Below are 57,671 nucleotides of genomic sequence, written 5' to 3'. Positions count from 1 at the left end.
GTGAAACGCCTTTTGTTACCAACGGTGAGCGACTTCGAATTACTGCCAGTTTTGGTGTTGCTACTCTAGACAATGCACTTTCATTTGAGCACATAGTTAACAATGCTGACAAAGCACTTTATGCTGCAAAAGAAAGTGGCCGAAATAAAGTTGAAGTTAAAAGGCAATAAAATTCAACATCTTAAAAAAATTTTGAATTTTTTTGCTTTTTTAGCATTGAAAAGAAATCAACCAATCCTATATATAATTTGTCGGCGCTGAAAGGTCAGGTCGACAACACCGCCGCCGCGAAGTCGGGGCACATTAATTTAAACATATTGCTTAATTTTGAGGATATGACTATGCGTACTATCGATCTATCTCCACTTTACCGTTCTTTTATTGGTTCAGACCACCTAGCGTCGCTTATTGATGCAGCATCTCGTGCTGAGAAACAAAGCACTTACCCGCCGTACAACATCGAATTGTTAGGCGATGACAAGTATCGGGTGACTATGGCAATCGCCGGCTTCAGTAAAGATGACGTTTCAATTCAAGTTGAAGAAAACACGCTCACTATTACTGGTACCAAAAAAGCGGAAGAGAAAGAAAATAAAGAGCGTAAGTTCTTACACAAAGGTATTTCTGAGCGTAATTTTGAACGCAAATTCCAACTGGGCGATCACGTAAAAGTGCTTGCAGCAGACATGGAAAATGGCCTTTTACATATCGATATGGAGCGAGTCATACCTGAAGCCAAGAAACCTCGTCAAATCGAAATTGGCTCTCGCTTACTTGAGAACTAATACGTAAAAATTCTTGGTTTGTTTCCCAACTTTTTAGCGGCGCCGCATGGCGCCGTTTTTTATTTGGGGATTCTTTTCTTAGAAAGTTTCTAGGTAAGTTTCTTGGTAAGCATTAGCGTAGAACGCAAAGGTTAATACGCCTTAGTCTATAAAAATCGTGTAATTGGCTTTACCCGCTTCAGACGATTGAAAGTGCCCGTGAATCTCTTTCCCCGCTAGTTCTCCGGTAGCCGAGGCTGCTATTGCGTTAAATTCGCTGCTTGCAACGCCACCTATAAATTTACCACTGTGCGCTAAAGTCACCGTTCCACGTAAACCATTTATAACTCCAACAAACGATTCGAAGCCAGTAAACCTAGCTTCTGCTGGAGACTGATAGCTCATAAGAAATTCAATGTCTGCCTCGCCTGCCATATCACCAGAGTAGGCCTGACTAATGGAAGCATGTGAAGTTTTAACCCCTTCACATTTTTCTGAAAGTGTCTCTTCTTCCCAACGCGTGATTAAGAATTGTCCTTTACATTCCATTACTTAAATCCTGAATTTTTTGCCATGCTAACCTGCTTCGCACAAAAATCAAAGTGCGGAAATTGTAACAGGCTATTCAGATATGTCCTTTTAGCGTGGCAAGTCCAACGGCATTGCACGTGCTGGCATCTTTGATTTCGCCAGAGAGGATTTTTTCTCGCAACTCATTTAAAGCTAACGGGACAATACGTAAATCTTCTTCCTCGACGTCAAGCTTCTGCTCGCCCTGACTCAGCCCTTTAGCAACATAGATATGATATCCCTGATTGCAAAAACCATAGGCCAGATACTGGAAACCCACGTAAATCATTTGTGTCGCCGAAAGGCCGGTTTCTTCCTTAAGTTCCCCAGCAGCAAGCTCTGCGGGGTCGGCATCAGGATTTGCCTCCCATGCGCCTTGGGGGAACTCAAGTTGACGCTCACCAATGGTATAACGATACTGTTCAACCATATACACAACATCATTTTCAATTGGCAAGATAATCGCAAAATCAGGCTTTTCTACTACACCATAGATACCTTCATTTCCGCTTTTGCGGCGAATTTTGTCTTCCCGCACCGTAAGCCATTTGTTTTGATACACCACTTTTGAATCTAGTGTTTCTATATCAGCCATCGTTTTTCGTATTCTTCTTTTAGACGATAAATTAGCGCGATATTGCGAAATCAAGTTTATCTACAATAACGACTAATCGGCTTTAAATCCATCGATGGTATGCTGTAATAGCTGATTGTTCGCTTGCATTTCACCTGACAAATTTGAAAGATTTTGCGCAATATCCACTTCGTGCCTTGCGGCTTCCTCCACTGTCACCAGTTCTTTGGCAATCTCTTCTGTCGTGACAGACTGCTGTTCAGCGGCGGATGACATATTGTTCGCCATATCCTCTACATTGCCAGCAGCCTCTTTTACTTTCTCGGCTGTTTTGCGCCCTTCAGTGGTAGTTTCCATAGAGTTAGATATCGATTCAACGTTCTTATTAATATCGTTAACAACGACGACGCTTGCTTCTCTTAGACTAGACAGAAGCGTCGAAATTTTATCAGACGACTCTCGGCTACTTTGCGCCAGTTTTCGTACTTCATCTGCGACAACAGCAAATCCGCGCCCATGTTCGCCTGCGCGCGCAGCCTCTATCGCAGCATTAAGTGCTAGTAAGTTGGTTTGATCTGATAATGTGTTGATGGTTTCTAAAATGGTAGAGATTTCGCCAACTTTCATCTCCATCTCGCCGGCATTTTTTTGCACGCCTTTAATATCATCGGCAAGCGTTTCCATACTGTTTCTAATATTTTGGTTAGCTTTTAAAGATTGATTTGCCAACTCATCTAACTGCTTACTGGCGCTGAGTGTATCAAGAGAGGACTGGGCAATTTCCCTGCTAGTGACTGCAACCTGCTCCACTGCAGAGGCTATATTCGCGGTCAGTTGTTGAGTATTCCCCGCATCTTTAAGCATTTCACTGCTGGCTTTCTCAAGCTGTGCTGATAACCGACTGCTTGTCGCTATCGATGTTCCTAAGCCTTTCACTAGATCACGCAGTGCTAGTATGGTGGTATTTACTGAACGGGATATCTCACCTAATTCATTGCTGGTACTCATACTCACATCAACGGTTAAATCACCTTGTGCGGCGATTTTATCCAAATTAGCAACGAGTACCTTTAACTGCTTGGTAATGATACTTATTAGAGCCTGATAAATAATTGCGATAAATACGATAACTAGCACAACCATAAGTATGGTAATGATAAGAGCAGAATAAGCACTACTCGCTTTATCATCGGCGTTTTGCTTAACTTGCTCGAACACCGTGCCTAATATTTTGGCTACTTGACCGATTTGTTCAGTCGCCATACCGAACCACTCACTGCTGCTAGGCAATGTGGTGAAATCTGGTGAATCTTGAATGGCTCGCGCAGAAATGTCATCAATACGCTCAGATACTGAGCTTGAAGACATTGCTTTAAATTGACGCAGAAAGTCATCACTAAGATTCAACAAAAGTTTATCTGTCACGTAGGTTATCTCTCGATTGTAACCTTCGACTTCATCTCTTACCGCTTCGCTAATCGAACGCTTTGCCATGACCGCGTTCAGTTTACCCCGTCGCTGGCCTAGTTTTTCTTTCATTTGGGCTAGTAAAAGCCCTTGGGTTAGCAATTGCTTTGCACTGCTGTCTGAAACCAGAAGCGTAAACGAATTTGCCGCATTAAGTGCTCTTGAATTTAGGCCACTATAATATTTAAATGCCTCTTTTCCTTGAAGGTTGTCCACATTTGAACGTACGGAACCTTTATTGTTCTCCCACGTGTACAGTGGATTCAAAATATTGTTCACTTGAAGCGTTTCAGGCCAATCACCGTTGGCGACAGTGCGAAGGTTATCTAGCGCGTTATCGGCTTTTTCTCTCTGTGCTCTTACTTTAGCGCGCGCTTCTTCAGTTGGGTTACCTAAAAAGCCTGCGGTTAGGCCGCGCTCTACTGCATGGTGATGAGCTACACGTTCAACTGCCGATACTAAGGTGACAAGGTCCGTATCCAAATCGGCGTTTACCATTTCAGTGCGGGATTGATTAATGTCTTTAAACGCTAAAAATGCAATAGACAAAAACAGTGTGCCTGTACCTATAAGCGTTAATTGGACGACGGAAAGTCGATTAATGAGTACCAAGATATACTCCTCCTTTTGTTCGACTAAACAGTGTTGAGCGCGCGTAGAATTAGACAGTTTAGACTATCAAGGGTGAGAGCTTCGATCTTACGTGTTTCTGGCGGATTCTTTTCGTTCTATTTAATTAAATAATCTCTTTGCAACGTAAAAACCAGAAAACGTACAAATATGTTGTTTCTCCACCCTTTGTACACAAAAAAAGTATAGGTGGTAATTTAAAAAGTGAGAGATGAATTAGCTAAATTATTATTTTATTTAGGTATAGATGAAAAAAAACGCCACTAATGCGTATTAATGACGTTTTTTGTTTAGGACAAGCAGAGTATAACTAAATGTATTCTACTTCGATGATTTCAACTTCTACTGCACCTGCTGGCGTTTGAATAGTTACCGTGTCATCAAGTTCTTTACCGATAAGACCACGGGCTATTGGTGAATTAACCGATATCAGGTTGTTTTTAATATCAGCTTCATCATCTCCAACTATACGGTATGTCGTTTCTTCATCAGTATCGACGTTCAAAATCGTAACAGTAGTGCCGAAAATGACCTTGCCTGTGTTCTCCATCTTTGTAACGTCGATTATCTGAGCATTAGAAAGCTTGCCTTCAATATCCTGAATACGGCCTTCACAGAAGCTTTGCTGTTCACGAGCAGCGTGATACTCGGCATTCTCTTTAAGATCGCCGTGCTCGCGCGCTTCAGCAATCGATTCGATAATACGCGGACGGGTTTTAGTTTTAAGTTCGTTTAATTCGTCACGCAGCATTTGAGCGCCACGCGCTGTCATTGGATACTGACTCATGAATACAGTCTCGCCTAACTAGTAATTTAAAACAGAAAAGTGCGCCGCATAGGCGCACTTTTTATTCATTCACACAAATGTAATACAACTAGGATACCTCGTATCCTAGCGTATGTCATTAGTGTTTGATTCTAGCGTGTAGTTCTTGAACCGAAGCTACTTTATTGCGGTCATCAGCCGACTTCGCACGAATAGTCGCAAATGCGGCATTCATGGTCGTTGTGTAGGTCACTTTATTAAGTAACGCTTCACGACGAATGTAAACCGAGTCAGTGATGGCTTGGCGGCCTTCAGTTGTGTTAATCAAATAGGCGTATTCACCGTTTTTGATTGCATCAACAATGTTTGGACGACCTTCAGACATTTTGTTCACAACTGTGCTCATGATGCCTGCATCATACAGCGTAGTTGCAGTACCGCGTGTCGCTTCAATTTTGAAGCCAGCATCTACAAGTGCTTTTGCCAGTTCAATCATACGAGGTTTGTCGTTATCACGAACCGAGATAAGTGCTTTACCCTCTTTCGGAAGCGGAGCACCGGCGCCTAGGTTTGCTTTAGCGTAAGCTTCTTCAAACGTATCGCCTACACCCATTACCTCACCCGTAGAGCGCATTTCTGGGCCTAGTAGTGGGTCTACACCTTGGAACTTAGCAAACGGAAGTACCACTTCTTTCACAGAGTAGAAAGGAGGAATGACTTCTTCAGTTACACCCTGCTCTGCCAGGCTAACACCTGCCATTGCACGTGCAGCCACTTTCGCAAGTGGAATACCAGTGGCTTTAGACACAAACGGAACTGTACGCGCTGCACGCGGGTTAACCTCGATTAGGTACACTTCACCGTCTTTAATGGCGAACTGTGTATTCATCAACCCTACTACGCCAAGTTCAAGCGCCATGGCTTTCACTTGCTCGCGCATTACGTCCTGAATCTCTTTAGACAGTGAGTGCGGAGGCAGTGAACATGCAGAGTCACCAGAGTGAACACCCGCTTGTTCGATGTGCTCCATAATTCCGCCGATAACCACTTCTTTACCGTCGCAAATAGCGTCGATATCAACTTCAATGGCGTCGTCTAGGAAACGGTCAAGCAATACAGGGGCGTCGTTAGACACTTTTACCGCTTCGTTTAAGTAGCGCTTCAGGTCTTTAATGTCGTATACGATTTCCATCGCGCGACCACCTAGTACGTAACTTGGGCGAACAACTAGCGGGAAGCCAATTTCTTCAGCCATCGCTAGGGCTTGCTCAACATTAGTTACCGTCGCATTTGCTGGTTGCTTAAGGTTAAGCTTGTTCACCATTTGCTGGAAACGCTCACGGTCTTCAGCGCGGTCGATAGCTTCCGGTGAAGTACCTATAATTGGTACGCCAGCCGCTTCAAGTGCACGTGCTAGTTTTAGTGGTGTTTGACCACCGTACTGCACGATAACGCCTTTCGGATTTTCTTTCGCGACAATCTCAAGCACATCTTCAAGGGTTACGGGCTCGAAGTATAGGCGATCTGACGTGTCGTAGTCGGTTGAAACCGTCTCAGGGTTACAGTTAACCATGATAGTCTCGTAGCCGTCTTCACGCATAGATAGCGCAGCGTGAACACAGCAATAATCGAACTCGATACCCTGACCGATACGGTTTGGACCACCGCCCAACACCATAATTTTGTCATTGTCTGTTGGCGCTGCTTCACACTCTTCGTCATACGTTGAGTACATGTAAGCCGTACTGGTAGAAAACTCTGCTGCACAGGTATCTACACGCTTATATACTGGTGAAATGCCAAAGCCACGGCGCGTTTCACGTACATCGCTTTCTGCTACTTTGGTAAGTTCAGCAAGACGCGCGTCAGAGAAGCCTTTACGCTTAAGCGAACGCATTAGGTCTGCATCAATGCCAGGTAAACCAAGTTTGGCCACTTTAGCTTCAAGAAGAATTAGGTCTTCAAGCTGCACTAAGTACCAACGGTCGATGTTGGTAAGGTTGAATACTTCATCAACTGTCATACCCATCCGGAACGCATCGCCAATATACCAAATACGCTCTGCGCCAGGCTGGCGTAGTTCGTAAATAACCTTGTTGCGCGACTCTGGGTCATCTAGGTCAACCATTGGGTTAAGACCCGTTGCGCCTACTTCTAGGCCGCGAAGAGCTTTTTGCAGCGACTCTTGCTGGTTACGACCAATTGCCATAACCTCACCTACCGACTTCATTTGGGTCGTAAGACGGTCGTTTGCACCAGCGAACTTCTCAAAGTTAAAGCGTGGGATCTTAGTGACAACGTAGTCAATTGAAGGCTCGAACGATGCTGGAGTTAGACCACCAGTGATATCGTTCGCGAGCTCATCAAGTGTGTAGCCGATTGCTAGTTTTGCTGCCACTTTTGCAATTGGGAAACCCGTTGCTTTAGACGCAAGTGCTGATGAACGCGATACACGCGGGTTCATCTCGATGATAACCATACGACCTGTTTTAGGGTCTACACCAAACTGTACGTTTGAACCACCGGTTTCAACACCAATTTCACGTAGTACGGCCATGGCTGCATTACGCATGATTTGGAATTCTTTGTCGGTTAGCGTCTGTGCTGGTGCCACAGTGATAGAGTCACCGGTGTGTACACCCATAGGGTCAAAGTTTTCGATAGTACATACAATAATGCAGTTGTCTGCTTTATCGCGTACTACTTCCATTTCGTACTCTTTCCAGCCTAGTAACGACTCATCAATAAGCAGTTCGCTAGTAGGTGAAAGGTCAAGGCCACGGTGGCAAATTTCATTGAATTCATCAATGTTATAAGCAATACCGCCACCGGTTCCGCCCATAGTGAATGACGGGCGAATAATACAAGGGAAACCAATGCGGCTTAGAACATCGTGGGCTTCGTCCATGCTGTGCGCAATTTCTGCACGCGGACATTCAAGGCCGATGTTTTTCATCGCTTGGTCAAAACGCTCGCGGTTTTCCGCTTTATCGATAGCATCTGCCGTCGCACCGATAAGCTCACAACCGAATTCTTCCAAAACACCATGTTTGTCTAAGTCTAACGCACAGTTAAGTGCCGTTTGACCACCCATAGTTGGAAGGATCGCGTCTGGACGTTCTTTTTCAATAATCTTGCGCACTACTTCCCAGTGAATTGGCTCGATGTACGTTGCATCTGCCATTTCTGGGTCGGTCATAATGGTGGCTGGGTTAGAGTTCACCAAAATAACACGGTAGCCTTCTTCGCGAAGGGCTTTACACGCTTGCGCGCCTGAATAGTCAAATTCACAAGCCTGGCCGATAACAATAGGGCCAGCACCAATGATAAGAATACTTTTTATGTCGGTACGTTTTGGCATAGCGGGCTAATTCCTACTGCTTGTGTTGTTCAATGAGTTCAATGAAGTGGTCAAATAACGGTGCCGCTTCATGTGGACCTGGGCTGGCTTCAGGGTGACCTTGGAAGCTAAACGCAGGCTTGTCGGTGCGGTGAATACCTTGCAACGACTTGTCGAACAACGAAATGTGAGTTACTTCTAGGTTATCTGGCAAGCTAGACTCATCAACAGCGAAACCGTGGTTTTGGCTGGTGATCATAACTACATTACGCTTGAGGTCTTTAACCGGGTGGTTTGCACCATGGTGACCGAATTTCATTTTCACTGTTGTTGCACCACTTGCTAGGGCAAGTAACTGGTGACCAAGACAGATTCCAAAAACAGGAATGCCAGTCTCAACAATGGTTTTAATAGCCGTAATCGCGTAATCACAAGGCTCAGGGTCGCCCGGGCCATTTGACAAGAATACGCCATCTGGATTCATGGCTAACACATCTTCGGCAGGCGTTTGTGCAGGTACCAAGGTTACTTTGCAACCACGGTCAGCAAGCATGCGAAGAATGTTGTTTTTAACACCAAAATCGTAAGCTACAACGTAGTATTTTGTTTCACTTGGCGTGACATAACCTTTACCAAGTTCCCAGCTGCCTTCAGTCCATGTTTTTGGCTCAGTAATGCTTACTACTTTTGCCAAATCCATGCCTTTAAGGCCAGGGAAAGCTTTTGCTTGCGCTAATGCGCTAGACTCGTCTAATTCATCAGTACAAATGATGCAGCCATTTTGTGCACCTTTGTCTCGCAAGATACGCGTTAAACGGCGTGTATCTATATCAGCAATACCCACAACGCCTTTCGCTTTTAGGTATTCAGACAATGTTTGCTGTTGACGAAAGTTACTAGCAACAAGAGGTAGGTCACGAATGATAAGACCTTTTGACCAGATTTTATCTGCTTCAACGTCTTCGTCGTTAGTGCCGGTGTTGCCAATGTGTGGATAAGTAAGGGTGATGATTTGTTCAGCGTAGGATGGGTCGGTGAGAATTTCTTGATAGCCAGTCATGGAAGTATTAAAAACGACTTCCCCGACGGCGGAGCCTGTAGCGCCTATCGCCGTACCTTTAAAAACAGAACCATCCTCTAACACCAAAAGGGCAGAATTAGCCAAGTCAACCTCCAGATTAAGGATAACTATGTGTTTGTGCAGTTTTTTGCACAAACCCCACAAAAAACGGGAGTTATTGATAACAATACATCCCGTTTTACGATCTTTGCAGCTAATAAAACCGCACTCTTCAGCCATTTTCACAGCTTCAGAATACGAAATTCTGGCAAATTCCGGCGAGTATACATCACTCATCGAAAATGGCAAATTTATTTGTAATAATTTATCAAAATAACGCTTTTATCACCTTTTTTGCTCAGAACCATCGAAAGTACGGCTTATTGCTCATTAATAGTGCAACTTTAGGTTAACTTATTCGACAACTACTCATTACAAGCGTTATCAGCTAGAGGAGTTACACCTTTAAATTAAGTACATCCACCATGGAGTATAGACCAGGTTCCTTGCCATACAACCATTGCGCAGCATGAACAGCACCTTTCGCAAAAGTTAATCGACTTGAAGCCTTGTGCGTTATTTCTAATCGCTCACCAATGTCGGCAAAAAGCGCAGTATGCTCACCTACAATGTCCCCTGCCCTGACAGTTGCAAAGCCGATTGTCCCTTGATCGCGCTCTGGCTCTTTTCCTTCTCTACCGTATACCGCACACGTCTTTAGGTCTCTTCCTAACTCATCTGCAATAGCTTCACCAATTGCCATTGCCGTACCCGAAGGTGCGTCTTGCTTAAATCTGTGATGGGCTTCGGTAATCTCGATGTCGGCCGTATTACCTAGTACGCTTGCGGCTTGACGAACCAATGACAACATAAGATTGACGCCAACACTGTAATTAGCAGCAAACACAATGGGAATGTGCTTGGCTGCATCTTTTAACGCGGCTAACTGCTCATCGTTTAGGCCAGTTGTGCCTATCACTACAGGCATCTTATGTTTCACACACCACGCTAAATTATTTTCGATAATCGATGGAAGCGTGAAATCAATCATTACATCGGCGTCATCTCCTGACAGCAATGAAACCGCAGTGCAATCTACCTCTTTTTTACCAATTCCTGCGAGTTCACCCACATTCATGCCAACCCAAGGCGAGTCATCTCTTACCGTAGCGACACTAAGTTCTGCGTTGTCACTTAAGTCAAGTGCCTCTATCAGCACGCGTCCCATACGCCCATTGGCGCCAAATAATCCTACTTTCATCATTATGCTTACACTTATTCATTACCTTCAAACTTGCTGGCATTGTGCCAAATACCGAGGCTAATGCAATGTGATTATGGTATTAGATATATTAATGCCGATGGTACGGGTTGGTTTGTTTGCCCGCAAGCCAACCATAAAGCAAAAAGCTACCCTTTAAACCAGTTTAATAGCCGCATATTTTAGGTAAGATGGTAGTTTATTTATCGGGATCGAAGAACTTTATATGGAAAAAGTGCTTATTTGGGATTTGCCCACACGTGCATTTCACTGGTTGTTAGTAGTAAGTCTTATTGCGCAGTATGTGACGGCCGAATGGCTCGATAATGCCATTCAGTGGCATTTTTATATTGGTTATTTCACGCTATTTCTTATTACGTTTAGGGTGATGTGGGGAATAGTTGGAACTGAACACGCCAGGTTTGCCAGTTTCGTGAAAGGGCCTCGCGCGGTTTGGCGCTACGCAAAAACACTTTTTGATAAAGACTCACCAGAATCTCTCGGTCATAACCCGCTTGGTGGCTGGTTTGTTATTGTTATGTTGCTGCTAGTGGCGGTTCAAGCCATTTCAGGGTTGTATATGACCGACGATGTATTTCTCGACGGTCCCTACCGCCAGTTAGCTGATGAAGAGACGTTAGCAATAATGAGCACAATACATCACTTAGCCTTTGATGCATTGCTTTACGTTATTGGTCTGCACATCGCAGCCGTTGTGTTTTACACAATCTACAAAAAGCAAAAACTTGTACCGCCCATGATAGATGGTGCCAAAGAAACACGAGACCTCGGCATTTTTCATTCCCGTATGCGTTTGGCATTGGTTGTTGCCATAGTCGCCGCAGCAATCGTCTATGTTGCTATAGAGGTGTACCCACCAACACCAGGTGCAGGTGAGTACTATTATTACTAACTATTTATTCGGCGTTTAATACCAAACCTTTCTCTTTCATAAGCGAGGTTATTTCGCTAACGCTGGCAGGGTCGTCAATGGTAGACGGTACAGTTACCGACTCATTGGCGGCTATTTGTCTAAGTAGTTTGCGCAAAATTTTACCTGAGCGCGTTTTGGGTAATCGATTGACGACAATGGCTCTTTTGAAGCTAGCAACGGGTCCAATGGTCTCTCTTACACGAGTAATCAGTTCTTTTTCTAACTCCGCTTCATCAATATTGACACCATCTTTGAGCAATACGAGTCCCACCGGCATTTGTCCTTTAAGTGCATCATGGATCCCAATAACACTGCATTCTGCCACGGCAGGGTGCGCTGCAAGGACTTCTTCCATTTCTCCCGTTGATAGGCGATGACCTGCCACGTTTATGACATCGTCGGTACGCCCCATGATAAAGACAAAACCGTCTTCATCAATATAACCGTTGTCACCTGTACTGTAGTAGCCCTCAAATTCTCGCAGGTAACCATCGACAAACCTCTCATGATCCTGCCAAATTGTCATCATGCAGCCAGGCGGTAGTGGTAATTGAATTGCGATAGCACCTTTTTCTCCCCTCGCCTGCTCTTGGGTAGCACTTTGCAGTACTTTTACATTAAAACCAGGAGTGGGAACACTCGAAGAGCCCGGTTTAGTTTGCATGGCTTCAATTCCCATGGGATTTGAGCAAATTGGCCAGCCTGTTTCGGTTTGCCACCAGTGATCAATAACAGGAACGCCCACTTTCTCATGGGCCCAATAATAAGTAGGAGGATCGAGCCGTTCGCCAGCCATGAACAGCGTACGTAAACTTGAAATGTCGTATTGTTCAATGAAAGATGCTTCGGGATCTTCTTTTCGAATTGCGCGAAAAGCGGTAGGGGCAGCAAATAAGACATTGATGCGGTGAGCTTCCACCATCCGCCAAAATGCCCCAGCATCGGGTGTACCCACTGGCTTGCCTTCATACATAACCGTGGTCGCACCTTTAATTAGTGGCCCATAAACAATATAAGAATGGCCCACAACCCAACCCACATCAGATGCAGCCCAGAACACATCATTTTGGTTAATGCCGTAAATGGCCTCCATAGAATAGTTCAGGGCTACCGCGTGCCCACCATTGTCGCGTACTACCCCTTTGGGCTTTCCGGTTGTACCTGAAGTGTAGAGCACGTAAAGCGGATCAGTTGAATCAAGTTCAGTGGCCGCTACAGCGTCGCTTGTAGACATAAGATAATCCCAATCGTGGTCGTATCCCGTATCGAGTTTAGCTTTGTGCTGAGGGCGCTGAAAAAGAATGCATCCATTTGGCTTATGTGTCGCTAACTGAATTGCTTCATCAACAAGTGGTTTATAAGGCAGTAATTTCTTGCCTTCAATACCACAAGAAGCCGTAACAATAAGTTTTGGCGTAGCATCATCAATTCGAACAGCCAGTTCATTTGATGCGAATCCACCAAATACAACTGAGTGAATGGCCCCTATTCGGGCACAGGCCAGCATTGCAATTGCCGCTTGTGGGATCATAGGCATATAAATAATAACTCTATCTCCCTTGCCCACATTGAGCCTTGTTAAGGCCCCCGCAAATGTTGCCACCTCATTTAAGAGCGCTTCGTAGGTATAATGTGCAACTGTGTTTGTCACTGGCGAGTCGTAGATAAGCGCGGTCTTGTCACCGCGCCCTTCCTTAACGTGATGATCGAGTGCCAGATAGCTGGTATTAAGCTTGCCGCCCTTAAACCAATCAAAATAGCCATTTGAAGACGATGTGCAGCCTTTTTGTGGTTTGCTGAACCACGCTAGCGCATCAGACTTTTCTAACCAGAAGTCATCAGATGAATTGGTAGAGGCAAGGTATTCATTTTTATAGTTCATAACCATATCCATTGTAGGGTTTACTAAAACACTACAACGGATCGTTCAATACTGCTTATAAGACTTCAGGCTTATAGTCGACAAACCATTGAAAAAAATGAAAATTAATTGATTACTTTTACAAAAACAGTCGTTAAAAACACTTCGCTAATACTGCACTTCATTTGTCTTAAGAAAACGTGATTCACACTAGCCGCGCAATGAAAGGGTCATTGTGGTGTTGAGAACTGAAACTTATCTTTCCACTGTGAAACGCCCATGGGCTTATCAAGAAAGTAGCCTTGAAACGCGATGCAGCCACATTGTTTTGCATGGCTAAGTTGTTCTTCATTCTCTACACCTGACGCCACTACGTTTAGGCGCAAAGATCGTGCGAGATAACAAAAGTGCTTTACTGCCAACCGATCAGATGTAGAGCTTGCCAAATTAGCTATAAACTTTTTGTGTACTTTAATTTCTGTTAGCGGCAACGTCTGCAGTATATTGAAGTTAGCATTTGCGGTACCGAAATCGTCGATGGAAACAAGAAAGCCTAAATTGACTAATTCATATACTCTGGCTTGTATGGTGTTAACGTTGTCAACCAACGCACTTTCTCTTAGCTCTAAAGAGAGTAACTTACGAGGCAATTTCCATTTATCAACGATTGCAATGAACTTACAAATGAAGTCCCCCCGCGCTAGATGTCGCGCGCTTAAGTTGAGCGATAGTAGCGTAGGGGCGCCATTCTCAATACACTCACTGAGTAGTTCACATGCCGCATTACACACCCATAAATCGAGGTCGGCGATGTAGTCGCACTCTTCGGCAATAGTAATGAAGTCTTGTGGGAACATCACGCCTAATTGAGGATGTTTCCACCTCACCAACACTTCTGACTTAGTAAGCTTTTGATCGTCATTGTATTGCGGTTGAAGTTCAATAAAAAATTCGCCTTGTGCCAGTGCGCGGTTAAAGGAATGCTTTATGTAGTTGTGGCGCTCAACGTCAAGGTTGTTAACACGACAATATTCAGCTGAAATAACAGAATCCTTGAGGGGAAGATAGCGTCTATCTGGTCTGTCGCACAACAAATCAAACAACTTTCTACTGGATAGATGTCGGTATAACAAAGTGCAACTTGATAATTGGGCATGTACTTTCAATAGGTCATTGTGCATATTGACTGGCAGCAAAACATGTTCCTGCAAGAGCATATAGGCTGTATCAATTGCACTTGTTGCCTCTTCTTCTGAGTGAAAAAATGCCTTTATAAACAGATAAAATGTGCTGCCTTCGGCCTTACATAACAGATAATCTTGACTCGGATTATTTTCAAAAACGCGATGGAGACGCTGTGCAAATACCCGCAGTATGTATCCCACGGTTGGCTGTCCGTATGCGCGCTCATATTCTTCGGTATTTTTCACTGACACCCGTAAGCAGGCACAATGAGACTTAAGTTGTTCAGATGAAGGGTTTAATTCATTAATATAGTGAGTAAGTAAATGGGTGTTTTGTAAACCCGTTACACTTTCTCTAAACGCTAACTCTTTTAAATGCTCCAATTGGTGAATGTGAGTCGTAGCGTCGCTAATGGTTGCTATTGAAATATTCTGGTTATGAATAGTGTTTTGGACCACTCGTATCTCACACGCTATTCGCCGACCACTTTTATGACGTATTGCCTCAATTGAACCGCAGTTTGGCAAACATTGTTGCTCGTCTGTGGCATTCGCAAGAAGTATTGAGCGTTGTTGTGCATCTTTGCGATAAGTGATCAGCAACCTCACATCTTGCCCAATCAAATCCTCAGGCTTGAACCCGAGCATGGTATCTACGCGATTGTTTACAGACAAAATTGTGCCGGATTTATCAAAACTCATCACTACGACCTGAGCATTATTCAAAAGCGTAGCCATATATTCTGTAAAGTTCTGCTGAGATTCAGACAACCTCTGAACATCAGAGTCGTCTTGAATTGCGCCATACAGACGTGAAACTCTTCCTCGTTGTGCTCTTTCAGTTGAGTACTGCAAATGCGTAGTAAGCTTAACACTTTTGCGCTGACCTTTTGCATTAACAAAATCGAAGTAATGCACAAACGATTTATCTCGCCTAATCGCTTTGTGTAATAGTTTGCGCAACTGCTGACGCGTATCACTATCAAAAAAGTCGAATGCACGTCTTATGTTAATTTTCGACAAATGCTCTAGTCCTAACAACTCCTTAGTCACTGAAGTGGCCGTTAACACGCCAGAGAGTCGGTCTACCTCCCACGCCCCCACTTTAGACAGTGTACTAACTTCTTCTAATAAATTAATCTGGGTTTCCAAACGCTCAGAGTAAGGATGTTGCGACAATTGATAATGAAGGCCTATTTCAACTTTTTGTCGAGCAATATCGACGTAATCTTGCTGTTGTGCGGTAAGAAATGGCGTTTTGAAGAAAGAAAGTAACACACCTACAACTTCATTTTGAAGGTTGCTAATTGATGCGATGGCGATAAAGCCATCTGAGAATTGCTGTAGCGCCGACGGTAGTGCAAAATCGCATGCGGAGATTGGCGCACTGAGTGTGGTCATTGATACCATTAAACTGACATGCATTGGACATTTAATAACATCGCCTTCTAAAAAAGCATATTCGCTGTCTGTTTCAATGATAGTTGCATTTCCGTTATGTGGGTTGATAGACGCAAACAATACACAACGCGCGTCGGCTCGCTGCTTAGTATTATCAAGAAGCTTGTTGAACTGTTGTGGTGAACGTTGAATGTTCATCAACATGCGTTTACTGCGTAAATCCATCTATGCCAACCTTTCGAATACTTGCTTGTGTTGTAGCAAAACATTCGGCGTAGTACAGCATCCGGAAAAAAGACACTTGCGGGCTAAAGGCTACAAGCGAATAGGAAAAGAAACGCCATCGAATACATTAAAACATTACTGAAAAACTGTTCGATATTCCAGCAATAATGAAAACAATATTCATTTCACTTAATAAATAAAAGAGTAAACGTGCGGACGTTGAGAGACGCAGTAATCACTACAGCATTGTACGAACGCTAGAAGACTAATATAGGAATTTGAGTAAAGTGAGTCAGGCTAATGTGTAGTGGCTCATATCTAATCTGACACTTTGATTTAAAGGTCTCGACTTGCCCTGACAGTCGGCATTAGACAATGAGCGGACATTAAAAATAACCAACCTCGACGCATTTTAAATCATGGGTTAGGATGCCCTTAATACTCACCAGCATTTACTAAATAAGGAGTATAAAAGTGAAATGGGGGTTTCTGGTAGGTCAAAAGCTGCTTGCTCAAGTTGGATCTAAACCAATTACTGGTTACAAATATCTGAAGTCTTCAGATTTAAAGTTTTGGCTAAATGATGAAACTATAAAAATTGATACTTTGTCCACTTACGCAGGCATTGAATCAATCGGCGGTGTCGGCGACCCACAGGAATTAACTTATAAGGAAACAACTTCTTTCTATGTTCAAGATGAGCATGGCGGGAGTATGCTCGAAGCTAATTTGAAAGCTCTGATTGGAGAGGATGCTTTTAAGAGCAATTGCTTCTTTGCTTCTAATGCAATTACTTTACCTAATAAGTACGTATATTGTTTGTCTTCAAAATTCGATAAAGAAACCTTTCGTCGTTGGCGACAGAAAGAGGATTATGACTGCTCCATTAGAATAAAGGATCTTTCTCGTTTTTTACTAGAAATACAGAAAGCTGATCTAACTGGAGAAAAAAGATTAGGCTGTCCCGCATACCTCGATTTAGTAGACTATGTCAAAACTCCAATAGACCTAGAATCATACTACATAGCCGATGAAAACAAATTGGGTATGATCAAGGATATTGACGAATTTGAATGGCAGTCAGAGATAAGAGTGCGATGGCATCTTACACCTGCAAATGGTTCATCCGCTTACTTCTTAAGAGTGCCGAACTTATCCACCCTTATCGAAGTCATGGATATTCCCAGTCATTGGTGATTGAAACAGCTCTAGCTGTAGCGCTTAGACGCATTGTCTTTTGTGCGCAGGGCGAGACCTAGCGGCAAGCACTGGCCGACAACAAAAGACAAGGAACAGACGGTCAAAGTTTGATATTTATAGTTCTAATTTGTGCCAATAGCAGTCCTTTATATTGGCACAGTTATTAAACTAATTATAAACCAGAGTAACGTTCAAAATGATTCTGGCATACACCATTTGAGTACCTTTCAGATTTTGTACATCTAAATTCTAATGCACAATCTAATTCACCGAAAAGTCGAATTCCACCACCCAGTATTATCGGAATTGTTGTAATTATTAGCTCATCAACCAAGTCTTCTTTTAGAAAACTCTGAATAGTTAAACCACCGTCTATATATAAATTGTTGTATCCTTTTTCCTTTAACTCTTTATTGATACTTTTTATGTCGCCTTTAACTAAAAGTGCTTTTCCCTCTAGTTTATCTGGTACTTTCTTCAATGATCTACTTAGAATGTAAACAGGTTTGGTGTAAGGCCATTCAATATCCATACTTGCAACCAATTCCATCGTGTTGCGACCCATAACTAAAGCATCGACACTTTCCATATGAGCCTGATAACCCATATCGATATTATCTGGATTAGGAATAGCCTCTAGCCAATCAATTTCATTATTTTTTCCCGCGATGTAGCCATCTAAGCTTGTAGCTATAAATACTTTATTGGACATAGTCACTCCTATTAATTTGGCTTTATTCTACAGTGTAGAATATTGTAGTATAATTCTACACTGTAGAAAAGGAAAGTATATAGATTTTAAGATGAAGCATTCCGAAGCCAAAAGAGGTCGCCCTCCCAAAGAAAAAAACAACCTTAATGCCGAGCTAATAATAAATAAGGCTAAATGTATGATGGCTGACTCAGGAAAAGTTCCTAGTATGAGAGCCATTTCGAAAGAACTGAATGTAGATCCTATGGCCTTATATTACTACTTTAACAATAAGAACATTTTAATGGAGGGTGTCGCTAGTTCCCTAATGTCTGAAATATATGTACCTAACGGAAAATCAGATTGGAAGCAGGAACTAAAAGAGCTTTCAAAAAGCTATTTAGCAATTCTTCAAAAATATGATGGTTTATTAACGACTCTTCTATCTATGTCTTCTAATAGCCCTGCTGATGTATTTATTCGTAGGTTTGGTTTAATTGTTAATTCATTAAAGTTAACAAACGATCAAGAAAAAGCTTTTCTTGATCTATTAGTTGACTATCTTCATGGTTTTTCAGTGGCACTAGCTTGTGATTCAACTGGTGAGTTGACGCTAGACTATGCAGATAACTCTTTAGACTTTTTATTCAAAGGAGTACAGGAACGTGCTTCAAATTAGAGTGAATACGTCCGCTTTTCGCTCATTGTTGCCGTTCAGTTGTCAACGCATCAACGGCGGCTTTACGTACACAAGAGACTGTCAGATTTGCGCTAGCTCTATCTCTGAAAGTGTCAGGTTAAGTGACGACTAATCCAGCTAATGAGCAAAAAAGGCGCCTTAGTTATTTTTCGTAAGCCGCCTTTTATAAACCGAGTTAGTCTTTTTTATAATCGTCGTGACACGATTTGCAGCTTGCACCAATTTTTCCGATGGCACCACGATAAGCACTCTCATCGCCCGCTTTAACGGCTGCTTGTAGCCCTTGTGACGCTGTTTTCAATGCCATTATCTTCGTTTCCACATCCGAAAAACTCTCCCAAATTTCGTCTTTCGCGCCTGTTTCCACATTAAATTTTCGTGTATCAACAGCGAGGTAATCTCCCATCATGTCAGCCAATTGCTCTAGGCGCACCGCATTGGTCTGCATAACGCTTTCATCGAACGGCAAGGCCCCTTTGGCCATGCCGCCAAGCGGCCCCATATTACTTCTAACTAGCTGAAACATTGCTTGACGATATTGCGTAGCTGCCTTTGCGTGTTTCGCCGAAGAAGCTTCGGTTACTTCACTTGCAACTACGGTACTTGAAATTAGTGTTGCCGCAGAAGCAGCGGCTACCATTAGTTTTGAAAAACGTCTCATGCCTGTTCCCTTTAGGTTTATTTTTCACTTGGTTACGGTTCGCTTTAAAAAACGAAACTCGTTAATAGTATTCTTTCATCGTGACTAAATTTTTTTGATAGTACAAGTGATAATGCGCTCTATTGAGACAAAACGGCATGTAAATCAGGGAAATGTATAGAGAAAGAGGATGAAGAAAACGTGAATAATCAAATATAGCGCTGCGCGGTTTTAAGTTAAACGGTTAAACGATTAAGATGAAAGGACGCTACAAGTCACGCGTTGGCCAGCGAAATGGAAACGCATTACGCTGGCCGAAGAGTAAGCTGGTGAAACTTAGTTAGTTAAGTCGTCAAAGAACTTTTTCACACCGTCAAAGAAGCCTTGCGCTTTCGGGCTGTGCTTACCAGATGCCTTGCCAACCGAGTCTTCAAGCTCTTGTAGCAATTCTTTTTGGCGTGCAGATAGGTTTACTGGTGTTTCCACCACAACCTTACACATCAAGTCACCCATTGCCCCGCTGCGTACTGATTTAACGCCTTTACCGCGCAAGCGGAACATGCGGCCGGTTTGCGTTTCTGGGCTAATTTTAAGCTTAACTTTGCCATCAAGTGTTGGCACTTCTAGCTCACCACCCAGTGCAGCGGTTGTAAAGCTTAGCGGTACTTCACAGTACAGGTTGTTTCCATCGCGCTGGAAAATATCGTGGTCGCGCACGTGCACTTGAACGTAAAGGTCACCTGCTGGTGCACCGTTTTCGCCGGCTTCACCTTCGCCTGAAAGACGGATACGATCGCCAGTGTCAACGCCCGCTGGAATCTTAACATTAAGGGTCTTGGTTTTCTCTTTGCGACCATGACCGTGACAGCTGTCACATGGGTCTTCAATGATCTTACCTTTACCAGAACATGTAGGACATGTCTGTTGCACTGCAAAGAAGCCCTGACGCATTTGCACTTGCCCGTTACCATGACAGGTTGGACAGGTTTTTGGCGATGAACCTTTCTTCGCACCAGAGCCATCACATACGTCACATTCGACAAGGGTTGGTACGCGTATATCTACGCTCTTGCCACGCACAGCTTCCTCTAGCGACAACTCCAAGTTGTAGCGAAGATCTGAGCCTTGACGGGCTCGAGATTGACGACCACCACGACCGCCACCACCAAAGATATCACCAAATACGTCACCGAAAATATCACCAAAGTCAGCACCGCCGCCGAAGCCGCCGCCACCACGATTTGGATCAACGCCTGCGTGACCATACTGGTCATAAGCGGCACGTTTTTGCGAATCTGACAGAATTTCGTAGGCTTCTTGGATTTCTTTAAACTTATCTTCCAGTGCTTTATCGCCTTGCGTACGATCAGGGTGATACTTCATCGCCAGCTTTTTATACGCTTTTTTAATTTCGCGTTCGCCTGCGCTCTTATCTACCCCGAGTACTTCGTAGTAGTCACGTTTCGACATATCGTTCACTTATCCTACTTTTTTGTCGATAAGCGTTTAACGCCCATCGAATCTACATCTGACTGTTGTGAAAATAACCTGACCTTTTAATTAGATGTTCCAAGTCATTTACACCTGTTATTTACACAACAAAGGCGCAACAAGAGTTTCCTGCTGCGCCTGAACTGCTAAAAACAGCCCACTCACTATACCGTGGGCCTTTCGCAACAGCTTATTTTTTATCGTCTTCTTTCACTTCTTCGAACTCAGCGTCAACAACGTCGTCATCTGCTTTACCAGACGCTTGTTGCTCTGCACCTTCAGCGCCACCAGCGGCCGCTTGTTGTGCTTGCGCTGCTTCCATCAGCTTGCTAGACGCTTGAATAAGTTCTTGCGTTTTCGCTTCGATTTCCGCTTTGTCTTCGCCTTTAGACGCTGTTTCAAGAGCAGTAAGCGCTTCTTCAATTGGCGCTTTGTCTTCAGCACTCAGTGCATCGCCAACTTCTTCAAGCTGCTTACGCGTAGCGTGGATCATGCCATCTGCTTGGTTACGCGCTTGAATTAGCTCTTCAAACTTCGCATCAGCTTCTTTGTTCGCTTCTGCGTCTGCTACCATTCTTTCTACTTCTTCATCACTTAAGCCTGAAGAAGCTTTGATAGTGATCTTCTGCTCTTTACCTGTGTCTTTGTCTTTCGCAGACACGTGTAGGATACCGTCAGCATCAAGGTCGAACGTTACTTCGATCTGCGGCACACCGCGCGCTGCTGGACGAATACCTTCAAGGTTGAACTGGCCAAGAGACTTGTTGCCGCTTGACTGCTTACGCTCACCTTGTAGTACGTGTACGGTTACCGCAGACTGGTTGTCTTCCGCTGTCGAGAACGTTTGCGACTTCTTAGTAGGGATAGTCGTGTTCTTCTCGATAAGCGCAGTCATTACACCACCCATTGTCTCAATACCTAGAGACAGAGGCGTAACGTCTAGAAGTAGTACGTCTTTAACGTCACCCGAAAGTACACCACCTTGAATTGCCGCACCTACTGCTACTGCTTCATCAGGGTTAACGTCTTTACGTGGCTCTTTGCCAAAGAACTCAGTTACATACTTCTGTACAAGCGGCATACGTGTTTGACCACCCACAAGGATGATGTCATTAATGTCGCCTACAGATAGGTCTGAGTCAGCTAGTGCTTGCTTAAGCGGGTTAAGCGAGTTTTTCACTAGGTCTTCAACCAAAGACTCAAGTTTTGCACGAGTAAGCTTAATCGCTAAGTGCTTAGGACCTGTCGCATCAGCAGTGATGTAAGGCAGGTTAACTTCTGTCTGTTGTGAAGAAGAAAGTTCGATTTTGGCTTTCTCGCCCGCTTCTTTAAGACGCTGCATAGCTAGCGGATCTTTACGAAGGTCGATGCCTTGATCTTTCTTAAACTCTTCAACTAGGTAGTTGATAACACGGTTATCGAAGTCTTCACCACCAAGGTGTGTGTCACCGTTAGTCGCTAGTACTTCAAACGTGTGCTCGCCATCTACTTCATCAATTTCGATGATAGAGATATCAAATGTACCACCACCTAGGTCGTATACTGCAACAACGTTGTCGCCTTGCTTCTTGTCCATGCCGTAAGCAAGAGCAGCAGCAGTCGGCTCGTTGATAATACGCTTAACTTCAAGACCTGCGATACGACCCGCATCTTTTGTCGCTTGACGCTGAGAGTCGTTGAAGTATGCAGGAACAGTGATAACTGCGCCTGTTACTGGCTCGCCAAGATAATCTTCAGCGGTCTTCTTCATTTTCTTAAGTACTTCGGCAGAAATCTGCGGTGGCGCCATTTTCTCGCCTTTCGCTTCTACCCACGCATCACCATTATCAGCGCCTACAATTTTGAAAGGCATGATGTCGATGTCACGCTGTACTTCTTTGTCTTGGAAGCGACGACCAATTAAACGCTTGATAGCGAATAAAGTGTTTTCAGGGTTTGTTACCGCCTGACGCTTCGCTGATTGACCTACAAGTGTTTCACCATCGTTTGTGTAAGCGATGATTGAAGGGGTTGTACGATCGCCTTCCGCGTTTTCAATTACGCGAGGTTTGTCGCCGTCTAGAACTGCGACACATGAATTCGTTGTACCTAAGTCGATACCAATGATTCTACCCATTTCGTGTCTCCGAAAAAGTTTCTTAATTCTGTACTTTTAGTGGGGTTATTCCCCAATCTTTTCAATAGATGTCAGTAAAAAAACTGACATTTTTGTGTGTTTATCGCAAAAAGCGTGACTTACGCTTGCGTGTCCACACCACCACTTGGCGCACGCGATACCATAACCATGGCAGGGCGTAACAAGCGGCCGTTAATTTGATAACCTTTTTGCATAACCGCCATTACCGTGTTTGGCTCGTGGTCTGCACTTTCTTGCATCGACATAGCCTGATGCAAATCAGGGTTGAAGGTTTCGCCCTGCGGATCAATAAGGCTTAATCCGAATTTCTCAATAGTGCTTAGGAAAGTTTTGTGGGTCATTTCCACGCCTTCCAACAACGGCTTCACAGCTTCGTTCTCAGCATCGGTCATTTCGATAGCACGCTCTAGGTTATCGATAACCGGAAGAAGCTCACCAGCAAAGCGCTCTAGCGCAAACTTGCGCGCTTTTTCTACTTCGCCTTCCGCACGACGACGGGCATTTTCAGCGTCGGCTCTAGCACGAAGTACGCTGTCTTGCTGCTCTTTTACTGTGGCTTGCGCCTCAGACAATGCAGTTTCCAGCTCGTAAATACGCTGTGCGTTTTCATCAAGCGGTGCGTCAGCACCTTCAACCGCTTCGGCGTCAACCTGTGCGTCCGCCGCTTGCACAGTTTCATCTACTGTATTCTCTTGTTCTGCCTGCACGTCGCGATTATCGCTCATGCCTACCTCCAAACGTTTTTCTAATTAGGCATTGACCAAAAACTACGATGAGTTTCTGGAAATTATTCTGTTGCGCTTATTAATGGGGCTAGTTTTGGGGCGATCAAGGGTATCCACATTATTTTTGTGGATGAATTTTAAAAAACCTCGCCCTATTATTATTTCATGCAATTTTGTTAAGGAATAACAATGCCTTCTTCGTTGCTTTCACTGTGTGCCTACTTCCCTGTAGCATTCCTTATCTACCTGATGGTAAAGAAAAAAAGTTTACCGGCAAGCGTGGCACTTCCTCTATCAGCCGCCACTGTATATCTGCTTTGCCTATTTGTTTTCCCTTTCACATCGCTACAGGTACACGCCAATGTAATATTAGGAGGCTTACTCTCACTGACACCTGTACTAATTATTGGTAGCGCTATTTTTCTTTTTAAGGTGCTCGATAGTACTGGCGCGATGGAAGTCATAAAGTCGCACCTCAACAACGTTTCGACTAATCCCGTGGCACAACTTGTTATCGTTGGGTGGGCGTTTCCCTTCTTAATTGAAGGTGCAAGTGGTTTTGGCACCCCCGCGGCCCTTGCCGCCCCTATTCTTGTGGGTATTGGCTACGCTCCGCTTCGCGTTGCTGTACTCGTTTTGGTCATGAACTCAGTACCCGTCTCATTTGGTGCCGTTGGCACGCCGACATGGTTTGGTTTCGCGCCTTTAGGGTTATCAGAAGATACGCAGCTAACCGTTGGGAAGCTATCAGCGCTTATCCATTTAGTATGTAGTTTTGTTATCCCGTTTATCGCGCTTAAATGTTTGCTTAGCTGGCAGCAGATAAAAGCAAATGCCTTGTATGTCTTGTTGTGTATCGCGGCTACCATGCTTCCCTTCGTTGCCGTTTCTTTTTTTAGTTACGAATTCCCTTCGCTTATCGGCGGTCTTATTGGGCTTGCGGCATCAATTATGTTTGCCAAAAGAGGTGTAGGGTTGGAAAAGGCGCCAACACCTTCTGCTGATTCTGCTAACGCCTCCAATATTCCTTTGATGAGCCTTGCAAAAGCCAGTTTTCCGATTTGGGGAACTATTTTGGTATTAATTGTCACTCGCCTACCATTTTTGCCCTTTAAATCATGGCTATCCTCCCCCCATCCTATAGTCAGCTTTTCAATTGAAAATATAGGTCTATTTACAATAGGTCATTCTGGTGTAATAAGCTGGAAAGCTATATTAAATACGCAAACAGAGTGGAGCTTATCGCTCCTCTACATTCCGGCGATTTTGCCATTTTGGCTTGTCTCCTTTGCGATGCTCGCTGTCTGCAAAAGTAGTGCTTCAGAGGTAACTCAGGTGGTGAGCAACACCGTCTCGCAAATGAAAAAGCCGCTTTTTGCTCTCACTGGGGCGCTCATATTTGTGACCTTGATGATGATGGGTGAAAAAAGCGCACCGGTTTATCTGATAGGCGATAATCTAGCAAACACGTTTGGTAGTGCGTGGCTTTTCTTCGCGCCTTTTTTGGGCGCGTTGGGTTCTTTTTTTTCAGGCTCCGCAACAATTTCAAATTTAACGTTTGGCGCTATACAAACCGAAGTAGCCAGCCGTACCGACTTTCCCCTCACGCTTGTCCTTGCGCTTCAATCCGTCGGCGCAGCACTAGGTAACATGGTATGCATCAACAACATTGTTGCTGTCGCAAGTGTGCTAGGGTTACATAATGCAGAAGGCCAAATACTGCGAAAAACGGTTTTGCCTATGTTGGTCTATGCCGTCTTGGCAGGGGCCGTTGCGACGCTTTTGTGGATAGTGATATAGCGCTAAGAAAACGGCGTCTCTTTTAAAGCTCAACTGCCGCCCAACAGCACTAAAGTACGGTGTAAAACCACACACAATTAAACGACGACATGTAAAAATCGTGTTAATGTAAACGCCGTGCTCAAGATTGACTGAGCTGTTGTTTTTTCACGGATTTCTTATGTTAAGTATTTGGACAGTAGGGACCCTTGTTGGCGTGTACTTGTTTGCGCTTTTTGCCGTCGCGTTTTGGGGCGATAAACGCCTGCGCGATAATCAGCAACATCCCATCCTTTACAGTCTCGGTCTTGGTGTACACTGCACCTCTTGGGCTTTTTTCGGCACAACATCACAAGCGACGCAATACGGCTGGGCAATTATTCCCACCTACATGGGGATCATCTTTACCATGGCATTTGCGTTTCCGGTTGTTTTGCATATTAGCCGCTTATGCCAACAACATAATATTAGTTCGCTGGCCGATCTTATCTCGCTGAAGTATCGGCACTCTCACTTAATTGCGGCCTTCGTTACGTTGTTATGTTTTGTTGGGGTTATTCCTTACATTGCGCTTCAGCTTGATGCCATCACAAAGTCCATCAGCCTTATCACAGGCGATCAGCAATCAAGTAACCCTCAAGTGAGCATTTATGTAGCAGGTCTTATGGCACTCTTTGCCATCATATTTGGTACCCGTTCCTTAAACCTTACCGACAAGCACCCCGGGCTATTGCTGACTATTGCCTTCGAATCTTTGATTAAGTTACTCGCCCTGTGGGCCGTGGGTATTTTCGTGTGTTTCTCTCTTTTTGACGGCGTGCTTGATCTCGTGGCAAAGGCCTCGTCTAACGACGCAGCCAGAGAAGTTATTTACGCAGATAGTGCACCCTGGGTGTATTTGTCACACGTCTTATTGGGTATTTGCTCTATGTTTGTGCTGCCCCGCCAATTTCATATGAATTTTGTTGAGCACAATGGTGAGGGTGAACTACGTACTGCAAGATGGCTTTTCCCACTTTATTTATTGGGTATGACGCTGTTTCTCATTCCTATTGCATTGGCGGGTAAAATGCTGCTGCCAGCAAGTATCAATTCTGACGCTTACGTATTGGCCTTGCCTCTTCAAGCGAACAACATCGCCGTCTCTTCATTTGCATTTATCGGTGGACTATCGGCAACCACCAGCATGGTCATCGTCGCCACACTGGCCATGGGAATTATGATTTCAAACAACGTCGTTACGCCGCTGTGGTTAAAAGCTCGGTTAAAAACAGTACCTGGCCATACTATGAAGCCAAACCAGATATTAACTATACGGCGGCTAACGGTATTAGTGGTGTTAAGTATCGCGCTGTGGTATCACCTTAACATCAGTCAAGCCGCTCCGCTTGTTAAAAGCGGCGTGCTGGCCATCGCGCTGTTAGGCCAATGCCTGCCTGTTCTTATGTTTGGCCTGTATTGGAAAAAAAGTACCCGCGCTGCCGCTTTACTTGCGCTACTCGCAGGCTTTATTTGTTGGTGTACTTTTCTACTCTACCCAAGTTTATTATCCAGTTATTACTTTAACCCGCCTCCTACTGACGAAGCCCTAGGCCTTGGGTTTGGCTATTCGTTGTTGGCCAATTGCGCTACCTTTATTGTTGTTGCGCTGGCAACACACGCTAAGGCGTCCTTGCCTGACGAAGGTAACGCTCAGCATGCTACTGCACCGAGGTTTATGGTAAAAGTGAAAGATTTGATGTCGCTTACCGAACGGGTGCTTGATGTTGATGCACAGCAAAAACTCACGCAACAATTATCGGTAGATGTGGATCGCGCCTTTGCCGGAGGTTACGCCAGTCACGCACTTATCGAACGCGTTGATAAATTGCTTGCCGCACAAGTAGGTGCGCCGAGTGCCCGTATTTTACTTGGCGCCGTTGCTGACACCGGCAGTGACACGCTACCTGAGTTAGTGGATTGGGTTGAAGAAGCTTCTCAATCATTTCAGTTTAACCACGAAGTACTGCAGTCCTCAGTGCAAAATATCGAGCAAGGGATCAGTGTGCTTGATGAGAAACTTCAACTTCTGGCCTGGAACGATAGATATATCGAGCTTTTCAACTACCCGAAGGGCTTTTTAAAAGCTGGCATGCCCATTACCGATATTCTTAATTATAATGCTCAGCGCGGCCTTTTTAGTGCCTCATTGCAAAGCCAAGCGCCCTCACAAGCAATTCAAGACGAAATAAATAAGCGCGTCGACTTTATGCTTAATGGAAGCCGTCATAAATTTATTCGAAAGCAACCTGATGGCAGAGTGATAGAGCTAAACGGTGCTCCACTTCCAGGTGGCGGCTACGTGACTACTTACAGTGACATAACCGAATATATTGCGATTCAAAAGGCATTAGAAACCGCCAAATCAGAGTTAGAAGCTCGCGTAATAAAGCGCACCGCAGAACTTGAAGAAGCCAAACGCCAAGCGGTGCAAGCCAATGACAGTAAAACAAAGTTTCTCGCTGCTGCGGGGCACGATCTTATGCAGCCGTTCAATGCCGCGACCTTGTTTGCATCTATGTTAAGCAAAAAAACAGCGGGCGGTGAACTGTCCAGCTTATCTGAAGGCGTGGTCAACTCGTTGAATAACGCGCAAAGTCTGCTAACCATGCTTCTTGATATGACGAAGCTAGATGCGGGCGTATTAAAGGCCCAAAAATCCGTATTCTCATTGGATGAAATGCTTTCTTCGTTGGTTCAAGAGTTCACCATAATCGCACATCAAAAAGGCATAGCGCTTCGCTATGTGCCCACAAAAGTATTCGTTTACAGTGATAAGAACCTACTTAGAAGAGTATTACAAAACCTGCTTTCAAATGCGGTTCGTTATACGCATACAGGTAAAGTGTTAGTGGGTGTCAGAAGAATGCCGGATGCTAAAGATATAAAGGTGGTGGTGTATGATACTGGTAGCGGTATTGCCGCGCATCAGCAGCAAGATATCTTTAGCGAGTTTCACCAGTTAGAAAATCATAACAGCAGTGAAGGTATTGGATTAGGGCTCACTATTGTCGATAGAATTTGTCGCCTGTTAGCGCATCGTATCACGCTTAAATCCGAGCTTGATAAAGGGAGCAGTTTCTCTGTGCACGTTCCACTGGCTAATCAAAATGCGGCTAGCAGCCAGATGCATTTAACGAAACAAAGTGTCAAGCAGCGTGACGAAGATGAAGCAAGTTCGCTCTCAAGCCACCATGCATTTTTAACCAACCGAACAATATTGCTGATCGAAAACGACGATCAGGTTGCCAGTGCAATGCAATCACTTTTAGGTGATTGGGGAGCCAGCGTGACATGGATAAAAGGGGTAAAAGATAGCCTGCCTGAAAAATTGCACTTTGATGTTTTGATTGCTGACTACCATCTCAACGCGGGAGAAACAGGTACAGCATGCGTAAACGCGCTTAAACAACAAGGTGCATCTTTTGATGTCACCTTACTGATAACCGCTAACCGCAGCAATGAAATAAGAGAAGAAGCCGCATCGTTAGGAATGGCGTATTTACCAAAACCTGTTAAGCCAGCCGCGCTCAAACGTCTTTTGAAACAAGGTTTGGGTTAGAAGCGCTACCCCACTGATTTATGTTTTTCTTTTTTTTGGCGGTACATGTTTTGATCCGCCACTTCCATCAACGTGCTCACGGTTTGACCATCATCAGGGAAGATTGAGTACCCCGCACTTGATTGTAGTTGCAGAGTTTGGCCCTGCCAGTTCCATGACTGTGCCAGCTGACGAAACAATACGCTAACCATGTTTTGTACTTGCTCTTTCGACACAACTGAAGGAAAAATAGCGGCAAACTCGTCCCCTCCTAATCTTGCAACTAAACCCTGCGATTTATAAGTTTGAGACAACAGATTGGCAAAGGTCTTAATGGCTTCATCTCCTGCACTATGCCCATAGGTGTCATTGATGCTTTTTAACCCATCCATATCAAACAGCACTAGCGAAAACTTACTGTTGTTCTTTTTTGCCAGTTCTATTCTTTGGCGCAGGTCGTCGTAGTGCTTTGCACGATTACCAATACCAGTAAGCGAGTCATGTGTTGCCTTGTAGTACAATTCGTCCTTGGAAAACTCGATAGCATGAAAGATGATTGCTGCGACCATATCTGAGATTAACGACAGTATATAGGTTTCAGAATGTCCGAAGAACTGAGTGGTTTTAGATGCGACTTTTAACACCCCTACACAACTATCGTGATATTTAAGCGGCACTACAAGCATCGAGTTTATCCCAACGCGTTTACAGGCTGTTTTATCAACTCTATCGTCTTGCATAACATCGTCGCTATAAAGAATTTTTTCTTGTGCGACGCATAAGCCAGACAAACTCGAATTTTGCGCTAACCTCAATCCCAAAAAAGGCGCTAGGAGACCGGACGCGGCGCGATAAACCATGTCGCCTTGTTCGGCAAGTTCAATGACAGCCCCATCAGCATCAAGTAACTCCATCGCTTTTTCAGTAGTTAGCGACATAACCATACCAAGATCCAATCCGATTTTTGATATCTCAGTTTGAGCCTCAATAATTTTGAGCATTTTGCTGGGAGGAATAGGAGCAGGTTGCTGTTTCATAATAATAGAAGCGAAGCTGGAATTAGTTGTAACGTTATCAGAAGATTAAATTTTGCGCAGCAAAAATTGGGGTATTGTGTTTTGTACTCGGTTTAGTCGTTGATGGATGAATTAAATACTGCATCTTATTTTTGAGTACGATGCCAAAACGTTTTTTAATAAATCAACATTGACGGGTTTAGTAAGGTAGTCATTCATTCCTGCGTCAAAACACTTCTGTTTTTGACTTTCCATAGCATCTGCGGTTAGCGCAACGATAGGTAGGTTTTTGACGTTATCCCCCGCCTTTCCCGCACGTATCATACGAGTGGCTTCATAGCCGTCTATATTGGGCATTTGACAGTCCATTAAAATGAGGTCGTATACATTCGTATTTGTCTTCAACAATATGTCTATCGCTTCTTCACCATCTCGAGCGACGTCAACTTTACAACCCAAGTTATCTAAAATCGCTAACATAACTTGCAAGTTTATTTCATTATCTTCTACCAATAACAAAGCGATATCGATGTTCGATGGCAAAAATTGTGAATGTTCAGTAATACTGCTGATATCATTTCTTCCAGGCATTAGGGTTACAAAAAATGAGAATACAGAGCCTTCTTTCGGTGTACTAGTTACTGTTATCTCGCCGTCCATCAACTCACACAATTGCTTGGTTATTGCAAGTCCTAATCCCGAACCACCGAACTTTCTTGTCGTTGAACTATCTGCTTGTGAAAATGGATTAAAAAGATGATCAATGGCGTTCTCGCTTATACCTATCCCTGTATCAACAACTTCTACTTGTAATTTCACTGCATCTTCGCAACTTATCGTTTTATACCGAATGGTAACGCCGCCTTTTTCTGTAAATTTTATGGCGTTTGAAATAAGGTTATTGAAGATTTGTTTCAGCCGGTATGGGTCGCCAATAACGTTGTTATTCTCAATGGATTGAGGTTCAAATCTTAGCCACAACGCTTTGTTTTCTGCCTGAACTTTATGCTCTTGTTGCAGATCAGTTGTCAGCTTAAGAATATCAAACTCAATATTTTCAAGACTCAACTCACCTGCTTCTATTTTTGATATATCCAGAATGTCGTTGATGATGACCATTAGTGAATTGGCGCTACGTTTTGCCGTCTCTATTAACTGTGCCTGTGTATCCGCTAAATTGCTTCGACTAATGACATCTATCACACCGATTACGCCATTCATGGGTGTCCTGATCTCGTGACTCATATTTGCAAGAAACGTACTTTTAGCTTCGCTCGCCGCTTTTGCTTTTAATTCATGCGCTATTGCGTTATCCCTTTCTTGTCCTAATTCAACCTGCTTGATGATCAACTTTTGTCTTGCAAGGTGAGCAAACCAGCTTAAAAAAGTTGCCATGATTAACGCAAAAAGAAAATGCATCATCATGGGCATGTCGACAGACAGGTTTACAAAAAGCCAGCCAATCCAGTTGAGTGCTATTGCTGTTACCCAGTCGCGCCTATTAGACAAAACGATACCTGAAGCAAGGATAACTATAACAATATTGGTCGCTTGCTCAGGAGATTGCGATAACCAGAAGTGAAGAAAACTGTTAACTGTACCGAATACAAGAAGCGATAGAATACCTAGACGCTGTTTTGTCGCGCCTATTCGTGTCGCAATAAGCATTAACACCAAGCTATACACGGTGGTTGTGATAGCAGTAACAACCAAGATCCATTTGAAGTCATCAGTAAGTAACAACCAATGACTTAACGACAGCATTGCATAAAGAATAAAAAAAGCAGCAGCCATTGGCTTTAACAACTGCGTTAACAGCGCTCGTGGTTCTCCTTTTTCCTCGAGCATAACCTCGTTGTTGTCCAATTTTTAATCCCTATATTCACACGTGTTTTTAGAAGCGTAGTAGAGATAGTGGCAAATGTATGTATTGTTACCCTAAAGTATGAAGGGAATGCCGTTATCTATTACCGTTTTCTACACCTGCATGGCATTTTTAAACGCAATTCCCGCTTTGGTCCTATTTATCACGCCAAGTTTCTTCAACACAGCCGACACATGCTGTTTAACCGTAGATTCAGAGATGGCAAGCTCATACGCAATCTGCTTGTTAAGCAAACCGTCTGATACCATGCGAAGTACTTTGAGTTGATGCGGAGTTAATTCACGCAACTTGCTGGGAAAGTCATCAATTTCATCAACAAACTGTTCTTGCTGTAAATTAGATGGCGCCCATGTTTCACCATCGAGAACTTGCTCTACAGCTTCAACAATAGTCTCTATTGACGCGGATTTTGGAATAAACCCACTGGCGCCAAGTGCCAACGCTTTTTGCACTAATGAAGCTGACTCTTGAGCGGTGACAATGACAACCAGAACATCTGGGAATTGGGCTTGAATACTTGATAAGCCATGTAGGCCTTCATTGCCTGGCATAGTTAAGTCAAGGAAAACAAGTTCAATGGCATCATCTTCTTCAAGGCAAGAGAGGGTTTCAGGAAACGTTGACGCTTCAACTAGCGCCGTATCAGACATGGTACTTAGTGCATGGCACATCGCTGCGCGAAATAAGGGATGGTCGTCAGCAATCAATATTTTAACAGGCATGAGGCAATCAACGTGTAACAACTTTGTTAATTTATATACTATCACGCCGAGCCAAAATAAGTAGTGTTCGAACACCCATTTTGACCCGACGCGTGACATAGCATTACGCAACTTCGTTGCTAATTAAAATGCATAGACTTAAAAGCGGTAGCCCACGGTGAGGTGTACTGTACGAGGATCGCCATAGTAACCAATAAGCGTTGTATCACCGCCTAGCCCAGGGCCAAAGTTGCCTTGCTCATCACGGGTTACAAAGTCGTAACCGCCTACGAGGTATTCTTCGTCCGTTAAGTTTTTAACATGTAATCCTGCGTACCAATCGCCTTCAACACTCTCCCAACGCGCACTTAGATTTACCATGCCATAAGCATCTTGCTGAATAAGATCACTGGTTTCAAAAATCAAGTAATCGTCGCGATAGTAGTAATTGGCGTTAAACGAGATATCACCGAAATCGGTTTCAAATAAATAGTTCGCGTTAAAGTTAAACGTATTTTCAGGCGTACTCGCTAGGCCAATAAGCGGTGGCGTTGCATTGTTTTTCTTAATTTCAAAATCAATGTACCCATAGGCAACATCGAATTGTAGGTTATCAGTAGCAACCCATGTCATTTCAACCTCAGCACCCTTGGCCGCAGTTTCAGCCGCATTTCTTAGACGCTGATCAAGTGCAGTCGGATCGGAAAGGTCGCCTTCTACACCGATGTATTGTCTATCTTTGTGGTCATAAGAAAACAAGGTAACATTCATACGAAGTGCGTCAGTTAAATCGCTCTTCACACCTAATTCAAAGCTATCTACAACTTCAGGTTCTACACCTGGTTCGTTGACTTGGGCGCGAGGGTTAAACGTGCCTGACTTGAAGCCTTGTGAATAGCTCGCGAAAAACATAGTATCGCGGTTCATTTGATACTCAATGCCGACTCTTGGCGTAAAGCGAGACCAACTTTGCACGGCTGGTGCATCAAGTACACCGTCACCATCGCTATCAGACCCCAGAACTTGCGGCACTAACTGGCCATCAGGACGAACATAGCCATCGATCCAATCGGTATACGGATAAACGTTGGCAAAAATAAGACCGTTGTTCACCACTGCCGACTTTTCTTCATCTGTATAACGCGCACCTAATGACAATGAAACTTTGTCACTAATGTCATAGTTAAGTTGTGCGTACGCAGCCCAACTCTCAGAGTTGTTACAGCCAGTGACTTCTCGGGTCAACCCAGGTGCGCCAAGCGCCACACCAAGTACCCCTAGTATTGCATCGAAATTACCGCAGCTTTCGCCGTCGTAAAAATACAAGCCAGACACTAAGCTAAAGTTTGTGCCTGCATAATTTGCTTGCAGCTCATGGGTATCATTACTGTCATCATATTCGGCAGGCACATCAAAGATAGGAAGCGGCGTATTGTCAAAATCGATATTGGTTGGCGAGTAGCTCTCGCGATGCGAACCGATATATTTAAGCTCTAAATTTTCACTGACATTGTAGCGCGCCAACCAGCTATAACCTTCTAACTCAACCTTGTTCCACGTAGGTAGGCTGGTATAAGAGTCATATACTGAGTCAGGTACAGGTGCATCGGTTAAAATACTGGGTAACAGACGATAGCCGCCTTTCGCATTTGATGTATCTTCCGTTTTGTCCCATCCGATTCTAAAAAATAGGTCGTCACTTGGATGAATTTCTAAAGTGACTCGCGCTGCCCATAAATCTTTGTTGTAGTTCTCTTTATCTTGATTAGGCAAGGCGCTAAGCAGGTATTCGCCAAAACCATCTCGATTGAGATTCGCATAGCCAACACCTAAGTAAACGGTATCTTCAACTAATGGAAATTGCCCAGTAACACGCACATCTCGTTGGCTGTAGCTACCTACTGTCGCCTCAACGTTCATTTGCGTTTCACCAGACATTTCTTTGGTCACGTATTTAACCGCGCCACCAATAGTATTCTTACCATAGAGTGTGCCTTGTGGACCACGTAATACTTCAATACGCTGCACATCCAGTAAATCAAGCACCGCCCCTTGAGGACGTGCAATATAGACATCATCTACGTAAATACCGACACCCGGCTCGTAGCCCCATAGTGGGTCCTGTTGACCTAAACCGCGAATAAAAGCGGTTAATGTAGAGTTGGTACCACGACTGGTTTGTAATGTTGTATTAGGCGAAAACTGTTGTATCTCGGTTAGAACACTAATCCCCTTTTCACCCAATTCAGCTGCTCCAACTGACGTAATGGCAACAGGGGTTTCTTGCAATGACTCTACGGTTTTACGCGCTGTCACTTCAATACGTTCTAACTTTCCTTTCTCATTTTCCGCCGCTGCATTTTCTGCGTCTTGCGCCAACGCAGGCAATGATAATAGCCCTGCCGCCACAGCAACAGCGCAGATGCTACGACGCATGCGTGGTGAGTTTGTGTCATCGCTTATACGTGTAGAAGCGACAGATGTTGTGTGTGTAGATGGTGACATAGTGAGTCCTTTTTTCTTTTAAGTTTTGTTCACTGCCGGATGTATTGCCTACGGTCCAACTCACTTTAGTTAATTATTTGTTAACAGTATGTAGTACCATCGTACTATGGGATTTTTACAAAAGTAACGTCAAACTTTGAAACTGAATTTTATGCTTTTAATTGATTTGTATCGCATTTATACGGTGTCTTTCCATTTTGAACGACGTCGCGCTATACAAAACTCGTATCGACTTAACTGTTCCGGATCATCTGCGGTCACAGATTTTTAAAGGAAATAACTATGTTAAGTATGATTGGCTTGGTAGGCGGATTGTTGCTGCTTATTGTATTAACAATACGCGGAATGAATCTGTTTATTGCAGCCCCTTTATGTGCGTTAGTCGTTGCACTAACCAACAACATTGCCGTGTTCACCGGCGACGTAAACTTTGTTGAAACCTATATGAGCGGATTTTCAGGGTTTATTGCGTCGTGGTTTTTCATGTTCTTACTTGGTGCGTTGTTCGGTAAGTTTATGGAAGATACGGGGGCTGCCGACGCAGTATCTCGATGGATTGTCACTAAAATAGGTTACAAACGCGCGGTGTTAGCGGTTGTGTTGGCATGCGCTATTTTAACCTATGGTGGCGTAAGTGTTTTTGTCGTCGCATTCTCGGTGTATCCAATGGCCGTGAGCCTGTTTAAAGATGCCAACTTACCGCGACGATTCATTCCTGCTGCCATGGCGTTTGGCTCAGTGACATTTACCATGACATCGGCAGGTTCGCCTGAAATCCAAAACTGGATCCCCATAAAATACTTGGGCACGTCACCCTTTGCCGCGTGGGAAGTAAGCTTGGTGGTAGCACTGTTTATGGCCGTATTTGGGTATTGGTGGTTAGCCAAAATGATCAGAAAAGCGGTAAATGACGGTGAAGTTTTTGAAGCCCGTGAAAGCGATCCAGAAGTACGCACGCGTGCTCTACCTCATCCGCTTACAGGCATAATTCCGCTTATTGTCGTGTTAGTGATTTCATTTTTGTTTCATGAGTCTTTAGCACAACTGGCGCTTATTTTGGCTTTGGGAGGCGGCGTACTGTGTTTGCTTGCCATTAATTATTCGCACTTTCATAGTTTGTCCTCTGCCATAAATGCAGGTACGACAGGCGCGCTAATTGCAATTGGTAATACTGCTGCAGTGGTAGGTTTTGGCTCTATCGCCAAAAACACCGATGCCTTTCAAAATACCGTTGAGTTAATGACGGCTATTCCCGGTAACGAGTTAATCGGTGCCGCAATTGCGGTAAGCGTAATTGCCGGTCTTACTGGCAGTGCATCTGGTGGGCAGGCCATTGCCTTACCGCTTGTTGCTCCGCACTATTTGGACCAAGGCGTTGAACCAGACCAGTTACACCGTATTGTATCAATTTCATCAGGTGCATTAGATTCTCTGCCCCACAATGGCTACGTAGTGACAACCATACGAGCAATTTGTCACGAAACCCATCAAGCAGCTTACTGGGCAGTTGGCGCACTTACTGTTGTAGTGCCACTTATTGGTCTTGCGATGGCGATTGGCCTGTTTAGCTTTCTTTAAAGGATGAACATCGACATGATAATGCGTTTTTGCAACACAACAGAATTACGGTTTTCAGTAAACGTTTTCTGTGTGTTCGTAATGTTTGGCTTTTGTGTTCAGTTCGCGCAGGCATCAACTGCGGACAACCCAACAGTAGCAAGCCGTAATGGCTATATGCTGGTTGAAAAGCAGACTTTCACACTAGATAGCTTCACGACCTTCGGTAAAAAGGAAATCAAGCAAGTAAAAGTAGGCTGGGAAGCGTATGGGAAATTATCGAAAAACAAAGATAATGTGGTTCTGATTACCCACTATTTCTCAGGGAGTTCACACGCTGCGGGTAAATACAGCCCGCATGATAGCGCACCGGGCTACTGGGACTCTATTATAGGGCCGGGCAAAGCAATTGATACCAACAAGTTCTATGTGGTGAGCGTTGATACCCTTGCTAATTTGAATGCGTTCGACAGCAATGTGGTTACTACTGGCCCTGCGAGTATTAATCCAGAGACAGGTAAACCCTATGGCCTTTCGTTTCCGGTAGTGACTATCAGAGATTTTGTAAACATTCAAAAGGCATTGCTCGAGAGCCTTGGCGTTAGCAAGCTTCACGCTGTCGTTGGACCTTCTATGGGCTCAATGCAAGCCATCGACTGGGCAAGTGCCTATCCTGATTGGGTTGATAGAATGATTTCAGTCATTGGCGCGGGCGAGAGTGACGCTTGGACAACCGCATTTCTTGAACATTGGGCTACCCCGATAAAGTTGGACAGACACTTTAACAACGGTAACTATTATGGCAATACCCCGCCTCGCGACGGCCTTGCAGCGTCGTTGATGCTCATTACGCAAAACGCGCTAACACCAGACTTTTTTAATCAACAAGGCAATGCAATAGATTTTCACAATATTGAACAAAACCCGCTGAACGACATAACCGACGACCATTCTATCGTCAAGTGGCTTCGAGAACGTGCTTACGATAGAAGTAAAAACATGGACGCGAATCACCTTTTATATTTAGTAAGAGCCTGCCAGCTGTTTGTAGCAGGTCATCAACAATCGCTTGAAGAAGGCTTAAAAACAATAAAAGCGAAAACACTATTTATTCCATCAGCGTCCGATTTGCTCCTAATGCCATATTTAGCTGACAGCGCGCATCAGCAATTAACACAAAAGGAACACAGCAGTACCTATCGCACGTTAGGTGGCAATTTAGGACACCTGGAAGGTGTAGCAAACATTGCAGCTCAGGCCGACGCAATAAAATCATTTTTAGAAAAGGAATAACCATGACAACAAGGTTCAAAATGCTAACCGCTAGCGTCAATGCGCTTGGGCTATTTGTTTCCGCCTGTACGTGGGCACAAGAAATAAAAAGCACAGATCCTGTACCTGCTTTATCGCTGGATGTGAGCAATGTCACAGTGTCAGGACTCTCATCAGGGGGCTATATGGCGACACAATTTCATTTGGCTCATAGCAGTTGGGTAAAAGGTGTGGGGGTCCTTGCCGCAGGCCCTTACTTTTGTGCAAAAGGCGATATAACCACAGCCCTCGCACAATGCGTCAATAAGGTTGAAGGCAATATTGATTTAAGTGCGCTAGGCCAGACTGCTTTGCAATATGAATCGGCAGGCAAAATTGATTCACTGAGTCATCTAAAAAACGCAAAAGTATGGCTGTTTCACGGTACGCAAGACACCAGAGTGATCGCAGAGGTCAGCAACTTACTGCATCAGCAATACACATCGTGGACAGACACTTCAAATATCAAATACATTAACGATAAGCCTATGGCTCACGTATTTCCAACCGTATCAGCAGGCGTTGACTGTATGAAAGCAGAAAGCCCTTTTATTGGTAATTGCGATTACGATGCCGCTGGCGACATGCTTAATCACTTAATAGACGGACTTAACGTGCCAGATAAGGCGCTTAGCGGTAAATTGCACACTATTGATCAGCAAAAAATTGCTGGCAGCAACGCTAAGACACTAGCAAGCGAAGGCTTTGTCTATGTTCCAGAAAGCTGCGCAAAGGGACAAGCATGCCGCGCGCACATCAGCTTTCACGGCTGCAACCAGTATGCCGATGCGGTAGGCGACGCATACACAACACAAACAGGCATCAACGAATGGGCGGATGATAACAATATTGTTGTGCTTTATCCGCAAACTAAAAAATCACTCTTTATGCCATTAAACCCGCAAGGTTGCTGGGACTGGTGGGGTTACTCTTCTTCTGATTATGCCAACAAAGAAGGGGCACAAATAAAAGCGGTAACGCAAATGCTGCAATCACTTTCAGCCCCTGTAAATCAAACTAATACAGATGGAGTAGCCAATGACTAGGCGTACGGTATTTATCACTGGTGGAGCTAGCGGCATCGGTTTTGGTATGGCAAACGCTATGGTGCAACAAGGGCATCACGTCATCATCGCAGACATCAATGAGCAGGCAGCCCAAGAAGCCGCGGCAAAACTTGCCCACGATTCAGGTCATCATGGCGGCTCTGCAAGTGCAGTGGCGGTGGACGTGTGTAATGCGCAACAGGTCTCAGCATTACCGGAGGTACTTGGAAAGCTTTCAGTAGATGTGCTTGTTAACAACGCCGGCATTCAGCATGTGTCTCGTCTTGAAGATTTCCCTGCTGACAAATGGCAACAACTCATTAATATCATGCTTGTTGGCCCCGCATTACTCACTCAGGCGTTCTTGCCTAGCATGCGAGCTCAAAACTTCGGTCGCATCATTAATGTCGGCTCTATCCATTCGGTTGTTGCTTCGCCATACAAATCGGCTTACGTCGCAGCGAAGCACGGTTTGCTAGGTTTTGCTAAAACCGTTGCGCTTGAAACTGGCGATTGTGATGTCACCATAAACACACTGTGCCCTGCCTATGTCAAAACACCTTTGGTTGAGCAACAAATTGCTGCGCAAGCCAAAGAAAACAACCTAACGGAAGACGAAGTTATCAACAAAATAATGCTGGAGCCAATGCCTAAGAAGCAGTTTATTAGCCTTGAGGAATTGGCCGATACCGCATTATTCTTAATGTCAAACAGTGCGCGTAATATAACGGGTCAAACCATGATATTAGATGGCGGCTGGACTGCACGATAGTTAACTCTAGGTTTTATGGTGTACTTACTCCCACAGTGCACCATAAAGCTCTACCATCTCATCGATAGTTGGAATTCTCGGGTTATTACCCGGCGACCCTGAAGCCAATGCTTGTTCTGCCATAGTGGTAGTCATCGCCATAAACGTGGCTTTATCAATCCCAAAATCAGCAGGTGTAGGCACCTGCAGATCAAGATTCAAAGCCCGCAATTCATTAAGCAGCTTATCATTCGCTAACTCATCACAGTCAGATTGCGTTGCTACCCCCATGGCGCGCGCACATTGTGCGTATCGCACTTTTGCACTAGGAATAGAAAAAGCCGTGACAGAGGGCAGTAACATGGCATTGGATAGGCCGTGAGGCACATGAAATGCGGCACCAATTGGTCGGCTCATGCCGTGCACTAAAGCAACCGACGCGTTAGAAAATGCGATACCCGCCAAGGTTGACCCTAACATCATCGATTCTCGTGCACGCTCATTGCTAGGGTCGGCAAATACCATACGCAAATTAGGTGCGATTAACGCCATTGCTGACAATGCTTGCGCATCGCTGTATAAATTTGCCTTTCGACTGACATAAGCCTCAATGGCATGGGTTAACGCATCAATACCAGTATCGGCGGTCACGCGCTGGGGCAAGCTTAGGGTTAAGGAATAATCCACCAAGGCTGCTGTTGGCATAAAGCCGCGCCCTACGCATAACATTTTTTCACTGGTCTCATCATCAGTAATTATGGTAAAGCGGGTGACTTCAGAGCCGGTACCAGCTGTGGTAGGCACGGCAATAATCGGTAACCCAGCATCATCAGTAACCTTGGGAAACTTGTAATCGCGCATTTGTCCGCCGAATTTACCCAATATAGCAATGGCTTTAGCACTATCAATGGGGCTGCCACCACCAAGCGCGACAATACAATCGTAATCCCCCTCGCGCACAATATCCACGCCTGCGCGAATAGAAGAAACCGTAGGCTCAGGCACCGTGTCTGAAAAAATATCCATGTGAATATCGCGCTCCGCCAGATAAGCGGCCATTTTGGCAGCGTACCCCAATTCAACCATGACGTGATCAGTAACCAGTAATGGTTTGCTGCACTGTAGGCTAGTAAGTGTATCTACGATACGCTCACTGGCGCCCTTCCCTATGTGCATAAACCTTGGCAAGATAATTTGGTATGACATGATTGCTCCTTGTGCCTATTAGGTCATTTAGTGTAGCCCATACAAACCGTAATAATGCATACGCTAATACAAATCGAAAACCGACTGGCTACCGTAACAAGTACAATAACAACAATTTATTTACGCTATCACTAAAAGATAGTGATAGTGTGAAGTAAGATTTAAGTAAGGATACGTTTGATGAGTAATTTGGTAAAAACCGTAGTTGTACTCGCGGTACTGGCAGTGGCGGTTTTGATTTGGCAATGGATTAAGCCCGATGCCCAACTGCTCAGCCCGGCGCAAAATACGTCATTTTCACAGCCACTTCCCGAACACTTCTTTACCCAACAAGTAAACCCTGTACTTACCAAACGCTGTGTGGTTTGCCATGCATGTTATGACGCGCCCTGTCAGCTAAAAATGACCTCGCCGGAAGGCGTGTCACGGGGGGCTAATAAGGAAAAAGTATACGAAGGCACACGGCTAACTGCGGCAACGCCCAATCGACTCTTTTTAGACGCGCACACTATCGATGAGTGGCGTGAGCGCGACTTTTTTGATGTTTTACCAACAAATGATGATACTTCCGCCCCCACACAAACGTCGGTACTAGCGCAAATGTTGTTACTTAAGCGCCAGCATCCACAACCCACTTCAACGCATTTGGGCGAAGGATTTGATATTAGTCTCAATCGTGCTCAACAATGCCCTACTATAGATGAAATGGACAACTATATTGCCAAGCAACCTATGGGCGGTATGCCTTACGCATTACCTGGGTTAAGTGATAAGGAACATACAACCTTATTACAGTGGTTGCATCATGGCGCGCCAATACCGAAACAACCAAACCTAAACGAGGCGCAGCGCAAATCTGTGGCTGAATTTGAACAATGGATAAATGCAGAGGGCAACAAAGCGCAACTTTCTGCTCGTTATATTTATGAACATTTGTTTACTTCACATCTTTACTTTGAAAATGCTTCAGATAACCAATCAAGCGAAACACCACAGTTTTTTAATTTGGTGCGTTCGCGGACACCGCCAGGCAGTGCTATTGACGTAATTGCAACAAGACGCCCATTTGATGAACCTGGCGTTGAACGTGTGTATTACCGTTTACAAGGCGTGTACTCCACTATCGTTAGTAAAACGCATCAACCCTACGCCATAAACGATGACCTAATGGAGAAATGGAACACGTGGTTTGTAGATGCCGACTTTGATGTGCCTTCGCTTCCTTCGTATAAGCCAGAGGTAGCAGCGAACCCGCTTACCGCTTTTACTGATTTACCCGTTAAAAGCCGCTACCGCTTTATGCTTGAGCGCGCTCAAAATACCATTATGGGTTACATCAAAGGGCCAGTATGCCGAGGACAAGTCGCATTAAACGTAATCAATGACCGATTTTGGGTGTTTTTTGTCGAGCCAGATGTTGCTGCCGCCGATGACGTCAATGCGTTTTACTCTTCGCAACAACACAACCTGCATCTACCGGCAGAAAAAGACAGCACTGCATTGGCGGTCAATTGGGTAAAATACGCAGAGCGCCAAGGCGATTACATGCGCGCCCGAAACAAATTTCTTAGCAATACATTTAAGCAAGGTGAGCACTTAAATATCGACAGTATTTGGGCAGGCGATGGTGATAACACGAATGCGACGCTTACGGTATTTAGGCATTTTGACAATGCTACGGTTGTAAAAGGCATGGTTGGGGCAACTCCTAAGACTGCATGGGTGATTGGCTACGCACTTCTTGAGCGAATTCACTATTTGCTGGTAGCGGGCTTTGATGTTTACGGCAACTACGGCCATCAATTAATGACACGGCTTTATATGGATTTTCTTCGTATGGAAGGCGAGTCAAATTTCTTGAACTTACTCCCCCCAGATACTCGTAAGACGCTGTTGGCCAAGTGGTATCAAAATTCGAGCAAAGAGCTTACAGACTACCTCGAAGGTGACATTAATAGCTTTGACCAAGAAAGCGGTATTACTTACTCTTCATCAACACCGCAAAAAGAACTCTACACTATGCTCGCAGAGCATTTAGCACACGTACAGCCGCAACCAGAGCGCTTAGCACCTGCCGTGTTGAACCAACAACAACGCAATATTCTTTCATCAATTAACGACTTGTCAGCCAAGCAGGCCACGATATTGCCTGAAACCACTATTTTGATGATAAGAGACGACGAAAAACCGGATAATATTGACGTGTATACTATTTTGCGAAACAGCGCCCACTTTAACGTCAATAGTTTGTTTGAAGAAGAGGAAAACCGAGATGTAGCAAACGACTCTTTAACGTTAGTGCATGGTTTTTTGGGAAGCTATCCAGATGCATTTTGGCAACTGAATGCCTCTGAGGTTGAGCAAACACTCACACTACTACGTCAAATGGAAAGCGAGGAAGACTACGAAGCATTGCTAGATAAAGTGGGCATGCGTCGCACTAATCCAAATTTCTGGGCATTTAGCGATACACTTTTGCAGTGGTCAGAACGCCACTACCCCATAGAGGGTGGCTTGTTAGATTACAACCGCTTAGAAGATCGTTAAACAGGTTACTTTAGGTGACCCAATAACACTTTAACGCTTTCCTTTTGCAAAATACCTGTGCTAATGTCCAACTCATTGGAAATGAAAGGACATTAGCGTTCCATGCCCTATCAAACCGTTGCTTTAATTGGAAAACCTCAACACGCTGCTACTCACGATAGCTTGAATATTCTTGCTGACTATTTACTGGCCAAAGGCTGTGAATTGCTAGTTGAAGAAAGTATTGCTGAAGAGTTAGAAACCGATAATTTTCGAAGCTGCAATCTTGTTACCATCGGCAAAGAAGCTGATTTAGCGGTCGTTGTTGGCGGTGATGGCAGTATGCTTGGCGCAGCGCGTGTATTAGCGCGATTTGATATTCACGTTGTGGGGGTAAATCGCGGTAACCTTGGTTTTTTAACAGATATTCATCCTGATGAAATCACACAGCAACTCGAATTACTATTTACCGGCGAGTGCGTGGTCGAGGAGCGTTTTTTACTTGAGGTAGAGGTCTACCGTCACGAAAAGCTCAAAAGCAATAATTCGGCAGTAAACGAAGTCGTCCTTCACCATGGCAAAGTAGCGCACATGATGGAGTTTGAGATATACATTGATGACCAGTTTGTGTTCAGCCAGCGAAGCGATGGACTTATCGTTGCCACGCCTACCGGGTCGACTGCCTATTCCCTGTCTGCCGGGGGGCCTATCATTATGCCCAAACTAGACGCATTAACATTAGTCCCCATGTTTCCTCACACGCTAAGTAGCCGCCCTATTGTGGTGGATGCCGATAGCCAAGTGTCGATGAAAGTCTCTAAGGTTAACAGCGATTCACTTCAGGTAAGCTGCGATAGCCATATCGTTTTACCCGTACTACCCGGTGATGAAATTCGAATAAACAAAAGCGCTGACAAGCTACATTTGGTCCATCCAAAAGGCTACAGCTATTTTAACGTATTACGTAAAAAGTTAGGTTGGGGCAGTAAGCTTTACTAAGCATGCCTCGTTACCTGATTACCTCGTTCAATAATTCCTGCACTTATTACACGTGTGTGTAGGTTTTTCTTAATGTTAGCCATATGAAAAATAAAGATTTTTTAATAATTTCATTTTTTCTCATATAAATCTAGCGCTTACCATTTCTCCTGAATTCGGCATGGCCGTTGCACCACTCTTATTACGTTTTTCAAGATGCTCTAGAAAGCATCGATTTTTTGCACTAGATAATCAGGAGATATCATGAGCACGACCAATATCAAATTTACGGCACCTGGAATGGATAACGACGCCGCTGCAAAAACCATTGAGGTATTGGAGAAGCGTTTAGTGGCCTTACTCGACCTACAACTAACACTAAAACATATTCACTGGAATGTCGTTGGTCCAAACTTTATTGGCGTACACGAGATGTTAGACCCTCAGGTTGACGCCGTGCGTGACATGACAGATACCATTGCAGAGCGTATCGCAACTCTAGGTGGCGTACCTAAAGGAACGCCTAAGGCCATTGTTGAAGGTCGAACTTGGGACGACTATAACATTGGTAAAGGCTTAGTAATGGATCACCTTAAAGCTCTCGATGCGGTTTATGCTGGCGTCAATGGCGACCATCGCAGTGCGATTGAAACACTCGGTGACCTCGATGCTGTATCAGAAGATATGATCACAGGCCAATTAGCTGACCTTGAGCAATTTCAGTGGTTCGTGCGCGCGCACATTGAATCTGGCAGCGGCGAGCTGCAGTAATTATTACCATAAATTGTAATAAAGAGAGGCTTTGCCTCTCTTTTTTCTACGATTGATGTACAGTGATTTGAGTCAACATACTCACATCACCATGAGAAAAATAAACACTTTATAATCAAAAAGTTAGCCCTTTACTAACGTCTTCATACATACTCTTCTCTTTACACAGAAAAAATACTGTATATATTTACAAGTACTGTATAAATCATCATGTTCAACTTTTTCGAGTGTGGTTATGTTAGCGCATCTTTCTATTTCAAATTTTGCAGTTGTTAAACAATTATCGGTTCAGTTAGAAAATGGACTTACCGCTATTACTGGTGAAACAGGTGCGGGTAAGTCTATTGCAATTGATGCACTGAGCCTGTGTTTAGGCGAGCGTGCTGATGCCAATGCGGTAAGAAAAGGTACGGCAAAAGCAGAGATCATTGCGCACTTTTCACTAGATGATAATGTAAAAGCGAAAGCATTTTTAGATGAACATGAACTCACGTCTGATGAAGACGAAAACGCATGCTTTATTCGACGTGTAATTTCAAAAGAAGGGCGTTCCAAAGCCTTTATCAATGGCGTGCCTGCTTCGCTACAACAACTGAAGGGATTGGGACAGTACTTGTTAGCCATTCACGGACAAAATACTCACCTGCAGCTACTAAAAGAAGATCACCAGCGCCATTTAATTGATAGCTATGCTAGGCACCCTACTCTACTTGAAGCCGTAAAACATGCTTATAATTTATGGCGTGATAAACAGAAAACACTGAGTGACTTACAGGCCCAAGCGCAGCAACGTGAGGATCGCCTGCAACTACTCACCTACCAAGTTCAAGAGCTTGACGAATTCGCAATAGAAGACGGTGAGTTTGAAGAATTAGAAGTAGAGCATAAACGCCTAAGTAATGGACAGAGCTTGCTGGAGCAAGCACAAACGAGTGTTTACAACTTGTATGAAAGTGATGAAGGCAACGCGCTATCGGTGATTCAAAACAGCATTGAGCGTTTGGGCGAACTCGAAGCACATGATGCAACGTTAACCCCTATTATCGCGATGCTAAACGATGCTGCCATTCAAGTAGAAGAAGCAGCGGGTGAACTTCGCAGTTATTGTGACCAATTAGAGATTGATCCACTGCGTTTACAACACGTTGAAGCCCGTTATGCAAAAGCGATGGAACTTGCCAGAAAGCATTCAGTAATGCCTGAAGACTTATATAGACACCACCAAGAGTTAGCGGGCGAATTCCGTTTACTTGGTGAACAAGAGTCACTGCTTGGCACGTTAGAGTCTGAGGTAGAAGATGCAAGAAAAGCATATTTAAGTACGACTAAACATCTATCAGAAAGTCGAATTGCTGCCGCAGCTAAGCTATCTAGTGACATTGAAGATCAAATACAGCAAATGAACATGCCCCACGCCAGGGTATGCATAGACGTTAATTATGATGAACTTAGAAAGCCAGTCAGCACTGGATTAGATACCGTTGAATTTAGGGTGTCGACAAACCCAGGCCAAGACGCTGATAAGCTTGAGAAAGTGGTGTCAGGTGGAGAGTTATCTCGTATCGGCTTAGCTATCCAGGTAATTGCTAGCGATAATGATGCCACTCCAACTATGATATTCGATGAAGTAGATACGGGTATTAGTGGGCCGACGGCATCAATTGTCGGTGGCCTACTGCGCAAATTAGGTAAGCAATCTCAAGTTATGTGTGTTACTCATTTACCTCAAGTTGCAGCGCAGGCGCATAATCAGCTTTTTGTCACCAAACTCACCGATGGGGAAAGTACTGAAACACAAATGCTTGCACTTACCAAACAAGACAGAATTGATGAGTTAGCACGCTTACTAGCAGGTGATAAAATAACCAAATCTGCACTTGCTAATGCAAAAGAACTGCTTAAAAGCGCTGCATCGAACTAAAATGCAGTTGATTGGTCATAGTTGTCAATGTAGCATGCTTTCGCGCTTGCAATAAAACAGCCTGTTTTTAACTTTATTAAGGACAGGCACGAACAAAGGCAATACTGGACACAATAACGCATGAAGTTGCAACACCTATTAGTAATTCTTAGCATCACTCTTACCACAACCGCTTGCTCTAACTGGATTTATCGAATTGACGTACCTCAGGGTAACTTCCTTGACCAAAGGGATGTAGAGAAACTACGCGTTGGCATGACAAAAGAACAGGTTATTTACGTTTTAGGCAACCCGGTTGTTCAAGACTCGTTTGACGACGATACATGGTATTACGTTTACGATATGAAGCGCGGCATGAAAAAGCGCGGCGAAGATTTTCAAAAACAGATGATCATCAACTTTGTTGATAACAAAGTCACTACGGTAGAAGGTGATTTTGAACTGTCTGAAGACTTTAATACCCCACTCGATAACTAAGAAAAATCTCAAAGGTAGCGGATTGTTTTTGCTACCTTTTTCTTTTTCTCTCACTTTAAAAGACTTTATATTCTGCATTAAAACCTACTTTCTAAGAGGCACATATGGAACATAGTTTTTGGCACAGCAAATGGCAAAAAAATGAAATTGGATTTCACGAGCCCAAAGGCAATGCGCTACTCGTTAAATATGCAGAAAAGTTACTAGAGCCGGACACTTCAAAAATACCGCGAATATTTGTACCGTTATGTGGCAAAACTAGGGATATCAGTTGGCTGTTGTCTCAAGGTGCTGAGGTAGTCGGCGCCGAATTGAGTGAATTAGCGATTGAACAGCTTTTTGAAGAACTGGGTGTGTCACCGAATATCACTGCTACACCCAAGGGTAAGATTTATTCGAAAGATACCCTAACTGTATTCGTTGGTGACATTTTTAAACTCAATTCACAAGACATCGGCGATGTATCTGCCATATACGATAGAGCTGCCCTAGTAGCCCTTCCTGATACCCTAAGAACGCAATATGCCTCTCATTTAGCCCAAATCACAAATAATGCCACGCAACTAATTATCTCGTTTGAATATGATCAAAGTATAATGGCAGGCCCACCGTTTAGTGTTAATGAACGTATGGTCGATACACTTTATGCTGATAAATACCATGTTACTCGCTTAGAGCGCTCTGAATTAATTGGAGGCCTAAAAGGCAAAGTCGACGCAGACAATTTGGTTTTTCACTTAGTTGCGAAACAGAAATAAAGTACACGTCAAAATAAACAGCCTTTATGCAGTTGACTGCTAATTTGCAAAGCGACTATTTTGAAGCTTGGTTAGTGAATTGAACACAATCAGTGGTGAAGGGAATTACATGGAAGGAATTGGATGGAAACTAAAACTCGGACAATAGTAACTACCCTCGCCTCTCATGGTGAAAATGGTTGTGGGTTGATTTCACTCTCGCTTGAAACTGGCATTAGCCAAGACTATCTTCGAGCATTCTTAAAGCAGCACAAGCAATACTGCGCTTCTATCGACAACTATAAATTCAAGATTAACAGGCAAGCTGAAAACTCAGAATCGTTAGATGACATCATAAAGTCAATTGAACAAACGCGAACTGAAAAATACATTAAGGGTCGAGTAAACAAGGCTTTTTGTTTGGGCGTTATAGTGGCAACCTGCATTCCAGTTGCGTTTAATTTCTTATTCTATTTATACGAATTGTGGTTTTAGCTTAGCGCGTATCGAGTTTAGCTACATCATTCATATTGAATTGGCAATAAAACACGTTGTTAAGCTAGTATAAAGACCGTGAAATCGTTCTAAAGGACTGATATATGACAAGTCGGAGGTCATGTTGAAAGCAATACACCTATTATTTCTTTTTAGTTGTTACAGTGCGGTTTGTAACGCAAGCACGTACGAAGAAAAAGTTGCGCTGTCAAAAGCGTTAGTTGGACAACAGGTTCAGACACCTACGTTTTTAACTTCATCAGGTAATGAAGTGTCCTTCCCCTCTTTAGAAGGTAAACCTACTGTTGCCTACTTCTTTGCATCATGGTGTGCTCCTTGTTACAGCTCATTGAAAAACTTACAAGCAGTTCAAAGCGAACATCCACAATCGGTTAATGTCGTTGCTATTTCGCTTGATGATGACTGGGACGAGCTAAATACAATGCTTGAGAAAACGGGATACACTGGCACAGTGTGGAAATCTGAAGCTGACAGCGATGTTCTGATTAAAAAAATGTTTGGAAACTATGCAGTCTCAATTCCTTACACCATTAAAATAAGTGCAGATGGCGTGCTCACAGAGTCGAGTTACTCAATCAAAACCGAGCCACAGTGGAAAGCAACGTTAAGTAATGAAGTATCACTGGAAGACGCTGAGCTAAAATAGTACAAACTGATAGCTTCTGAACGCGAAGAATATACGCATTTAACCCAAAGAACTGATTTTATTTTCCAATATTTACGGGGCGATTGAGAGTGGACACCTTTTTATCTTTTGCAGGCATCCTCGCATCAATTTGGATTGTGCTGGGTATTTATATCGCATCGCGATTTTATCCAAACTATAGTCATTCAAGGCAATTCTGTAGTGAACTTGGCGCTTTTGGCAGCCCCACTCAAACGTTATCACCCGCTATCAATAATTATCCATTGGGCATTTTGTTCGTGCTTTACGGAGCTTACGTAAGCTATCGTTTTCATATACACGTGCCCACCCTATTTATTGGCTTGATGATCATTGTTCATGGAATCGGAACTTGGATATGTGGCATCTATCCTATGGATGCTGATCCATATACAACAACACCTTCGAAGAGCTCTAAAATTCACACGTGGTCAGGCCTAATAATGCTGATTTCATTTATCATTGCACCCGCCATTGTGGCTTTTTCTAGTGTCTATCCAACATCGCTTCGGCTTATATCAGTGTTGTGTATCACGGGCTGCTTTTACTATTCTTTCAAACTGGCAAAAGCACTTGAGCAACGAACCGTTCCCGGCCTATATCAAAGGCTTAGTTATGGCTTTCAAATACTATGGTTGTTCGTTTATTCTCTCTATGTCGTAGCGATGTACTGAAGCCGTTTTCACAGACCAACGAGTGTTTCAATGCCAAACAGGATTGCACCAATAAGCCCGCCAACTATTGTGCCGTTTATACGCACTTTTTGCAGATCACGTCCGATATTAAGCTCTACCTGTTGCGCCATTTCACGCTCGTCCCAACTGTTAATGGTATCTCTGATATGTCGAGTTAAGAATTCAGCAAGTTCCGGTGCCATATATTTCGCGGCTTCGCCTATGTGCTTATTGAAAGCTCGTGACAACTCACTATCACTTGTGAGGTTTGTACCAATATCTTTAAGCAAAGACGCTACCTTAGTTTCAGCTTTCCCCTCTTTCTCATCAAGCGTTGCTAGCAACCAAGTATGAAAGCGCCCCCACGACTGATGCACGTAATTTTTGAGCGCAGGATCATTCACAATCTTCTCTCGATAGCCATTCACTTTCTTTTCCATTAACGGGCTATGCTGTAATTCGTACAAAAATTCATGAACTTGCTCATCAAAAGCATGGCGAATTGGATGCTCTTCATCGTGATAGATATCTTCCAGTATGCTCGACACCGCTTTAACCGCGATTAGCGCCCCCTGTTCACTTAACCAGCTTGACGGCAAAATTTTCTCTAATCGGCTGTATTCAGTTTTAAGCCACACCACTAGCGTATCTGCGATATAAACCTGTGTATCTGGCTGCGCCATTAAATTTGCCAATTTGCCTAACACGCGATCAAGCACGACCTGATGTTGCCGCTCCCGCGTGACAGCGTTAAGCGATGTCGCCATAAGCTGGCGCAAGTCGAGTTGTTTAATGCCTTTTTCAGCCGTACGGGCAATAAACGCCTTAACGGGTTCGTCGTCCAGCACTCGCAGCACGCCTGCAAGAGCATCGCAAATAAACCGACTTAACCGAGTAGCATTAGCATCGACAACTAGCCATCGCCCCGCGCCCTTGGCAGGATCACTGCTACTGATTAATTTCTCTATCGCTTCTGGGTGAAAAAATTTCTCTTTCACAAATAGTGAAAGGTTATTCGCAATAACACTTTTGTTATTCGCAACTATGTTGGTATGAGGTATGGGATATTTTGCTGGTATAGGTTTAAACAGCGCAGTTACTGCGAACCAGTCTGCTAGCCCTCCAACTAAAGCAGCTTCACTGGCCATTTTAATAAGACCAAGCCACCAAGCGTTGGCTAACTCAGGTATAAATTTAGGTGTTGCTGTGGTAATCATGAAAACACTTGCGGCAAAGATTAAACACCCCAATGCCAGTCGCTTGGCCTGCGCTAACTGCGTGTATTTATCCTGCATGAAATCTCCATTTACAATCTTCAATCTTGCCGTATACCATCACCAGCAAAGGGTACGCTGGCGAAATAGCGTTTAAAATGTTCTCTTACCACACCGTGATATTATGCAAGCACATGCAAGCAATAGGCCTTTGTTAAGCAACGTTAGCCCTTAAGGACACATCAACCCTTCCACTTTCATGCTAAACCACTTTACAGCATCTAAACTTGCGTTGATTTAGACAGCCATCTTTTTAACACTTTCCACTATTTAGCACTATTTAGGACAGACACTTTTTAGCAATATTTAGGACAGACACTTTTTTCACGCTAAACAAGTGGGTGTCCATTTTTGACATTTGTTTTTTACCCAACGCCAATTTGTAGAATTTTCGCTCACAAAACAATGTTCAAATTCCCTATAAAATAGTGAGTTACGCCAACTTTCAGTCAGTCAAACTTTCTGGCTTTCTACTTTTCACCCTAAAAACATGTAACTCACTGTTATTAATAGATAAATAATAGTGGCACATAATATGATTACCAATAAAGTAAAACTGGTTATTGCTAGTTACGATTATTTACATTTAATAACAACGTTTTGCGTTACATTGAGCGACAATCCCCTCGCTCATCTGCTGTTCAAAAAGGAAATAAGAAAATGAAAAAGTCTATGATTGCTGGTGCTGTATTACTTGCCTCTGCTTCAATGTTGTCTGGCTGTGTTATCCATGTAGGCAACGCCAGCGCGATGGAAGGCAGCGATTTTAGTTCGATATTGGGCAACATTGATATAGCTGAAGGTAAGCACGCGGGAGATATTTCATCGGTTAATGGCAATGTTGAAATTAGCGACCATGCCGGCGCAGACGATGTCAGTATTGTGAATGGTAATTTAGAAATGGAAAGCCATGTTACGGTTCGTAGTATCGACATCGTTAATGGCGATATCTCAGCAACGTCACACCTTAGTGTGTTAGGTAATGTTGAGTCAGTAAATGGAAATATTACGCTGCCAGAGCAAAGTAAAATTGGTGGCCATGTTGAAACGGTGAATGGAGATATCACTGTCACCGATACTGTGGTAGAAGAAGATGTTGAAACTCTAAACGGTGACATTACGCTTAAGGGCAACACGCATATTATCGGTAACATAATTTATCGCGAGAGTGAAAGCTCATGGGGTAAAGGTTCTGACAACAAACCGACACTGACTATCGAGAGCGACGTTGTGATTGATGGTACTATTATCTTAGAGCGCCCTGTTAATTTAGCATTCGACAATGACGCATTTGATAAAAAAGTGGTTGTCAGTTACAGCGGAGCGCAGTAACGTAGCGCTTTTTTAAGTGCTAGCACCTACCTATGACCGAACAGGAAAAGATGTTGTCAGGCGAGTTGTATTACCCGTCTGACAAACTACTCACCACACTGCGCAAGCATTGCCGTCAACAGCTCGACCTCTTAAATGCTACCTGCCAAACCGAGCATAAAAAACGCACCCAGCTTTTAAAAACCTTATTTGGGAGCACCGGTAAGCGGCTTTATATCGAATCAACATTTAAGTGCGACTACGGCCAGAATATTTATGTTGGCGAAAACTTTTACGCTAATTTCAACTGCGTGATTTTAGATGCTGCTCGCGTAACGATAGGCGACAATTGTATGCTCGCCCCTCAGGTAGGGCTATATACCGCTACTCACCCAATTGACCCAATACAAAGAGCCACCGGCATTGAGTTCGCTAAGCCTATTACACTCGGCGATAACTGTTGGATTGGAGGAATGGCGGTGATAAACCCAGGCGTAACGCTTGGCAATAACGTTGTTGTTGCCTCTGGTGCTGTGGTGACAAAGTCGTTTGGCGACAATGTGGTAATAGCGGGCAACCCTGCCAAAGTGATAAAACACATAGAGCCAGGCGAAAACCCGCTAGTTAACCCGTAAACGCTTTAGTTGCTGACACCATTGGTATCGATAGACGTAAATTTATCGAAATAGCGCGTGAGCGATGGGGTCATTTTTTCCTCCATTCTCCCGTGTAGGTGTGAAAACAATGCACGCTCTAGCAAGTACAGATACCCGTCTTTTGCCAGCGAACTGTTTGGGCTATGCCCTTCACGGGCATCACTCACTAAACTAATGGCCTTGCCATCAGCATGCAGCCTTAATGCAAATTCTCGCACATCTTCAATCGCAACCCTGTCATCTTGTGCACCTGCCCACATATACAGAGGTTTATCAATGTTCTGCCAGTGCTTATCGGGTGACTGTTCATAAAGGTACGACACGTCTTGACGATTGGTTATATCGCCCATCAAAGCCGAAAAGCGAGGTAAACGCATTGGCAAGAAGACCGCTGGAATAGATGATTTGTAATGTCTGATGGTATCAGACATATTGTTGGGAGCGGCGGCGGCAAAAGCAACGCTAAATTTATCGGGTGTAAACGCCAATGCATTAATTGCGCTAAAACCGCCAAACGAATGCCCAACAATAGCTAAACGATCTGCACGACCCACACCATTTTCAAGCAAGTAATCCACACTGTCGATAATGTCCTGCTGAACACGTCCGTTGCCAAAATCGCGCTGAGCGCTGGTCATATATGCCTGCCCCATACCTGTTGAACCCCGAAAATTGGGCTCGAACACCGCATAACCTCGGTTCGCCATAAACTGGCTAATACGATTGTAGGAGCCATGACTTCTGTTCCACGGTCCTCCATGAGGAAAAACAACCAAGGGAACCTCGCTGGCCTTATAACCACTAGGTAATGTCAGGTAACCAAACAACGGCATACCATCACTGGCTTGGTACTGAATTGGCACTCTAAGCGCTGACCATGTTGCGTCTGTTTGAGAGGGCTCTATGTGCGATAAAGGGCTTATCCAGGTGTCAGACTCGGCCAAATAAAGCCTAAAATGCACGTTACCACTTTGCTGATCTTCTTCGGCAACCAGCCAGTGTGTTAACGACTTATCAGGGGTAAAACGATAAATATTATCACTTATTCTGCTCGTCAGCCTATTGAGCAACGCCTCGGCATTTGGCGTTAACGCTTCGTAGTGAACATACTGGGTTTCATAACCCAAAAGAAACGGTTTGCCCTCCGGTGATACAAAAAACTGTGAAGCATCAAACGGTGGACTATTTTCGGTTGTAATGGCTTTCTTGATTCCAGTCTTCGTGTTTATGGCGTGAAGCGTCGCGGTGTCATTGTCAATTTGACCAGAGAGCAGCAATGTGTGTGTTTGCGCAGACCAGTGATGTATTTTACACGTATCGAACACCTCGCACTTTATGATTTCTCGTTCTCCATCAGCAAGCAGCTGAACAATGCTTTGATAATCGTTACCCATTAGTGAGACAAACCTTACCGCCTTTTTATCTGCCCAAAAATTCATTATTGGAAGTGGCGAGCGATACTGAATAGATTCGTTTGAGTGACTGTCCGATTTTGAGTGACTGTCCGATTTTGAGTGTGAGTGACTGTCCGATTGCTCATCCGAATTGCGTTTGAAGTGACTGTCCTTTTTTAGATTTGAGTGACTGTCCACTTTTATTAGCGAGTACATGCTTTGGCTAACATCGTATTTAAGCAGCCAAAATGCGTCGGGGTTATAGCTGTCTGTTTTAACAAACAAGGTATTAGCATCGCTCAAGCGATAGCGCGTTTGCGCAAGCTGTTGTTTAGATAGCCCAACAAATACAACTCGTTTTGCGTCCACATAAACAAGGCGATTGCTGTCGGCTGTCCAACTTAGGTTTTCAAGATTGTGCGCAGTGATAAGCTTTACATGCTTATCCAACGCAATGTCATAAACCCAAAGTTGCTTGCGCTTATTCTCCTTAATGACATAGCTCATTTTAAGGCCATCAGGTGATAGCAGTACGCTTTCGACAGGCTGCTCTTTATTAAATACGGCCCTACTAATTAACGCAGACTTCGGTTTAGAAAACGCCTGCTGCTTTGCTCGTTCAATGGGTACATATTCATTATTTTCCTGCGCGGCGTAGGATGCATTCATTGCAATACCCACGCACGACACACATAACCATAGATACACTGATACCTGCCATCTGGTATTCATAGCATTCCTTTAAAATTTAAAAACGGATTGAAATAGCAAACACTGCTATCAACGAGTGTTTGGTAGCGGCAACCACGTTTTGTTTCTTGCGTGATTGCCGTTTGGGTAGTTAACCCTTTAGTGAGTATTTGGGCGTGTTAACTTCGCCTTAGCGGCTGAAGCAGCACAAAACTGAGTAACGCGGGAAGACCCAACACCATGCCCAATACACGCCACGTAAGGCGAAGACTCGCTTTGTCGACAAGCGCTCTAGTAAGGCGCCACAACACTAACACCGAGGCAAATTGAAGTAGTGCGGCAACCACCCAAATGTAAAGCGGATAGTGTTGATTTTTTATGTCTTCAAAGCTCATGTAGCGGCTTTCAAATGGGTCAATGAAATGGGCAAGCAGCTCTTCCGACACAAAGATAAACGGCGCTACTATAAAGTTATAGTGTCGTACCCAACCAGGTAAACTGTGTAAATAGAACTCACGCTCCCCCAATTTTTCGCTACTGCCATCAAGGCGAGTAATAAATACTTCTGCGCCTGGGCGATCAAACCCGAAATAGTGTTCGCCGGTAAAGATAAGTAAATATCCATCGGCCACTTTTAACCCATATGCGGTGTCGGCTCCACCAACACTTGCTGGATAAACAAACTGATAATCCACCACAAACTCGGCAAAATCATCATATAGCGTATTGCGATTAAACATCAAAAGCTGTGTAGAGGTGGAAATTCTGCCTACCTGCTCTGACAACCATAACGCACTGGTGTAGCGCTCCCCGGGGTTAGGACGGTGTTTGACAAGCAAGGACTTTGTTTCAAAATCGATGCTGTATAGACCATCTGGCGTCGATAAGAACTTGCCTTGGCTTAAATGAGGGACAAACTCAAAACGGTCACTGCTCTTCGCATCATTAACCGACGCCACAAAGCCATCGCGCCCAATAGCACCTAACGACTTCCCAGAGTAACCATCAACGCCTACAAGCAGCATTTCGTCATGTGAAAACTTCCACACATTGCGCGTATCGGGGTCGACGATAGCGTCTTGATTATCAAATCGGTGCAGCTGATTTTTTCGCGCCGACTGCCATGGTGTCACCGGTAACGACAAAACATCCGCAAGCTTGGCTTGATTCGCATAGTGCGCGGCTTGCGCGTGACCGCTGCCCTCTAATATGTAGCCCACAGCGTTTTCAAAGTTGTTTTCCCAGATCAATTTTCGTGTGCCATCAACCGGGTTCATATCAGGATGTTTACCAATGGCCATCATCGGCAAGTGATAGAACACGGTAGTAGCAAGTATGAGCACAATAACCACACTATAACTCACGCCGGTTGCCAACAAGCCTGTGCCCAAGGGAGTATCCAGTGGTTTGTTCAAATCTGGCTTAAAGCTTTTAATGTTTAAATAGAATAAGGCGCAAAGCATAAACACCAAAGGTACATATTGCGCTAGGGTGTTTTTGGGCTCTGGGAAAAAAGCAATAAATAATGTGTAAAACACCAAAATAGCAAACCGGGAACGATGCAATACTGAGAGCGTTCCCACCATGTAGCACGACGCATTAAGTAAAGTAAGATAGCCGATAAACTGGTAGTGACGCCAATCGACAACTTTATTGGTGAAGTTGTCGTACCCCAGCGTAGTGATAAGTAACGACAAGGAAATCGTACTCATAAGAACGGTAATCCCTGCCAGCATAAGGCTTAGGTAGATTTTGCTGCTGTCTAAGGGCCGGTGGATAAGAAAAACCCAGAAGTTTTTCTTTTTCCATAACAGGGCGTGCACAATACCAAAAACGAGCGAGATAATTATGCTACCCACCGTAAGTAAAAAGCCCATATTGCGATGCAAAATATCCCACAAGCCCATTTTGGGCAGCATTAAGTATGCCGCAAGAAGTAAGGCTAACGCCGTTGAGGCGAGTAACGCAAAGCGTTGAAATTCGCTTTTATAGAGTGCAAACATTACGACAGCTCCACAGGCTTGTTATGGTTTCTAGTGAGGTAAGCGTTAACCGCGTTTTCAAGGTTCACTGGCATAGACTGCACAAATTTGGCCCCCATAAGCTTTAGCAGGGATGCAAAGT

General features: G+C 44.1%; 45 protein-coding genes (2 of these 45 only partly in view). 22 read left to right on the top strand and 23 right to left on the bottom strand.

Going from position 1 to position 57,671, the window contains the following annotated elements:
- Positions 1 to 170 carry the end of a tetratricopeptide repeat-containing diguanylate cyclase gene (locus tag JN178_RS07225; protein ID WP_202264849.1) on the top strand. 1,681 nt of this gene lie to the left of the window's left edge, so the window shows 170 of its 1,851 coding nt (coding positions 1,682-1,851); its start codon lies beyond the left edge, outside the window; the stop codon is at positions 168 to 170.
- 171 nt (positions 171 to 341) lie between these two features.
- Positions 342 to 785 carry an Hsp20 family protein gene (locus tag JN178_RS07220; RefSeq protein WP_159628083.1) on the top strand — a complete coding sequence of 148 codons (444 nt, stop codon included), beginning with the start codon at positions 342 to 344 and terminating at the stop codon, positions 783 to 785.
- Positions 786 to 926: 141 nt separating this feature from the next.
- Here JN178_RS07220 and JN178_RS07215 read toward each other — a convergent pair whose 3' ends face one another.
- The 7 genes from JN178_RS07215 to dapB form a co-directional block, all read right to left on the bottom strand.
- The gene (locus JN178_RS07215) at positions 927 to 1,313 is read right to left on the bottom strand and encodes a DUF3224 domain-containing protein (RefSeq protein ID WP_202264847.1); all 387 of its coding nucleotides are present in this window, start codon (positions 1,311 to 1,313) and stop codon (positions 927 to 929) included.
- 76 nt (positions 1,314 to 1,389) lie between these two features.
- On the bottom strand, positions 1,390 to 1,929 hold the full coding sequence (locus JN178_RS07210; RefSeq protein ID WP_202264845.1) for an NUDIX domain-containing protein: 540 nt from the start codon (positions 1,927 to 1,929) through the stop codon (positions 1,390 to 1,392).
- A gap of 72 nt (positions 1,930 to 2,001) precedes the next feature.
- Complete coding sequence (locus JN178_RS07205; RefSeq protein ID WP_202264843.1) at positions 2,002 to 3,987, bottom strand: methyl-accepting chemotaxis protein; 1,986 nt, start codon at positions 3,985 to 3,987, stop codon at positions 2,002 to 2,004.
- A 328-nt stretch (positions 3,988 to 4,315) separates the two neighbouring features.
- Positions 4,316 to 4,792, bottom strand: coding sequence for a transcription elongation factor GreA (greA, locus tag JN178_RS07200; RefSeq protein WP_025254739.1), 477 nt, complete (start codon positions 4,790 to 4,792; stop codon positions 4,316 to 4,318).
- A gap of 118 nt (positions 4,793 to 4,910) precedes the next feature.
- A complete protein-coding gene (carB, locus tag JN178_RS07195) occupies positions 4,911 to 8,132 on the bottom strand; it encodes a carbamoyl-phosphate synthase large subunit (protein ID WP_202264841.1) in 3,222 nt (1,073 codons plus the stop codon).
- Between the two features lie 13 nt (positions 8,133 to 8,145).
- On the bottom strand, positions 8,146 to 9,276 hold the full coding sequence (gene carA / locus JN178_RS07190; RefSeq protein ID WP_202264829.1) for a glutamine-hydrolyzing carbamoyl-phosphate synthase small subunit: 1,131 nt from the start codon (positions 9,274 to 9,276) through the stop codon (positions 8,146 to 8,148).
- 352 nt (positions 9,277 to 9,628) lie between these two features.
- A complete protein-coding gene (gene dapB / locus JN178_RS07185) occupies positions 9,629 to 10,432 on the bottom strand; it encodes a 4-hydroxy-tetrahydrodipicolinate reductase (protein ID WP_202265964.1) in 804 nt (267 codons plus the stop codon).
- Positions 10,433 to 10,658: 226 nt separating this feature from the next.
- Between dapB and JN178_RS07180 the strand changes: the two genes are divergently transcribed.
- Entirely contained in the window at positions 10,659 to 11,345 is a 687-nt protein-coding gene (locus tag JN178_RS07180; RefSeq protein WP_202264819.1) for a cytochrome b/b6 domain-containing protein, read from the top strand.
- 4 nt (positions 11,346 to 11,349) lie between these two features.
- On the opposite strand, the gene JN178_RS07175 is transcribed toward JN178_RS07180, so the two are convergent.
- Positions 11,350 to 13,248 (bottom strand): propionyl-CoA synthetase, encoded by a 1,899-nt coding sequence (locus tag JN178_RS07175; RefSeq protein WP_202264817.1) that lies wholly within the window; start codon positions 13,246 to 13,248, stop codon positions 11,350 to 11,352.
- Positions 13,249 to 13,457: 209 nt separating this feature from the next.
- Positions 13,458 to 16,037, bottom strand: coding sequence for an EAL domain-containing protein (locus JN178_RS07170; RefSeq protein WP_202264815.1), 2,580 nt, complete (start codon positions 16,035 to 16,037; stop codon positions 13,458 to 13,460).
- 474 nt (positions 16,038 to 16,511) lie between these two features.
- Here JN178_RS07170 and JN178_RS07165 point away from each other — a divergent pair, with 474 nt between their 5' ends.
- Complete coding sequence (locus tag JN178_RS07165; protein WP_202264813.1) at positions 16,512 to 17,234, top strand: hypothetical protein; 723 nt, start codon at positions 16,512 to 16,514, stop codon at positions 17,232 to 17,234.
- 175 nt (positions 17,235 to 17,409) lie between these two features.
- On the opposite strand, the gene JN178_RS07160 is transcribed toward JN178_RS07165, so the two are convergent.
- A complete protein-coding gene (locus JN178_RS07160) occupies positions 17,410 to 17,949 on the bottom strand; it encodes a dihydrofolate reductase family protein (RefSeq protein ID WP_202264811.1) in 540 nt (179 codons plus the stop codon).
- Between the two features lie 91 nt (positions 17,950 to 18,040).
- Here JN178_RS07160 and JN178_RS07155 point away from each other — a divergent pair, with 91 nt between their 5' ends.
- On the top strand, positions 18,041 to 18,607 hold the full coding sequence (locus JN178_RS07155; protein ID WP_202264809.1) for a TetR/AcrR family transcriptional regulator: 567 nt from the start codon (positions 18,041 to 18,043) through the stop codon (positions 18,605 to 18,607).
- Positions 18,608 to 18,803: 196 nt separating this feature from the next.
- Here JN178_RS07155 and JN178_RS07150 read toward each other — a convergent pair whose 3' ends face one another.
- From JN178_RS07150 to grpE, 4 genes are all read right to left on the bottom strand, one after another.
- Complete coding sequence (locus JN178_RS07150) at positions 18,804 to 19,289, bottom strand: c-type cytochrome (RefSeq protein WP_202264807.1); 486 nt, start codon at positions 19,287 to 19,289, stop codon at positions 18,804 to 18,806.
- Between the two features lie 315 nt (positions 19,290 to 19,604).
- Positions 19,605 to 20,738: a molecular chaperone DnaJ gene (gene dnaJ / locus JN178_RS07145; RefSeq protein WP_202264805.1), complete on the bottom strand. Its 1,134-nt coding sequence runs from the start codon at positions 20,736 to 20,738 to the stop codon at positions 19,605 to 19,607.
- 211 nt (positions 20,739 to 20,949) lie between these two features.
- A complete protein-coding gene (dnaK, locus tag JN178_RS07140) occupies positions 20,950 to 22,875 on the bottom strand; it encodes a molecular chaperone DnaK (RefSeq protein ID WP_202264803.1) in 1,926 nt (641 codons plus the stop codon).
- A 119-nt stretch (positions 22,876 to 22,994) separates the two neighbouring features.
- On the bottom strand, positions 22,995 to 23,621 hold the full coding sequence (grpE, locus tag JN178_RS07135; RefSeq protein WP_202264795.1) for a nucleotide exchange factor GrpE: 627 nt from the start codon (positions 23,619 to 23,621) through the stop codon (positions 22,995 to 22,997).
- Positions 23,622 to 23,810: 189 nt separating this feature from the next.
- On the opposite strand from grpE, the gene JN178_RS07130 reads away from it, so the two are divergent.
- Both JN178_RS07130 and JN178_RS07125 read left to right on the top strand, forming a co-directional pair.
- On the top strand, positions 23,811 to 25,421 hold the full coding sequence (locus JN178_RS07130; RefSeq protein ID WP_202264793.1) for an L-lactate permease: 1,611 nt from the start codon (positions 23,811 to 23,813) through the stop codon (positions 25,419 to 25,421).
- A gap of 160 nt (positions 25,422 to 25,581) precedes the next feature.
- Positions 25,582 to 29,001, top strand: coding sequence for a hybrid sensor histidine kinase/response regulator (locus tag JN178_RS07125; RefSeq protein WP_202264791.1), 3,420 nt, complete (start codon positions 25,582 to 25,584; stop codon positions 28,999 to 29,001).
- A gap of 5 nt (positions 29,002 to 29,006) precedes the next feature.
- Here JN178_RS07125 and JN178_RS07120 read toward each other — a convergent pair whose 3' ends face one another.
- The 4 genes from JN178_RS07120 to JN178_RS07105 all read right to left on the bottom strand — a co-directional run bounded on the left by JN178_RS07120 (position 29,007) and on the right by JN178_RS07105 (position 35,087).
- Positions 29,007 to 30,017 (bottom strand): sensor domain-containing diguanylate cyclase, encoded by a 1,011-nt coding sequence (locus tag JN178_RS07120; RefSeq protein ID WP_202264782.1) that lies wholly within the window; start codon positions 30,015 to 30,017, stop codon positions 29,007 to 29,009.
- A gap of 111 nt (positions 30,018 to 30,128) precedes the next feature.
- Positions 30,129 to 31,862 (bottom strand): ATP-binding protein, encoded by a 1,734-nt coding sequence (locus tag JN178_RS07115; protein WP_232369715.1) that lies wholly within the window; start codon positions 31,860 to 31,862, stop codon positions 30,129 to 30,131.
- A gap of 111 nt (positions 31,863 to 31,973) precedes the next feature.
- Positions 31,974 to 32,603 carry a response regulator gene (locus JN178_RS07110; protein WP_202264780.1) on the bottom strand — a complete coding sequence of 210 codons (630 nt, stop codon included), beginning with the start codon at positions 32,601 to 32,603 and terminating at the stop codon, positions 31,974 to 31,976.
- Positions 32,604 to 32,741: 138 nt separating this feature from the next.
- Complete coding sequence (locus JN178_RS07105; protein WP_159628048.1) at positions 32,742 to 35,087, bottom strand: TonB-dependent receptor; 2,346 nt, start codon at positions 35,085 to 35,087, stop codon at positions 32,742 to 32,744.
- Positions 35,088 to 35,369: 282 nt separating this feature from the next.
- On the opposite strand from JN178_RS07105, the gene JN178_RS07100 reads away from it, so the two are divergent.
- The 4 genes from JN178_RS07100 (at position 35,370) to JN178_RS07085 (ending at position 39,773) form a co-directional block, all read left to right on the top strand.
- Positions 35,370 to 36,665 carry a GntP family permease gene (locus JN178_RS07100; protein ID WP_202264778.1) on the top strand — a complete coding sequence of 432 codons (1,296 nt, stop codon included), beginning with the start codon at positions 35,370 to 35,372 and terminating at the stop codon, positions 36,663 to 36,665.
- An 81-nt stretch (positions 36,666 to 36,746) separates the two neighbouring features.
- Entirely contained in the window at positions 36,747 to 37,937 is a 1,191-nt protein-coding gene (locus tag JN178_RS07095; RefSeq protein WP_202265960.1) for an E22 family MetX-like putative esterase, read from the top strand.
- A 2-nt stretch (positions 37,938 to 37,939) separates the two neighbouring features.
- Positions 37,940 to 39,001, top strand: coding sequence for an extracellular catalytic domain type 2 short-chain-length polyhydroxyalkanoate depolymerase (locus JN178_RS07090; protein ID WP_202264776.1), 1,062 nt, complete (start codon positions 37,940 to 37,942; stop codon positions 38,999 to 39,001).
- A complete protein-coding gene (locus tag JN178_RS07085; RefSeq protein WP_202264774.1) occupies positions 38,994 to 39,773 on the top strand; it encodes a 3-hydroxybutyrate dehydrogenase in 780 nt (259 codons plus the stop codon). Before JN178_RS07090 ends, JN178_RS07085 begins: the two co-directional genes overlap by 8 nt.
- Before the next feature lie 24 nt (positions 39,774 to 39,797).
- On the opposite strand, the gene JN178_RS07080 is transcribed toward JN178_RS07085, so the two are convergent.
- Entirely contained in the window at positions 39,798 to 40,958 is a 1,161-nt protein-coding gene (locus tag JN178_RS07080) for an iron-containing alcohol dehydrogenase (RefSeq protein ID WP_202264773.1), read from the bottom strand.
- Positions 40,959 to 41,138: 180 nt separating this feature from the next.
- Here JN178_RS07080 and JN178_RS07075 point away from each other — a divergent pair, with 180 nt between their 5' ends.
- The 9 genes from JN178_RS07075 to JN178_RS07035 all read left to right on the top strand — a co-directional run bounded on the left by JN178_RS07075 (position 41,139) and on the right by JN178_RS07035 (position 50,222).
- A complete protein-coding gene (locus JN178_RS07075) occupies positions 41,139 to 43,505 on the top strand; it encodes a fatty acid cis/trans isomerase (RefSeq protein WP_202264771.1) in 2,367 nt (788 codons plus the stop codon).
- A gap of 102 nt (positions 43,506 to 43,607) precedes the next feature.
- The gene (nadK, locus tag JN178_RS07070) at positions 43,608 to 44,483 is read left to right on the top strand and encodes an NAD(+) kinase (RefSeq protein WP_202264770.1); all 876 of its coding nucleotides are present in this window, start codon (positions 43,608 to 43,610) and stop codon (positions 44,481 to 44,483) included.
- A gap of 243 nt (positions 44,484 to 44,726) precedes the next feature.
- Complete coding sequence (gene dps / locus JN178_RS07065; protein ID WP_202264768.1) at positions 44,727 to 45,233, top strand: DNA starvation/stationary phase protection protein Dps; 507 nt, start codon at positions 44,727 to 44,729, stop codon at positions 45,231 to 45,233.
- Positions 45,234 to 45,468: 235 nt separating this feature from the next.
- Complete coding sequence (gene recN, locus JN178_RS07060) at positions 45,469 to 47,154, top strand: DNA repair protein RecN (RefSeq protein ID WP_202264766.1); 1,686 nt, start codon at positions 45,469 to 45,471, stop codon at positions 47,152 to 47,154.
- Between the two features lie 120 nt (positions 47,155 to 47,274).
- Positions 47,275 to 47,631 carry an outer membrane protein assembly factor BamE gene (locus JN178_RS07055; protein ID WP_202264764.1) on the top strand — a complete coding sequence of 119 codons (357 nt, stop codon included), beginning with the start codon at positions 47,275 to 47,277 and terminating at the stop codon, positions 47,629 to 47,631.
- Positions 47,632 to 47,735: 104 nt separating this feature from the next.
- Positions 47,736 to 48,389: a thiopurine S-methyltransferase gene (gene tmpT / locus JN178_RS07050; RefSeq protein ID WP_202264763.1), complete on the top strand. Its 654-nt coding sequence runs from the start codon at positions 47,736 to 47,738 to the stop codon at positions 48,387 to 48,389.
- 123 nt (positions 48,390 to 48,512) lie between these two features.
- Positions 48,513 to 48,863, top strand: coding sequence for a hypothetical protein (locus JN178_RS07045; protein WP_202264761.1), 351 nt, complete (start codon positions 48,513 to 48,515; stop codon positions 48,861 to 48,863).
- A 121-nt stretch (positions 48,864 to 48,984) separates the two neighbouring features.
- Positions 48,985 to 49,530 (top strand): TlpA family protein disulfide reductase, encoded by a 546-nt coding sequence (locus JN178_RS07040; protein ID WP_202264759.1) that lies wholly within the window; start codon positions 48,985 to 48,987, stop codon positions 49,528 to 49,530.
- Between the two features lie 89 nt (positions 49,531 to 49,619).
- Positions 49,620 to 50,222 carry a DUF998 domain-containing protein gene (locus tag JN178_RS07035; RefSeq protein ID WP_202264757.1) on the top strand — a complete coding sequence of 201 codons (603 nt, stop codon included), beginning with the start codon at positions 49,620 to 49,622 and terminating at the stop codon, positions 50,220 to 50,222.
- A gap of 8 nt (positions 50,223 to 50,230) precedes the next feature.
- Here the strand turns inward: JN178_RS07035 and JN178_RS07030 are convergent, their stop codons facing one another.
- On the bottom strand, positions 50,231 to 51,517 hold the full coding sequence (locus JN178_RS07030; RefSeq protein WP_202264755.1) for a DUF445 domain-containing protein: 1,287 nt from the start codon (positions 51,515 to 51,517) through the stop codon (positions 50,231 to 50,233).
- 639 nt (positions 51,518 to 52,156) lie between these two features.
- Between JN178_RS07030 and JN178_RS07025 the strand changes: the two genes are divergently transcribed.
- Both JN178_RS07025 and JN178_RS07020 read left to right on the top strand, forming a co-directional pair.
- Complete coding sequence (locus tag JN178_RS07025) at positions 52,157 to 52,828, top strand: hypothetical protein (RefSeq protein WP_202264753.1); 672 nt, start codon at positions 52,157 to 52,159, stop codon at positions 52,826 to 52,828.
- A 32-nt stretch (positions 52,829 to 52,860) separates the two neighbouring features.
- On the top strand, positions 52,861 to 53,442 hold the full coding sequence (locus JN178_RS07020; protein ID WP_202264751.1) for a sugar O-acetyltransferase: 582 nt from the start codon (positions 52,861 to 52,863) through the stop codon (positions 53,440 to 53,442).
- Between the two features lie 5 nt (positions 53,443 to 53,447).
- Here JN178_RS07020 and JN178_RS07015 read toward each other — a convergent pair whose 3' ends face one another.
- From JN178_RS07015 to JN178_RS07005, 3 genes are all read right to left on the bottom strand, one after another.
- Positions 53,448 to 55,589 (bottom strand): alpha/beta hydrolase family protein, encoded by a 2,142-nt coding sequence (locus JN178_RS07015; RefSeq protein WP_202264749.1) that lies wholly within the window; start codon positions 55,587 to 55,589, stop codon positions 53,448 to 53,450.
- Between the two features lie 137 nt (positions 55,590 to 55,726).
- Positions 55,727 to 57,550: a hypothetical protein gene (locus JN178_RS07010; RefSeq protein WP_202264747.1), complete on the bottom strand. Its 1,824-nt coding sequence runs from the start codon at positions 57,548 to 57,550 to the stop codon at positions 55,727 to 55,729.
- Positions 57,550 to 57,671: the final stretch of an ABC transporter ATP-binding protein gene (locus tag JN178_RS07005; protein WP_202264745.1), read on the bottom strand. 793 nt of this gene lie beyond the right edge of the window; the window shows 122 of its 915 coding nt (coding positions 794-915); the start codon falls outside the window, past its right edge; the stop codon is at positions 57,550 to 57,552. The genes JN178_RS07010 and JN178_RS07005 overlap by 1 nt, the downstream gene beginning before the upstream one ends.

The organism is Alteromonas sp. KC3, from assembly GCF_016756315.1.
GTDB lineage: Bacteria > Pseudomonadota > Gammaproteobacteria > Enterobacterales > Alteromonadaceae > Alteromonas.
Note: the sequence above shows the minus strand (reverse complement) of the source record. Positions and strands in the feature narration are given on the sequence as shown.

What these genes read in the sequence shown, in the direction of transcription:
- dnaJ (WP_202264805.1), bottom strand. Translation starts at nt 20,738, where the DNA reads ATGTCGAAACGTGACTACTACGAAGTACTCGGGGTAGATAAGAGCGCA.
- JN178_RS07210 (WP_202264845.1), bottom strand. Translation starts at nt 1,929, where the DNA reads ATGGCTGATATAGAAACACTAGATTCAAAAGTGGTGTATCAAAACAAA.
- JN178_RS07170 (WP_202264815.1), bottom strand. Translation starts at nt 16,037, where the DNA reads ATGGATTTACGCAGTAAACGCATGTTGATGAACATTCAACGTTCACCA.
- JN178_RS07095 (WP_202265960.1), top strand. Translation starts at nt 36,747, where the DNA reads ATGTTTGGCTTTTGTGTTCAGTTCGCGCAGGCATCAACTGCGGACAAC.
- dps (WP_202264768.1), top strand. Translation starts at nt 44,727, where the DNA reads ATGAGCACGACCAATATCAAATTTACGGCACCTGGAATGGATAACGAC.
- JN178_RS07075 (WP_202264771.1), top strand. Translation starts at nt 41,139, where the DNA reads ATGAGTAATTTGGTAAAAACCGTAGTTGTACTCGCGGTACTGGCAGTG.
- JN178_RS07105 (WP_159628048.1), bottom strand. Translation starts at nt 35,087, where the DNA reads ATGTCACCATCTACACACACAACATCTGTCGCTTCTACACGTATAAGC.
- JN178_RS07045 (WP_202264761.1), top strand. Translation starts at nt 48,513, where the DNA reads ATGGAAACTAAAACTCGGACAATAGTAACTACCCTCGCCTCTCATGGT.
- JN178_RS07055 (WP_202264764.1), top strand. Translation starts at nt 47,275, where the DNA reads ATGAAGTTGCAACACCTATTAGTAATTCTTAGCATCACTCTTACCACA.
- JN178_RS07010 (WP_202264747.1), bottom strand. Translation starts at nt 57,550, where the DNA reads ATGTTTGCACTCTATAAAAGCGAATTTCAACGCTTTGCGTTACTCGCC.
- JN178_RS07120 (WP_202264782.1), bottom strand. Translation starts at nt 30,017, where the DNA reads ATGAAACAGCAACCTGCTCCTATTCCTCCCAGCAAAATGCTCAAAATT.
- JN178_RS07125 (WP_202264791.1), top strand. Translation starts at nt 25,582, where the DNA reads ATGTTAAGTATTTGGACAGTAGGGACCCTTGTTGGCGTGTACTTGTTT.
- carB (WP_202264841.1), bottom strand. Translation starts at nt 8,132, where the DNA reads ATGCCAAAACGTACCGACATAAAAAGTATTCTTATCATTGGTGCTGGC.
- JN178_RS07150 (WP_202264807.1), bottom strand. Translation starts at nt 19,289, where the DNA reads ATGAGACGTTTTTCAAAACTAATGGTAGCCGCTGCTTCTGCGGCAACA.
- tmpT (WP_202264763.1), top strand. Translation starts at nt 47,736, where the DNA reads ATGGAACATAGTTTTTGGCACAGCAAATGGCAAAAAAATGAAATTGGA.
- JN178_RS07220 (WP_159628083.1), top strand. Translation starts at nt 342, where the DNA reads ATGCGTACTATCGATCTATCTCCACTTTACCGTTCTTTTATTGGTTCA.
- JN178_RS07025 (WP_202264753.1), top strand. Translation starts at nt 52,157, where the DNA reads ATGAAAAAGTCTATGATTGCTGGTGCTGTATTACTTGCCTCTGCTTCA.
- grpE (WP_202264795.1), bottom strand. Translation starts at nt 23,621, where the DNA reads ATGAGCGATAATCGCGACGTGCAGGCAGAACAAGAGAATACAGTAGAT.
- JN178_RS07110 (WP_202264780.1), bottom strand. Translation starts at nt 32,603, where the DNA reads ATGCCTGTTAAAATATTGATTGCTGACGACCATCCCTTATTTCGCGCA.
- JN178_RS07085 (WP_202264774.1), top strand. Translation starts at nt 38,994, where the DNA reads ATGACTAGGCGTACGGTATTTATCACTGGTGGAGCTAGCGGCATCGGT.
- dapB (WP_202265964.1), bottom strand. Translation starts at nt 10,432, where the DNA reads ATGAAAGTAGGATTATTTGGCGCCAATGGGCGTATGGGACGCGTGCTG.
- JN178_RS07040 (WP_202264759.1), top strand. Translation starts at nt 48,985, where the DNA reads ATGTTGAAAGCAATACACCTATTATTTCTTTTTAGTTGTTACAGTGCG.
- JN178_RS07100 (WP_202264778.1), top strand. Translation starts at nt 35,370, where the DNA reads ATGTTAAGTATGATTGGCTTGGTAGGCGGATTGTTGCTGCTTATTGTA.
- JN178_RS07090 (WP_202264776.1), top strand. Translation starts at nt 37,940, where the DNA reads ATGACAACAAGGTTCAAAATGCTAACCGCTAGCGTCAATGCGCTTGGG.
- greA (WP_025254739.1), bottom strand. Translation starts at nt 4,792, where the DNA reads ATGAGTCAGTATCCAATGACAGCGCGTGGCGCTCAAATGCTGCGTGAC.
- JN178_RS07155 (WP_202264809.1), top strand. Translation starts at nt 18,041, where the DNA reads ATGAAGCATTCCGAAGCCAAAAGAGGTCGCCCTCCCAAAGAAAAAAAC.
- dnaK (WP_202264803.1), bottom strand. Translation starts at nt 22,875, where the DNA reads ATGGGTAGAATCATTGGTATCGACTTAGGTACAACGAATTCATGTGTC.
- JN178_RS07175 (WP_202264817.1), bottom strand. Translation starts at nt 13,248, where the DNA reads ATGAACTATAAAAATGAATACCTTGCCTCTACCAATTCATCTGATGAC.
- JN178_RS07130 (WP_202264793.1), top strand. Translation starts at nt 23,811, where the DNA reads ATGCCTTCTTCGTTGCTTTCACTGTGTGCCTACTTCCCTGTAGCATTC.
- JN178_RS07030 (WP_202264755.1), bottom strand. Translation starts at nt 51,517, where the DNA reads ATGCAGGATAAATACACGCAGTTAGCGCAGGCCAAGCGACTGGCATTG.
- JN178_RS07080 (WP_202264773.1), bottom strand. Translation starts at nt 40,958, where the DNA reads ATGTCATACCAAATTATCTTGCCAAGGTTTATGCACATAGGGAAGGGC.
- JN178_RS07160 (WP_202264811.1), bottom strand. Translation starts at nt 17,949, where the DNA reads ATGTCCAATAAAGTATTTATAGCTACAAGCTTAGATGGCTACATCGCG.
- nadK (WP_202264770.1), top strand. Translation starts at nt 43,608, where the DNA reads ATGCCCTATCAAACCGTTGCTTTAATTGGAAAACCTCAACACGCTGCT.
- JN178_RS07180 (WP_202264819.1), top strand. Translation starts at nt 10,659, where the DNA reads ATGGAAAAAGTGCTTATTTGGGATTTGCCCACACGTGCATTTCACTGG.
- JN178_RS07015 (WP_202264749.1), bottom strand. Translation starts at nt 55,589, where the DNA reads ATGAATACCAGATGGCAGGTATCAGTGTATCTATGGTTATGTGTGTCG.
- recN (WP_202264766.1), top strand. Translation starts at nt 45,469, where the DNA reads ATGTTAGCGCATCTTTCTATTTCAAATTTTGCAGTTGTTAAACAATTA.
- JN178_RS07020 (WP_202264751.1), top strand. Translation starts at nt 52,861, where the DNA reads ATGACCGAACAGGAAAAGATGTTGTCAGGCGAGTTGTATTACCCGTCT.
- JN178_RS07215 (WP_202264847.1), bottom strand. Translation starts at nt 1,313, where the DNA reads ATGGAATGTAAAGGACAATTCTTAATCACGCGTTGGGAAGAAGAGACA.